The sequence below is a fragment of the Amycolatopsis alkalitolerans genome, assembly GCF_006152065.1.
Taxonomy (GTDB): Bacteria; Actinomycetota; Actinomycetes; order Mycobacteriales; family Pseudonocardiaceae; genus Amycolatopsis_E; species Amycolatopsis_E alkalitolerans.
Genome location: NZ_VDFW01000031.1, coordinates 1 through 55,548 on the forward strand (window position 1 = coordinate 1; position 55,548 = coordinate 55,548).

The 55,548-nt window shown below is 70.4% G+C and carries 56 protein-coding genes and 2 pseudogenes (1 of these 58 only partly in view); 27 read left to right on the plus strand and 31 right to left on the minus strand.

All coding sequences use genetic code 11. The features are described 5' to 3' along the window. Window positions 1-338: 338 nt before the first annotated feature. On the minus strand, window positions 339-524 hold the full coding sequence (locus FG385_RS35720) for a hypothetical protein (RefSeq protein ID WP_407645550.1): 186 nt from the start codon (window positions 522-524) through the stop codon (window positions 339-341). A 95-nt stretch (window positions 525-619) separates the two neighbouring features. Here FG385_RS35720 and FG385_RS35725 point away from each other — a divergent pair. Next, a pseudogene (locus FG385_RS35725) lies at window positions 620-841 on the plus strand (hypothetical protein); the annotation flags it as partial. 256 nt (window positions 842-1,097) lie between these two features. Here the strand turns inward: FG385_RS35725 and FG385_RS27005 are convergent. The 3 genes from FG385_RS27005 to FG385_RS35050 are packed head-to-tail and all read right to left on the minus strand — an operon-like array spanning window position 1,098 to window position 6,614. Next, window positions 1,098-2,822 (minus strand): AIPR family protein, encoded by a 1,725-nt coding sequence (locus FG385_RS27005; protein WP_139099608.1) that lies wholly within the window; start codon window positions 2,820-2,822, stop codon window positions 1,098-1,100. Window positions 2,823-2,827: 5 nt separating this feature from the next. After that, window positions 2,828-5,983 carry an ATP-binding protein gene (locus FG385_RS27010; RefSeq protein WP_139099609.1) on the minus strand — a complete coding sequence of 1,052 codons (3,156 nt, stop codon included), beginning with the start codon at window positions 5,981-5,983 and terminating at the stop codon, window positions 2,828-2,830. Window positions 5,984-5,993: 10 nt separating this feature from the next. Next, the gene (locus tag FG385_RS35050) at window positions 5,994-6,614 is read right to left on the minus strand and encodes a hypothetical protein (RefSeq protein ID WP_139099610.1); all 621 of its coding nucleotides are present in this window, start codon (window positions 6,612-6,614) and stop codon (window positions 5,994-5,996) included. A 321-nt stretch (window positions 6,615-6,935) separates the two neighbouring features. Here FG385_RS35050 and FG385_RS27020 point away from each other — a divergent pair, with 321 nt between their 5' ends. Continuing rightward, window positions 6,936-8,144 (plus strand): HNH endonuclease signature motif containing protein, encoded by a 1,209-nt coding sequence (locus tag FG385_RS27020; RefSeq protein ID WP_139099611.1) that lies wholly within the window; start codon window positions 6,936-6,938, stop codon window positions 8,142-8,144. Window positions 8,145-8,186: 42 nt separating this feature from the next. Here FG385_RS27020 and FG385_RS27025 read toward each other — a convergent pair whose 3' ends face one another. Beyond that, window positions 8,187-8,387 carry a hypothetical protein gene (locus FG385_RS27025; protein ID WP_235022817.1) on the minus strand — a complete coding sequence of 67 codons (201 nt, stop codon included), beginning with the start codon at window positions 8,385-8,387 and terminating at the stop codon, window positions 8,187-8,189. A 209-nt stretch (window positions 8,388-8,596) separates the two neighbouring features. Here FG385_RS27025 and FG385_RS27030 point away from each other — a divergent pair, with 209 nt between their 5' ends. Continuing rightward, entirely contained in the window at window positions 8,597-9,022 is a 426-nt protein-coding gene (locus FG385_RS27030; protein WP_139099612.1) for a DUF6542 domain-containing protein, read from the plus strand. 4 nt (window positions 9,023-9,026) lie between these two features. On the opposite strand, the gene FG385_RS27035 is transcribed toward FG385_RS27030, so the two are convergent. After that, entirely contained in the window at window positions 9,027-9,371 is a 345-nt protein-coding gene (locus FG385_RS27035; RefSeq protein WP_139099613.1) for a spore germination protein GerW family protein, read from the minus strand. 156 nt (window positions 9,372-9,527) lie between these two features. On the opposite strand from FG385_RS27035, the gene FG385_RS27040 reads away from it, so the two are divergent. After that, window positions 9,528-9,722, plus strand: coding sequence for an SHOCT domain-containing protein (locus FG385_RS27040; protein ID WP_235022818.1), 195 nt, complete (start codon window positions 9,528-9,530; stop codon window positions 9,720-9,722). Between the two features lie 3 nt (window positions 9,723-9,725). Here FG385_RS27040 and FG385_RS27045 read toward each other — a convergent pair whose 3' ends face one another. From FG385_RS27045 to FG385_RS27055, 3 genes are all read right to left on the minus strand, one after another. Beyond that, window positions 9,726-11,117, minus strand: a complete 1,392-nt coding sequence (locus FG385_RS27045; protein WP_200834670.1) for a sugar porter family MFS transporter — start codon at window positions 11,115-11,117, stop codon at window positions 9,726-9,728. 39 nt (window positions 11,118-11,156) lie between these two features. After that, entirely contained in the window at window positions 11,157-12,095 is a 939-nt protein-coding gene (locus FG385_RS27050; RefSeq protein ID WP_139099615.1) for a 5-dehydro-4-deoxyglucarate dehydratase, read from the minus strand. Window positions 12,096-12,193: 98 nt separating this feature from the next. After that, window positions 12,194-13,024, minus strand: a complete 831-nt coding sequence (locus tag FG385_RS27055) for a S1 family peptidase (RefSeq protein WP_235022819.1) — start codon at window positions 13,022-13,024, stop codon at window positions 12,194-12,196. Between the two features lie 197 nt (window positions 13,025-13,221). Between FG385_RS27055 and FG385_RS27060 the strand changes: the two genes are divergently transcribed. The 3 genes from FG385_RS27060 to FG385_RS27070 are packed head-to-tail and all read left to right on the plus strand — an operon-like array spanning window position 13,222 to window position 16,087. Then, window positions 13,222-14,349 carry a hypothetical protein gene (locus tag FG385_RS27060; protein ID WP_139099616.1) on the plus strand — a complete coding sequence of 376 codons (1,128 nt, stop codon included), beginning with the start codon at window positions 13,222-13,224 and terminating at the stop codon, window positions 14,347-14,349. After that, entirely contained in the window at window positions 14,346-15,257 is a 912-nt protein-coding gene (locus FG385_RS27065; protein WP_139099617.1) for an ABC transporter ATP-binding protein, read from the plus strand. Before FG385_RS27060 ends, FG385_RS27065 begins: the two co-directional genes overlap by 4 nt. Next, a complete protein-coding gene (locus FG385_RS27070) occupies window positions 15,254-16,087 on the plus strand; it encodes an ABC transporter permease (protein ID WP_139099618.1) in 834 nt (277 codons plus the stop codon). Before FG385_RS27065 ends, FG385_RS27070 begins: the two co-directional genes overlap by 4 nt. Here FG385_RS27070 and FG385_RS27075 read toward each other — a convergent pair. The 7 genes from FG385_RS27075 to FG385_RS27105 form a co-directional block, all read right to left on the minus strand. Beyond that, window positions 16,077-16,859, minus strand: coding sequence for an esterase/lipase family protein (locus FG385_RS27075; RefSeq protein WP_235022820.1), 783 nt, complete (start codon window positions 16,857-16,859; stop codon window positions 16,077-16,079). The two genes, FG385_RS27070 and FG385_RS27075, sit on opposite strands and share 11 nt — an antisense overlap. Window positions 16,860-17,105: 246 nt before the next feature. Continuing rightward, the gene (locus tag FG385_RS27080; RefSeq protein ID WP_139099619.1) at window positions 17,106-17,375 is read right to left on the minus strand and encodes a HypC/HybG/HupF family hydrogenase formation chaperone; all 270 of its coding nucleotides are present in this window, start codon (window positions 17,373-17,375) and stop codon (window positions 17,106-17,108) included. Window positions 17,376-17,378: 3 nt separating this feature from the next. Further along, window positions 17,379-17,846 carry a hydrogenase maturation protease gene (locus FG385_RS27085; RefSeq protein ID WP_160148894.1) on the minus strand — a complete coding sequence of 156 codons (468 nt, stop codon included), beginning with the start codon at window positions 17,844-17,846 and terminating at the stop codon, window positions 17,379-17,381. A gap of 98 nt (window positions 17,847-17,944) precedes the next feature. Further along, window positions 17,945-18,415: a DsrE/DsrF/DrsH-like family protein gene (locus tag FG385_RS27090; RefSeq protein ID WP_139099621.1), complete on the minus strand. Its 471-nt coding sequence runs from the start codon at window positions 18,413-18,415 to the stop codon at window positions 17,945-17,947. An 18-nt stretch (window positions 18,416-18,433) separates the two neighbouring features. Then, the gene (locus FG385_RS27095; protein ID WP_139099622.1) at window positions 18,434-18,751 is read right to left on the minus strand and encodes a TusE/DsrC/DsvC family sulfur relay protein; all 318 of its coding nucleotides are present in this window, start codon (window positions 18,749-18,751) and stop codon (window positions 18,434-18,436) included. Between the two features lie 3 nt (window positions 18,752-18,754). Beyond that, window positions 18,755-19,996, minus strand: a complete 1,242-nt coding sequence (gene sqr / locus FG385_RS27100; protein WP_139099623.1) for a type III sulfide quinone reductase, selenoprotein subtype — start codon at window positions 19,994-19,996, stop codon at window positions 18,755-18,757. A 72-nt stretch (window positions 19,997-20,068) separates the two neighbouring features. After that, window positions 20,069-21,115: a YeiH family protein gene (locus FG385_RS27105; RefSeq protein ID WP_139099624.1), complete on the minus strand. Its 1,047-nt coding sequence runs from the start codon at window positions 21,113-21,115 to the stop codon at window positions 20,069-20,071. Between the two features lie 49 nt (window positions 21,116-21,164). Between FG385_RS27105 and FG385_RS27110 the strand changes: the two genes are divergently transcribed. Further along, the gene (locus FG385_RS27110; RefSeq protein WP_235022821.1) at window positions 21,165-21,908 is read left to right on the plus strand and encodes a GntR family transcriptional regulator; all 744 of its coding nucleotides are present in this window, start codon (window positions 21,165-21,167) and stop codon (window positions 21,906-21,908) included. Here the strand turns inward: FG385_RS27110 and FG385_RS27115 are convergent. The 3 genes from FG385_RS27115 to FG385_RS27125 form a co-directional block, all read right to left on the minus strand. Further along, entirely contained in the window at window positions 21,893-22,483 is a 591-nt protein-coding gene (locus FG385_RS27115) for an HD domain-containing protein (RefSeq protein WP_139099626.1), read from the minus strand. The genes FG385_RS27110 and FG385_RS27115 overlap by 16 nt on opposite strands. 85 nt (window positions 22,484-22,568) lie before the next feature. Next, window positions 22,569-22,931 (minus strand): RNA-binding S4 domain-containing protein, encoded by a 363-nt coding sequence (locus FG385_RS27120; protein ID WP_200834671.1) that lies wholly within the window; start codon window positions 22,929-22,931, stop codon window positions 22,569-22,571. Window positions 22,932-23,018: 87 nt separating this feature from the next. Then, on the minus strand, window positions 23,019-23,882 hold the full coding sequence (locus FG385_RS27125) for an SAM-dependent methyltransferase (protein ID WP_139099628.1): 864 nt from the start codon (window positions 23,880-23,882) through the stop codon (window positions 23,019-23,021). Window positions 23,883-23,987: 105 nt separating this feature from the next. Here FG385_RS27125 and FG385_RS27130 point away from each other — a divergent pair, with 105 nt between their 5' ends. Next, window positions 23,988-24,932, plus strand: a complete 945-nt coding sequence (locus tag FG385_RS27130) for a hypothetical protein (protein ID WP_139099629.1) — start codon at window positions 23,988-23,990, stop codon at window positions 24,930-24,932. 14 nt (window positions 24,933-24,946) lie between these two features. Next, the gene (locus tag FG385_RS27135) at window positions 24,947-27,223 is read left to right on the plus strand and encodes a heavy metal translocating P-type ATPase (protein ID WP_139099630.1); all 2,277 of its coding nucleotides are present in this window, start codon (window positions 24,947-24,949) and stop codon (window positions 27,221-27,223) included. Here FG385_RS27135 and FG385_RS27140 read toward each other — a convergent pair. Beyond that, window positions 27,168-27,323, minus strand: a complete 156-nt coding sequence (locus FG385_RS27140; RefSeq protein WP_200834672.1) for a hypothetical protein — start codon at window positions 27,321-27,323, stop codon at window positions 27,168-27,170. The genes FG385_RS27135 and FG385_RS27140 overlap by 56 nt on opposite strands. Further along, a complete protein-coding gene (locus FG385_RS35055) occupies window positions 27,320-27,490 on the minus strand; it encodes a hypothetical protein (protein ID WP_160148895.1) in 171 nt (56 codons plus the stop codon). The genes FG385_RS27140 and FG385_RS35055 overlap by 4 nt, the downstream gene beginning before the upstream one ends. A 123-nt stretch (window positions 27,491-27,613) precedes the next feature. Between FG385_RS35055 and FG385_RS35060 the strand changes: the two are divergent. Together FG385_RS35060 and FG385_RS27150 are read left to right on the plus strand one after the other, a co-directional pair. Beyond that, window positions 27,614-27,951: pseudogene (locus FG385_RS35060) on the plus strand (LLM class flavin-dependent oxidoreductase); the annotation flags it as partial. An 11-nt stretch (window positions 27,952-27,962) separates the two neighbouring features. Further along, on the plus strand, window positions 27,963-28,445 hold the full coding sequence (locus tag FG385_RS27150; protein WP_200834674.1) for a hypothetical protein: 483 nt from the start codon (window positions 27,963-27,965) through the stop codon (window positions 28,443-28,445). Between the two features lie 34 nt (window positions 28,446-28,479). On the opposite strand, the gene FG385_RS27155 is transcribed toward FG385_RS27150, so the two are convergent. The 3 genes from FG385_RS27155 to FG385_RS27165 form a co-directional block, all read right to left on the minus strand. Next, window positions 28,480-30,084, minus strand: coding sequence for an amidohydrolase (locus FG385_RS27155; protein WP_160148896.1), 1,605 nt, complete (start codon window positions 30,082-30,084; stop codon window positions 28,480-28,482). An 82-nt stretch (window positions 30,085-30,166) separates the two neighbouring features. Further along, complete coding sequence (locus tag FG385_RS27160; protein ID WP_139099633.1) at window positions 30,167-31,420, minus strand: M24 family metallopeptidase; 1,254 nt, start codon at window positions 31,418-31,420, stop codon at window positions 30,167-30,169. A gap of 1 nt (window position 31,421) precedes the next feature. Continuing rightward, window positions 31,422-32,360, minus strand: coding sequence for an NAD(P)-dependent oxidoreductase (locus FG385_RS27165; protein WP_139099634.1), 939 nt, complete (start codon window positions 32,358-32,360; stop codon window positions 31,422-31,424). Window positions 32,361-32,479: 119 nt separating this feature from the next. Between FG385_RS27165 and FG385_RS27170 the strand changes: the two genes are divergently transcribed. Further along, a complete protein-coding gene (locus tag FG385_RS27170) occupies window positions 32,480-33,481 on the plus strand; it encodes a LacI family DNA-binding transcriptional regulator (RefSeq protein WP_139099635.1) in 1,002 nt (333 codons plus the stop codon). On the opposite strand, the gene FG385_RS27175 is transcribed toward FG385_RS27170, so the two are convergent. Further along, window positions 33,478-34,686, minus strand: coding sequence for a dihydrolipoamide acetyltransferase family protein (locus FG385_RS27175; RefSeq protein WP_139099636.1), 1,209 nt, complete (start codon window positions 34,684-34,686; stop codon window positions 33,478-33,480). The genes FG385_RS27170 and FG385_RS27175 overlap by 4 nt on opposite strands. Before the next feature lie 19 nt (window positions 34,687-34,705). Continuing rightward, window positions 34,706-36,880, minus strand: a complete 2,175-nt coding sequence (locus FG385_RS27180) for an alpha-ketoacid dehydrogenase subunit alpha/beta (protein ID WP_139099637.1) — start codon at window positions 36,878-36,880, stop codon at window positions 34,706-34,708. 114 nt (window positions 36,881-36,994) lie between these two features. Between FG385_RS27180 and FG385_RS27185 the strand changes: the two genes are divergently transcribed. Further along, window positions 36,995-37,498: a VOC family protein gene (locus FG385_RS27185; protein WP_139099638.1), complete on the plus strand. Its 504-nt coding sequence runs from the start codon at window positions 36,995-36,997 to the stop codon at window positions 37,496-37,498. A gap of 17 nt (window positions 37,499-37,515) precedes the next feature. Continuing rightward, a complete protein-coding gene (locus FG385_RS27190) occupies window positions 37,516-38,178 on the plus strand; it encodes a GntR family transcriptional regulator (RefSeq protein WP_139099639.1) in 663 nt (220 codons plus the stop codon). Here the strand turns inward: FG385_RS27190 and FG385_RS27195 are convergent. Next, the gene (locus FG385_RS27195; RefSeq protein ID WP_160148897.1) at window positions 38,175-39,221 is read right to left on the minus strand and encodes a LacI family DNA-binding transcriptional regulator; all 1,047 of its coding nucleotides are present in this window, start codon (window positions 39,219-39,221) and stop codon (window positions 38,175-38,177) included. The genes FG385_RS27190 and FG385_RS27195 overlap by 4 nt on opposite strands. 145 nt (window positions 39,222-39,366) lie before the next feature. Here FG385_RS27195 and FG385_RS27200 point away from each other — a divergent pair, with 145 nt between their 5' ends. Genes FG385_RS27200 through FG385_RS34490 form a run of 10 tightly spaced genes read left to right on the plus strand, consistent with a single transcriptional unit; the run spans window position 39,367 to window position 51,577 of the window. Beyond that, window positions 39,367-40,608 carry a substrate-binding domain-containing protein gene (locus FG385_RS27200; RefSeq protein ID WP_160148898.1) on the plus strand — a complete coding sequence of 414 codons (1,242 nt, stop codon included), beginning with the start codon at window positions 39,367-39,369 and terminating at the stop codon, window positions 40,606-40,608. An 11-nt stretch (window positions 40,609-40,619) separates the two neighbouring features. Next, window positions 40,620-42,161: a sugar ABC transporter ATP-binding protein gene (locus FG385_RS27205; RefSeq protein ID WP_160148899.1), complete on the plus strand. Its 1,542-nt coding sequence runs from the start codon at window positions 40,620-40,622 to the stop codon at window positions 42,159-42,161. Further along, entirely contained in the window at window positions 42,158-43,138 is a 981-nt protein-coding gene (locus FG385_RS27210) for an ABC transporter permease (RefSeq protein ID WP_139099643.1), read from the plus strand. The genes FG385_RS27205 and FG385_RS27210 overlap by 4 nt, the downstream gene beginning before the upstream one ends. Further along, window positions 43,135-44,085: an ABC transporter permease gene (locus FG385_RS27215; RefSeq protein ID WP_139099644.1), complete on the plus strand. Its 951-nt coding sequence runs from the start codon at window positions 43,135-43,137 to the stop codon at window positions 44,083-44,085. Before FG385_RS27210 ends, FG385_RS27215 begins: the two co-directional genes overlap by 4 nt. Window positions 44,086-44,116: 31 nt before the next feature. Next, window positions 44,117-45,490: an adenylosuccinate lyase gene (gene purB / locus FG385_RS27220; RefSeq protein ID WP_139099645.1), complete on the plus strand. Its 1,374-nt coding sequence runs from the start codon at window positions 44,117-44,119 to the stop codon at window positions 45,488-45,490. Next, the gene (locus FG385_RS27225) at window positions 45,483-46,361 is read left to right on the plus strand and encodes an NAD(P)-dependent oxidoreductase (RefSeq protein ID WP_139099646.1); all 879 of its coding nucleotides are present in this window, start codon (window positions 45,483-45,485) and stop codon (window positions 46,359-46,361) included. The genes purB and FG385_RS27225 overlap by 8 nt, the downstream gene beginning before the upstream one ends. After that, on the plus strand, window positions 46,358-47,380 hold the full coding sequence (locus FG385_RS27230; protein ID WP_139099647.1) for a zinc-dependent alcohol dehydrogenase: 1,023 nt from the start codon (window positions 46,358-46,360) through the stop codon (window positions 47,378-47,380). Before FG385_RS27225 ends, FG385_RS27230 begins: the two co-directional genes overlap by 4 nt. After that, window positions 47,377-48,768, plus strand: coding sequence for an amidohydrolase family protein (locus tag FG385_RS27235; RefSeq protein ID WP_139099648.1), 1,392 nt, complete (start codon window positions 47,377-47,379; stop codon window positions 48,766-48,768). The genes FG385_RS27230 and FG385_RS27235 overlap by 4 nt, the downstream gene beginning before the upstream one ends. Window positions 48,769-48,788: 20 nt before the next feature. Next, window positions 48,789-50,114: a M24 family metallopeptidase gene (locus tag FG385_RS34485; protein ID WP_200834675.1), complete on the plus strand. Its 1,326-nt coding sequence runs from the start codon at window positions 48,789-48,791 to the stop codon at window positions 50,112-50,114. Beyond that, a complete protein-coding gene (locus tag FG385_RS34490; protein WP_200834676.1) occupies window positions 50,111-51,577 on the plus strand; it encodes an aldehyde dehydrogenase in 1,467 nt (488 codons plus the stop codon). The genes FG385_RS34485 and FG385_RS34490 overlap by 4 nt, the downstream gene beginning before the upstream one ends. 6 nt (window positions 51,578-51,583) lie before the next feature. Here the strand turns inward: FG385_RS34490 and gap are convergent, their stop codons facing one another. Further along, a complete protein-coding gene (gap, locus tag FG385_RS27245) occupies window positions 51,584-52,594 on the minus strand; it encodes a type I glyceraldehyde-3-phosphate dehydrogenase (RefSeq protein WP_139099649.1) in 1,011 nt (336 codons plus the stop codon). Window positions 52,595-52,725: 131 nt separating this feature from the next. Here gap and FG385_RS27250 point away from each other — a divergent pair, with 131 nt between their 5' ends. Continuing rightward, window positions 52,726-53,094: a hypothetical protein gene (locus FG385_RS27250; RefSeq protein WP_139099650.1), complete on the plus strand. Its 369-nt coding sequence runs from the start codon at window positions 52,726-52,728 to the stop codon at window positions 53,092-53,094. 41 nt (window positions 53,095-53,135) lie between these two features. Here FG385_RS27250 and FG385_RS27255 read toward each other — a convergent pair whose 3' ends face one another. Beyond that, window positions 53,136-53,531, minus strand: coding sequence for an Hsp20/alpha crystallin family protein (locus FG385_RS27255; protein ID WP_139099651.1), 396 nt, complete (start codon window positions 53,529-53,531; stop codon window positions 53,136-53,138). A 214-nt stretch (window positions 53,532-53,745) separates the two neighbouring features. Between FG385_RS27255 and FG385_RS27260 the strand changes: the two genes are divergently transcribed. After that, window positions 53,746-54,678 (plus strand): DUF3048 domain-containing protein, encoded by a 933-nt coding sequence (locus FG385_RS27260; RefSeq protein WP_139099652.1) that lies wholly within the window; start codon window positions 53,746-53,748, stop codon window positions 54,676-54,678. A 31-nt stretch (window positions 54,679-54,709) separates the two neighbouring features. Here the strand turns inward: FG385_RS27260 and FG385_RS27265 are convergent, their stop codons facing one another. After that, window positions 54,710-55,498, minus strand: a complete 789-nt coding sequence (locus FG385_RS27265; RefSeq protein ID WP_139099653.1) for a TylF/MycF/NovP-related O-methyltransferase — start codon at window positions 55,496-55,498, stop codon at window positions 54,710-54,712. A gap of 12 nt (window positions 55,499-55,510) precedes the next feature. Continuing rightward, window positions 55,511-55,548: the 3' portion of a glycosyltransferase gene (locus tag FG385_RS27270; protein ID WP_139099654.1), read on the minus strand. 1,759 nt of this gene lie beyond the right edge of the window; the window shows 38 of its 1,797 coding nt (coding positions 1,760-1,797); its start codon lies off the right edge, out of view; the stop codon is at window positions 55,511-55,513.

The window sequence follows — 55,548 nt, forward strand, 5'->3', positions numbered from 1 at the left end:
AACCGCCCAGCCACCACCACCATCGACATCCAGCCGATCTTGACAACACCGCCGCCGACCTAACTGAACGGCTTTGGCCCTAGGCCCGCCCGCGGCAGGCGGAAAACCTGGGCCCCGTGCAGACGCCCGACGTGACCGAATCCCTGCTCGACGGGGTGCTCGAAGAGATCCGCGACCTGCGGGACGTGCTGGCCGGCGCCGAGGCGGTGTGGGCCGAGCGCATCGGCCAGGTCGACCGGCAGCACCGCGTCAGCGCGATCAACCTCGCGCACTACTGGGCCGTGCGGCAGTACGATCTGCGCAGCCTCCAGGCACGCCTCGCCGCGCTCGGCCTGTCGTCACTGGGCCGGAGCGAGGCACACGTACAGCCGAGCCTGGAAGCGATCGAAGCGGCCGCCACCGCCCTGGCGCGGCGGCCCGCGGCGCACGGCGCGTTCCCGCCCGCCGAGGCGGCGACCGATCCCGGTCTCGTGCGGTCGCTGGTCGCGCACGGGATGGATCTCGCGCGAATCAACTGCGCGCACGACGATCCGGGCGTATGGGGCCGGATGGTCGACCACGTCCGGCACGCGAGCGGATCAGCGGCATCGTGGTCGACGCCGGTGAGGACCGCGTCGCGATGCGGATCGCTGCGGCGAAGCCCGGTGGCAGCAAGCTGCGTGCGGGCAGGGGCATCAACCTGCCGGACGCCGCGATCCCCGGGCGCGCGCTCACCGAGGACCGCGAGCACCTCGAGCTCGTGCACGAACACGCCGACCTCGTCGAACTGTCGTTCGTCCGCGGGCCGGAGGACGTCGACGACCTGCACGGCGCACTGGCCGGACGGGGCGACAGCCGGCTCGGCGTGATCGTGAAAATCGAGACGGCGCGGGCCTTCGAGCGGCTGGCCGAACTGCAGGAGGAGATCCTGTGGCTCGCCGGAGCGGCGCACCTGCCGGTCATCTGGGCTACTCAGGTGCGAGCCGAGTGCGTAATGCTCAACAAGGGCCCGCACATCCTCGACGCACTCACGACGCTCGACAGCATCCTTCGCCGCATGGCCGCGCACCAGTACAAGAGAACGCGCTCATGCGGCCGCTACGATCGTGGCGAGCACGCTAGCTTTGCCCGGCTAGCACTTCCGTGCGGAACCGGTCTGCGAAGCGCTGCGTGCGGACCATCTCCCCACGCGGAACGTTGTCCGGCTCGGCTTCCATCGCGCGCTCGAGCGGCACCAGCAGCTGCGAAAAGAGCTTCTCCGAAGCGTTGGCGTCCCAGATGACCGCCAACATTCCATCGCAGTCCCGTTCGGCGGTTTTCGGGTTGTGGGAGACCTGGCCCGGACCTAGCAGCTGCAGCTTGGCTGCAGCCAGCAGGTGATATCGCGCCGGGCTGTAGATCTTGTCGATCCGGCGGTTCCGGATCAGCCATTCCAGCCGGTACCAGGTAGCAGCAGCGGTGTAGTAGAACGCAGGCTGCTGTCCCTGAGTGAACAACTCATGCCCGCGGGCATCGAGAAGAGACTTGTAGTGGCCGACTCTTGCCGGTTCGTCGAGGAACATCGCCAGGTATGCCCGGGTCAGCTGCGCCCTCCCGATCACCCGGGTCTTCTCGACGTCCTTGCGGTCGCTGTACTGCTTCGACCGGCGTTCGTAGTAGAGGCGATACGGCCTTTCCCTGCCGTGGAAGAAGTAGTCCTCCAGCAGGCGGTGGAACTCCTCCCGCGCGGAGAGATCCTCTTCCGTAATCACTGTCTGGCGGTTGGTCGCCGAGACGATACCGCTTATCACGTCCTCGTCCAGCGTGTGCACGATCCGGACCGTGACGTGTACCGCGCCCGTGAGGCACGACCGTTCGTCGAACAGCACGTGGCAGGTCTGGCAGCCGTTGACGATCTGAAAGTCCTTGAGATGAACGTCGTCGCCGACCACCCTCAGCTCGCGGGTGACGACAGTGATGCCGTTGTTGAACACCGCGAAACGCTCTCGCGCGACCGGATCGCGAAGGGTCTCCCGGATCTCCGCGTTGACACCGGTGTATCCCTGGAAGTCGCGCACGTTCTCGTGAAAGAGCGTCTTACGCAACCGCCCGGTGCCGTCGGTCAGCACGTACCGGACCAGATCCGCTGCCGGCAGCAACCCGTGCAGCGCCTGCTCGACCTCGGGCACCTTCGGCATGAAGACCTTCTTCGGCATGGCAAAGACAGCCGTCGCCTTTGTGGTCGCACGCCGGTAAAGCGTCCGCAGATCCTGTTGCCTCACGCAGGTGAACTCGACCGCCTCGAACCGGCCGAGCCCGGCCAGCAGGTCCTGTGCGGTTTGGGCCTTCTGCACCACCATTTCGGCAAGCTGGGTGCCTGTCGTGACATACCGGATGAAGAGCCGGGGCAGGTCGCCGGACAACTTGCCGATATTCTCGTACACGATGGCCAGGCATTCCCGGAGATTCTGCACGTCCGGGGAGGCTGCGTAGGGCAGCTCGCCCAGACCCGCAACGTGTGCCAGGTTCTCCGCGAGGTCAGAGACGACCTTCGTCTCGAATCTCGGGCTGGTCTTCGCCTGCACCACCACGATGTCCACATCGATCTTCCGTGCTGCTTCGACGACCGCTCGCACGTCCGCCGCATCACGCAACAGTTCGCCGTTGACGACCACGCCGAAGGCGTCGATTCCGAGATCGTTACCACCTCCCATGCGGAACGTGTCCGGGTTGAACTCGTCATCGAAGAACGAACTGAGCGAGCAGTAGGCAGCGAACGCTTCGAACGCTTCGCTTTCGGCAAGCTCGCCGAGACCGTGCACTTCCTGGAACTCCCGCACGAGGCCCTTGATGACGACATCCACCACGATTACCTTTCCCAGCGAGCAGTGCCGGCTGTGGCGCGTGCGAGGACCTCTTCCGCGGTCAGTGCACTGGCGGGATGGTGGCTCAGGCACATCGGAGTAGCGATCTTGCGGAACCGGGTGCCTTCGGTGACGTTGTAAAACTCACCCGCGTTGAGTCGGGAGATGTCGAGCACCGCGCTCCCACGAGCCGCCGCCATCTCCTTGGCCACGGCGACCTGTGCCGGACTGTTGATGAATCCGAAGTACTGGGTGGCCGCGTTGCCAACGATGCGGTTGTGAATGCCCTTCGGCGCCTGGGTTGCGAATACCAGGCCCAGACCGTACTTCCGCGCTTGTGACGCGAGTGCGAGCGTGCTTACAGTGCACGCGGTCATGGCGCCGGACGGCGCCATCGTCTGTGCCTCGTCCATCACGAACAGCCCGCCCAGCGGCCGGTCTCCAGCGGGATGGCGTTTGATCCAGGCGAACAGAGCCATCTGAAGCTGGTTCACGAAACTCTGCCGTTGCTGGTCGGTCGGCAGGCCGATCAGGCTGATCACCGATATCCGGGCGCGTTTGCCTGGCCCCGGCGTCAACAGAACACCGGGATCCAACGGCGTTCCGCTGCCGCCGAACAGGGGGTCGTTGATCATCGCTGCGGTCAACGTCTGGGACATCTCGTGTGCCATCGATCGAGCCTTGGCGAGCGTGCCGGCGTTCTCCGGGAGGTCAGCCAACAGCTCGAGAAACCCTCGCAACCCACGACCGCCTTGCTGGGCGTAGGCAGCTAACGCCTCTCGCAGGACTGCTTGCGACTGCTCGGCCTTCGCAGTCGTTCCGTACGCTCGGGCACGTGGCGCGAGTGTGGCCACCGCTGTGTCCAGGGCCTGCCCGAACTCGTCACTGTCGCCCGCCAGCGCCGCTAGATCTGGCAGAGGTTGGAAGCTCAGCGGACGGCCTGTTTCGCGGCGTGGGGTCCAGACCACGACATCGGTGTCGGCGAGGTAGTCCGCCGCCTTGACCGCATCACCGACCTCCCAAGCTGCCGGAGGTTCGGGCCAGGGGTCACCAAGGCGAGCCAAGTCGTTGTTGGGATCCAGGACGATCGACGAAACGCCTTGCAGCGCGCACTCTTCGACGAGCCGGCGGATGAGAACAGTCTTGCCTGAACCGGAACCGGCGAAGATCACGGTGTGCTTGCGCAGTGAGAGCAAAGGCAAGCGGACGGAGTGCCCGTCATCCGCCCCTGTGCCCAGGGGTATCGCATCGTCCCTCGCCGGTGCGAGAGCTTCGGAATCGTCGGCAACGTCGGGGTCGTCGTCGGGCCAGCTGAACTGCTCGGGTCCTGGTGCCGGCGGCGGCTCTGGGGCCTGCGTGACCGGTCCCGGGTCACCGAAAACAGTGCGGAACAAGGCGGTCCTGCTGGCCGGCCGCCTGCCCTGCAGCCAACGCTCGAGCTCCGGCTGCGGATCCGCCCACAGCTCGGCAAGCGCGGCGAACACCTTGAGGTCGCCCAACTCCACCTCGTCGATCACCACACCGCCCGCCGCTTTGAACTCGCTCAGCAGCTGGGCTGTGGCCGGCGTGGTGGTCGACCACGTCCCGGTGCGCAGGAGGTAAGCGTTGCGCTTCGGCGCTTCCGGGTCGAGTCCGGCACTGACGTGCAGGCGTTGGATCCTGTTCTGCACTGCCCGGTGGTGCGGCGAGGCGATGGCCCGAAAAGCCCAGTGCACTTGGTCCGCGCTGTCGCCATCGAGTATCCGCCGCATCCGGGCATGCAGCGAAGGGTTTGCTCCCGATCTCGGATCCAGCGAGATGTGGTCTCGATCGAATCCGCGCTCGATCGCCACAGCGTGGAGGCCGGCTTCGAGCAGTTCCGGCATGAAGAGGTCTTCCGTTGCCTTGTCGACGGCTGGCCGCGGATCCGCCCTGTCGAGCAGTTTCTCGAATTCCGCGTCGAGGCTGGAAACGTCGACGACGTCCGGTTCCCGCCGGTGCGCCTTCACCACCTCAGTGTTGAGCTCTCCGAGCTCGCTGACCTGGTCCTCGTCCAAGCAGGCCCGAACGTGCTGATCGATGCGGATGAAGAGCTGACGCGCGGTGAAATGCACCGCCGCATCAAGTGCATCCGGCCGCACCGGCCATGTCGGGTACGGTGGCTCGAAGCCGAGCCTGTCGAACCGCGTCTTGAACCGCTTTGTCACCAGCGCCCGCCCCACCTCAGCCGAAGGGATGGCGCCGAGCCGCACCTCGTCGCGGAATCTATCCCGCACAGCACGCACACTGCAGACGCTTTCCCAGCTGTGCGGCTGGCAGGCAACCACCGTCAACGTACGACTCATTGTGTCGCGCAGGTCCATCAGACCGATGCCGACCAACTCCAGCAGCCGCTCGTCGGCGAGGTCGACGGGCCCGCCGGTAGCCGCTCCGGACTGCGCGATCAGCGTATCGATCTGGTCAACGGCCAGCATCGTCGGTCCAGCCAGCGCGAGCAGGCGTGAAACCTCCTGGGCGACCTGCTGGGCCGGCTTGGGATCGGGGTGGATGCCCCAAGCGATCCGCTCCCCCGGCCATCCTTCACTCGCCGACGTCAGGTACGACTCGCCGACCTCTTGCGCGGCCGGATCCGACGAACCCAGCAGCACCAGTGCGCGCGCAGTATGGCGACATTCGAGCCCCCACCATACGGCCTTCCGCAAGGTAGCCGTCATTCGATCGAGGAGAACTGTGGTCGGTGCGGCCTTTCCTGTCATGACTGCATAGACGTCTGGCGACACGCCAAGCACGCTGCCGAGACGCTGTAACAGCTCCGCAAGCTGCGAGTCTACCGACGAGCTTTGGCGGGAAAGCCCGATACGGATGGCGTGCACGACGTTCTGCCAGAAGTCCTTACCGTGCAGGAGGCTGACGAGGAAGAAGAAGCCTCCCTGATCCTGGACGACGGTGCGCGCAGTGCACACGAGGTGCGTCTTCCCGGCACCCTGCTGCCCGGTGATCGCGACGCCGAGCGGGCTGGAGCCCGCGCTTGTTGCCGCGTCGTCAAAAGCATCCAGGACTACCTGGAGTTCGGTGGCGTTCAGCCCTTCGACATGTGCCGTGGGTGGTTGCCAGACATCCTCCTGCGTCGGCGCCCAGTCGAAACGCAGGCTGCGCAATGCACGGCGTTCCCGCTCGTCCATTCCGATGACCTCACGCCGTCTGGATGGACAGCAGGTGTTTGTCCTCGCCCCCGACGTGAATCGCCGCTTTCCGGTCGGCGGAGGTCAGGGCCTTCCGGTTGGCTTCAGGAATCAGGTAGACATGCGGCAGCAGATCGAGCTGGAGCATGGCCTCGTCGAACTGCTGTCTGGAGACTTGCGGGAGTGCATCGCGTAGCCTGGCGAGCCCCACCCATGCGCCCGGGCGGGGCGCCAGCGTACGGTAAGCGTCCCGCAGCTGATCACCGATCTCCGGTTTGCGTGGCGGCAGGAAGAAGTCCGCCATCGTCAGCCCGGCAGCTTTCAGGTGCTGATCGATGCAGTGCAGCGATCCATACAACAGCCGGTAACCTTTTTGCGCTCCCGCAGGTACTCCGGCTGCGAGCTCCTCCCGGCAACGCACCCAACCTTGCTCGGTCAACTCGTAGACGTAGGCGTTCCCTGTCGCTACGGCCGCACTGACAAACCCCTCCGCGACAAGGTTCTCGCGAACCTTCCGGGTGATCGTGAATCCGAACCGCGCACGGATGTCGGCGTTGGTAGCCTCCGCCACCAGCATCATCAGGGCCAATAGGCCCGACTTCTCCGGAATGCCGAGCTGACTGTCCCCCATATGGCGGTCTCCAGAACATGGCCGAGTACACGAACCGATCGAGCGATGATGGTACCGGTGCCGCCGGAGCCCGAGTGCGATTTTCGCTCAACCGGACCAACGCGACCGTCAAGTCCCGTGAACGACGAGCTTGGCTGCACGAAATGAACCAACTCAACCTGTAGCTCCGCAGATGCAGCCCGATCCAGTGGAACGACGACGACGTGGACGAGCATGGCGAGTTCGGTCACGCGTATCTCGACCGCTACTGGACGGACCCAGCGCTTCACCATGACACAAAGGTGTTAAAACGTGTGTTCGATACTATGCTAGGCTGTTTTCATGACCAGCAGCTTCCCCTCACTCAGCGACACGGAGCTGCTGGATGCATTGCGGGAGAAGGAGATTGAGCGCCGCCGCGCTTACTGTGACGAGCTGCGCCTGATCGCGGAGATCGACGCTCGCGGGGGCGATATCGGTGTGGGTGCATTGTTGCGGGACATGTTCAACCTCGGCCCGCTCGACGCGCGCCGGATGGTCGCCCACGCGCGGGCGTTGACCGCATCGATGTCTCCCTCAGGCGCGCGCCTCGCACCCCCCTTGCCGGTGGTCGCCGGTGCCCTGGCTGACGGGGTGATCGGCCCCGAACACGTCGAGGTCATCCGGAAAGTCGTTGAGAAACTCCCGGTATCGGCCTCGGTTGAGGCCCGGGTGACGGCGGAGAAGATCCTCTGCGAGGCCGCCATCTCCAGCGAGCCTTGTATGGTGAAACGGCTCGGTTCGGAGATCCTCCACCGCCTCGATCCAGACGGGGACGAGCCCCGGGACAAAGACCTGGAACGTCCCCGAAACCAGCTCGACGTCCGCGAAACCTCTCGCGGTGTCTCGGGCTCGTTCGATCTGGACACCGAAGCGGGTGCACTGCTGACCAACCTGCTGTCCCCGCTGACCGAACCCGCCGCGACCCCGGACGGCCCCGACCCCCGCAGCGCCAGCGAACGACGTGGGGACGCGTTCGTCGAGATCCTGCACCTGGCCGCCGGGAGCCCGGATGGCCCCAGCGAAGCCGGAGAACCGGTCACGTTGATGGTCAGCGTGACACTCGACGACCTCAAGGCCGGTGTCGGACACGGGTTGCTCGATGGCTACTGGAACGTCTCGGTCGCCCAGATCCGGCGCATGGCCTGCAACGCCAGGATCGTCCCCGTCGTCCTCGGTGCCCAGGGCGAAACCCTGGATGTCGGGCGCGCCACCCGGATCGTGCCCCGCAGCATCCGCCGCGCCCTGACCCGCCGGGACGAAGGCTGCACCTTCCCCGGCTGCGGCACGAAAGCCAAACAGACCGACGCCCACCACATCCTCGAATGGTCCCGAGGAGGCACCACCGCCCTGTCCAACCTCACCCTCCTCTGCCGCCGACACCACCGCACCATCCACCACACCGACTGGCAGATCCGCATGATCCACGGCAAACCCTGGTTCACCCCACCCTCCTATGTAGACCCCGAACGCGCACCACGCCACAACACCCTCCACGCCATGCGCACCTAGATGTGATGTCCGGGGACGTTGGAACCGCGTGATGGTGGCTGGCTACCGCGCCTGACGGTTCGCCTGCCACCGGTGGTGCTGGATGCTGTCGACGATCTGCCCGGGCAGGTCCATCTGGCACGCGGACTTCAGCGCGAACAACGCGGTACGCGCCTTGGCCACCCCGATCCGGCTGATCATGGGCATCTCACCATCGGCCCGCCGCAGGGCGATCACCTCTCCCGCGACGTCGAGCACGGCCACCGCCAGCGGAGGGAAACCTCGCTCCGCGCCACCAGCCGGCGCACCGCACGGTCGGTCGCGTCCTGGTCCCGGGGTGGAGCCGAAGCGCCATCCCAGCGGTCCACTATGGATATGCGCGACAAACCGCGCGAAACGTCGCCCCGGGCTCGACAGCCGCCGCCCGGGCTGGAGACAATCGAGGATCCACAGTGTGCCCGGGAGGAACCGCGATGACAACCGATCCGCCGAGCGAGTCCGAGCGGCATGGCGGCCTGCCCGCGCTGGCGGCGCTCGCCGGGACGCTGGCCCTGTCGGTCGCGGCGGGCTGGCTGGATCTGCGCCTGTACGGCAACGTCGGCCTGCTCGTGTCCACGGTGTTCGTGCTGGGCTTCATGACCGCGGTGCTCGCGGTGGCCACTCGCGGCGTGCTGCTCGTGATGCTGTCGACACCGCTGGTGGCGATCCTCGCGATCGTGATCGTCGTGATCGCCTTCACCCCGCACCAGGGCGACTCGGCCGGCACGATGCTCGCGCTGGCGAAGCCGGTGATCCTGCACTTCCCGGCGATCGCGGGCACCACGGCCCTGGTCGTCGCCACCGGCGTGACGCGGCTCGTCCAGCACCGGCGGCGCACGGCCGCCCGCGCCGGGAGCTGACCGGTCAGCCGCCGAGCTTCGCGCGTGCCTTCGCGACGCGGGCCCGGGTGATCAGGTACGCGATCGCGACCGCGCCGCACACCAGCACCAGCCGGTTCACGTCGACCGCCGGCATCCAGGCGGCCTTGCCGTCTTTGAGGACATAAGCCCCGACAGGGCGGGCACCGATGCCGAAGCCGCCGCCTTCGCCCTCCTGCCCCTTCTCGTCGTGCCCGTTGCCGCCGCCCGCACCGCCGGACACCATGGCCGCGGGCACGAGCAGGGCGCCGTCGCGTTCGATCGGGTCGCCGTACACGCGGCGCACGGAAACGGAATCCCGGACGGTCGTCGCCAGATCGCTGAACTTCATCGCTCCACGGTGGCGAACGGCCGGCGCGGCCACCAGTGCCAAAGGTCTCTCCCGGCCGGCGACCAAAGGCCGTCGCCGCGCGCGGGCCGGCCGGGCACCGTGGGTGCCATGATGTACTGGTACGGCCCTGGAATGGGCGGTTGGGGATACACCTTGATGACCATCAGCTCGGTGCTGTTCTGGGCACTGCTGATCGCCGGCCTCGTCGTGCTCGTCCGGTATCTCGGCCGCCGGACGCACCCGGAGCCCAAGACACCGGAGCAACTGCTCGCCGAGCGCTTCGCCCGCGGCGAGATCGGCGAGGAGGAGTACCGGCGCGGCCTGGAAGCGCTGCGCCGGCACGAGGTCTGAGCCTCAGACCTTCGCGGGCCCGCGCAGCGGCGTGCGGGCCCGCAGGTCCAGCTCGATCTGCTCGAGGCTGCGCCCCTTCGTCTCCGGCACGAGCCATTTGGTCAGCGCGAACAGGACCACGTTGACCGCGGCGAAGACGAACATCGAGCCGCCGATGCCGAGCGCGCCGGGATCGGACATGAGCGGGAACACGGCGGTGACGATGCCGGTCGCCGCCCAGAGCACCACGCTCGCCACGCCCATCCCGGCCGCGCGCTCCCGCAGCGGGAACACCTCCGCCATCATGACCCAGACGACCGCGCCCCAGCCGAGCTCGTAGCCGACCAGGTACAGCACCATCGTGATCAGCATCAGCACCCCGAGCACCCCGGTGCTGGAGACGGTCAGCACGCTCAGGCCCGCGCCGACGAGGGTCACCACCATGATCACGTTGCCGATCAGCAGCAGCGGCTTGCGCCCCCAGCGATCGACGACGAACACGACCCACGCGGTGAACAGGAACTTCGTCACGCCCAGCAGCACGCCGGACAGCAGGGCAGCCTGGGTCGCGAACCCGAGGCTGATCAGCATCGTCGGGAAGTACGCGTTGACCGCGTTGACCCCGCAGAACTGCTGGCCGGCGGCGAGCAGCAGCGCGACGATCAGCATCGGGCGCACCCACGGCGCCCACAGGTCCCGGATCGTTCCCCGCCGCTCGGTGTCGAGCCGGACGACCTCCCGGATACTGGCCAGTTCCGCGTCGACGTCGGCGGTGCCGTGCGAGCTCACCAGCACCGCCCTCGCCTCCTCCGCGCGGCCGTTCTTCAGCAGCCAGCGCGGGGTTTCCGGCAGCAGGATCAGGCCGAAGAACAGGATCACCGCGGGCACGATCGCGCCGGCGAACATGGCCCGCCAGTTCGACGAGGATCCCAGCCCGTAGCTGACGAGGAACGCGATCAGGATGCCGAGCACGATGAAGATCTGGTTGAGCGCGCCCAGCGCGCCGCGCAGCCTCGCCGGCGCGAGCTCGGAAAGGTAGGTGGGCACCGTGGACGAGGAGAACCCGATGCCAACGCCGATGACCAGCCGTGACACCACGAGCGCCACGAACGCGGGCGAGAACGTCGCGGCGAGCGTGCCGGCCACCACGATCACCGCGGCCGCCATGATCGTGCGCCGCCGGCCGAGCCATTCGTTGACCCGCGGCGAGAAGATCGCGCCGACGACGGCACCGACCGAGATGCTCGCGGTGATGATTCCCTTGTCCGAGCTGGACAACGACCACACCTTGCCGATGAACGGCAGCACGCCGGAGATGACCCCGAGGTCGTAGCCGAAGAGGATGCCGCCGAGCGCACCGAAGAAATACAACGTGGTCCTGCTGATAGTGCGCCGTGGGCGCGCTGTCCGCGTCATTGCCGAGCCGCCTCTCTTGTACTTCCGGTGGGGATGGGGTTATGCGGGACCGAGGCCGTCGAGCACGGCGAAACCACGTTCGACGATCCGCGCCAGGCGGTCGATCTGGGCCGGGGACGGCTCGCCGAGCGGCGGGCGCACCGGGCCGACCTTGTCGCCGCGCAGCCGCGCCCCGGCCTTCACCAGCGACACGGCGAAACCGGGTGTCTCGTCGCGCAGCGCCACGAACGGCAGGTAGAACCCTTCCAGCAGCGCGTCCATCGCCGCGTGATCGCCCGCGGCGAGCGCGCGGTGGAAGCGATGCGCGATCTCGGGCGCGAAGCAGTGCACCGCGGACGAGTACCGCGCGACACCGATCGCGGCGTACGCCTTCGCCGACACTTCGGCGGTCGGCAACCCGTTGAAGAACAGGAAATCGCCCGTGGCGCCGGCGGAGCGGATCTCGGTGACGATGCGGGTCATCAGGTCGACGTCGCCATAGCCGTCCTTCAGCCCGACGACCGAACGAATGTCCACCAGGGACCGTGCGGAAGCGGCGGTGAACACCCCTGGCGAGCGGTGGTAGACGATCACCGGGATCGACGTTTCCGCGGTCGCGAAGCGCACATAGTCCACGAGCCCGCCCGGCGGGCCCGTGACCAGGTACGGCGGGAGGAGCAGCACGCCGTCCGCACCACCGTCCGCGGCGGCCGCGACCCCGGCCCGCGCGACCGCGGCTCCCCCGCCCGCGCCCACCCACACCGGCACCCGGCCGGCGACCACCTCGCGTGCGGTGCGCAGGACGGCCGCGAGCTCGTCCGGGGCGAGGGCGCTGAACTCACCCGTGCCGCACGCGACGAACAGCGCGCCGGCGCCCGCGGCGACGTGGCTCTCGACATGCTCCGCGAGGGCATCGAGATTCAGGGCGAGGTCCTCGGTGAACGGGGTGAGGGGGAACGCGAGCAGACCGTCGAGCCCGGTGCGTGACGATACCTTCATGCGTTCATGTGTATGAACGTACTCATGGATGCGAACATGTTCTCAGAAGCTAATATGACCGCGGTCACAAGTCAACGGGGTCCGCGGGTACGGCGAAATCAGCTGCCGAGTTGCTGGTGGATCCAGCCGGCCACCACGTCCACCCTGGCGAGCACCTCGGTCCCGGGCTGCGGGCACTCCGGCCCGTAGTCCTCGATCGCGAACAGTTGCCCGGTGACCCCGTCGGACGAAACGAAGTACGGGGCGCCCGAGTCGTCGTGGCAGGGACTGTTCTCCACCGTCCTCGCCACGACGGGCACCGCCTCCAGCGTGCTCGCGTTGATCTTGGAGATGGTGAACTCGCCCCGTTTGAGGTGCGTGGCGGGGGCGACGACGGTGGCCGAGGTGGAACCCCAGCCCGCGAACTCGAGGCGCTGCCCGGCCGCCGGTTTCGCGTCCACCAGCGTCAGCGGGGTGATGCCGGTGACCGGGGCACTGAGCCGCACCACGGCGAGATCGTTGAGCGGCGACTGCCGAACGTCGACGACCTCGGCCGTGACACCGCCCGGATCGCCGTCCCTGTTCTTACCGATGGTCACGGTCATGTGATAACGCGGGCGGCCACCGACGCGGACGTCGTCGATGTCGTGGAAGCAGTGCCCGGCGCTGATGACCCACTCGGGCGCGATCAGCGCGCCACTGCACCCGCCGCCGCGCACCCCGCCGCCCTTGACCGGGATGTCCTGCGAGGTGAGCTTCGCGTTGAACGGGAGAGTCACCGGCGGCGGAGCGGGCGGAGCGGGCTCACTCGCCCTCGCCGGCGGCTTGATGTCAGCGGCCTCGCCCTGACGCGCGGCGACGTAGGCGAACCCGCCCATGGCACCGGCGATCACGGCGACCGCGAGCGTGCAGTGCCACGCGAACCGGCGCTTCCACGAACTCTTCGTCACATCCACTAGGACGTCCCGGGGACCGGAAATGGTTCGGTCAGGATCAACGATTGCCCACGAGGGCAGCAGTCGCGGTCAAGACGCGACGCGGGAAATCGGGGCGGCGCTGGGATCGCGCTCGCCGGGAGCATCCTCGCCGCCACCTACCCGAACTTCACCGGCTGGACGCCATTGTTCGGTGGCGTACAAAGGAAACCATGCCCTTATCCGTCGTGCGCGCGGCGAAACGGCGCAGGTGGGCGGTCGTGGCCGTGGTGACCGCCGCGCTGCTGGCCGTGCCCGGCCTCGTCGAGGCGTGGCGGCCGGCCGGGCGGACGGTCGATCCCGCTCAGCTGCGCGACCTGGTCCTTCATTCGGATTCGCGGCCGTACCAGGGCTATGCCCGCAGCACCGGCTCGCTCGCGCTGCCGCGGCTGCCGAACCTCGCGGACGTGTCCGCCCTTTTCACCACCACGACGAACACGCACGTCTGGTACGCCGGGCCCGATCGCTACCGCGTCGCGGTGCTCACCACCGCGGGTGAACACGACATCTACCGGTTGCCGGGCACCGAATACACGTGGGACTACGGCACCAGCACGCTCACCCAGCTGGCCGGCGACCCGGTGGTCCGGTTGCCGCGCGCGAGCGACCTCGTGCCACCGGAACTCGCGCGGTGGATCCTCCGGTCCGCGCCGCACGATCCGGTGACGGCCCTCCCGCCGCGGCGCGTCGGCGGGGTCGCGGCGTCGGGCCTGCGCCTGGTGCCCGCCGACCCGGACACGACGATCGGGCAGGCCGACCTCTGGGCGGATCCGGCGACCGGGCTGCCGGTCCGGGTCGAGGTGACCGCGCGCGGGCAGCACGCGCCCGGCCTGGTGTCCGAGTTCCAGCAGGTCGAGCAGTCCGCACCGGTGGTCACTGCGCCGAAACCGGCGCCCGGCAGTGGGTTCGACGTGACGAACGCGCCTGACATCGCCAAGGCGCTCGGCACGCTCGGCCGTGGCCGGCTGCCCGTGGCGCTCGCCGGCCGTCCGGTGCGTACCCCGAACTTCGCGGGCTTGCGGGGTGCTGCCCTCTACGGCTCCGGGCTCGCCACGTTCGCCGCCGTCACCGTCCCGCCCGGCTTCGCCGACGCGGCGGCCGATGCGGCCGGAAAGGCAGGCGGCACAACGGAAACCCTGGCCGCCGGGACCGGCACGTTCCTGTCGATCACACCGCTTTCCCTCGCGGTCGTGCATCCGCCCGGTTCGCGGCGCGCCTACCTGCTCGCGGGCCTGGTCGGGCACAACGTGCTGCGCGCCGCGGCCGACCAGCTGTCCCAGCCGGGCTGGGGGTCCCGATGATCACGACACGTGCGCTGACCAAACGGTTCGGCACCACCGTCGCCGTCGACGCCGTCGATCTGCGGGTCCGCGAAGGCGATCGCTACGGCTTCCTCGGCCCGAACGGCTCGGGCAAGACGACGCTGGTGCGCATGCTGCTCGGGCTCGTCTACGCGACCAGCGGGGAGATCGAACTGCTGGGCAAGCCGGTGCCCAAGCGGGTCGCGGAAGTGCTGCCGGACGTCGGCGCGCTCGTCGAGGGCCCGGGTGCCTACGGGCATCTGTCCGGGCGCCGCAACCTCGCCCTGCTCGACGCCGCGGGCCGGGGAGGCAGCCGCCGCACTCGCCGTGGCCGGATCGGCGAGGCGCTGGAACGGGTCGGCCTGGCACATGTCGACCAGCGTCCGGTGAAGGCCTATTCGCTCGGGATGCGGCAGCGGCTCGGGCTGGCCGCGGCGCTGCTGCGAAAGCCGCGCCTGCTCGTCCTCGACGAGCCGACGAACGGGCTCGATCCGCAGGGCATCAGGGAAATCCGCGAACTGCTCATCGAACTGAACCGCGACGGGACCACCGTGTTCCTGTCGAGCCATCTGCTGGCCGAGGTCGAGCACCTGTGCACGAGAGTCGGCGTTGTCGACCGGGGACGCCTGGTGCTGGAGGACGAACTCGCCGCCCTTCGCGCGGCGACCGGCCGGGTGCTCGTCGCCACGCCGGACGCGGCGGACGCCGTCGCGATCCTCGACGGCCGCGTGGAGAACCGCGACGGCGAACGGCTGGTGATCCGGCACGAGGATCCGGCGGCGCTCAACGCGCTGCTCGTCCGGTCCGGTGTGCGGGTGCGGTCGATCGACAGCGAACGAAGGACGCTGGAGCAGGTGGTGCTGGAGGCCACCGGGCCCGGCTCGGATCGCTTCGGGGAGCCCGGATGATCGCCGTGGAACTGCGGAAACTCGTGCTGCGCCCGCGGATGTGGGTGAGCATCGGGCTGCTGTGCCTGCTGCCCGCGATCGTCGCCGTGTTCCTCGCGACCGCGGACTTCCCGCCACCGCCAGGACAGGGCGGGGCGTTCCTGTCCGCAGTGGTCAGCGACGGCACGCTGTACCCGGCCGCCGCGCTCGCGCTGGTGCTGCCGCTGTTCCTGCCGATCGCCGTCGCGGTCTTCGCCGGGGACGCGATCGCCGGCGAGGCGGCGGGAGGCACGTTGCGGTACCTGCTGGTGCGGCCGGTCGGGCGAACTCGCCTGCTGACGGCGAAGATGCTAGCGGTCGCGGTGTACGTCACCGCCGCGATCGCGATCGTCGTGCTCACCTCGCTCGCCATCGGCGTCCTGCTGTTCGGTGCCGGGCCTCAGGCGGGCGCCGGTGGCCAGCCGGCCGGGGCGGTGTCGCTGTCGGGCGCCTCGCTCAGCTCGTCCTCGCTCGGGCTCCGGCTGCTCGGCGCGGTCACCTACATCGTGGTGTCGATGGTCGGATTCGCCGCCATCACCGTGTTCCTGTCCACGCTGACCGACTCCGCGCTCGGTGCCGCGCTCGGCGGGCTCGCGGTGCTCATCACCAGTTCGGTCCTGGAAACGCTGGACGCGGCCGCGCCGGCCAAACCGTACCTGCCGACGCACTACTGGCTTTCCTGGATCGACTTCTTCCGCGATCCGGTGCTGTGGCGCAACATCGACCACGGGCTGCTGCTGCAGGCCGGCTACATCGTGGTGTTCTTCGGCGCGGCCTGGGCCAACTTCGCGACCCGGGACGTCACGAGCTGACGCACCGGTCCGGAGCCGCGAGCGGCGCCGTGCCGAGCGCGCTCAGCACGAGCGCCCCGGCTTCGGGGTCGGTGGGCAGATCCCCGTGCGCGGCCTGGTTTTCCGGGCACAGCTGCTGCAGGGACACGTTGACCGCGCCCTCGAGCCGGGCCGAGTCCGGCGGGGTCACCGTCTGGTCGCGGTCGGTCCAGATCGACAGCCAGGGCAGTCCGGGCGGGATCGGCGGGAGCGCCCGCAGCAGGGTGCTGCCCGGGATCAGCTGCCGGCACGCCAGCGGGCAGGCGCCGGGCGCGAGCAGGCCGCCCGCCGCGGCGAGTTCCGTACCGTGCATGGGCGAACCGAGCGTCACGACCCGCCGTGGCTCGCCGCCGTGGGCGACCCACAGCCGCGCGACGATGCCGCCGGCCGAGTAGCCGACCACGTCGACCGAGGGCGCGCCCCGGTCGTAGGCCTGCTGGGCCGCGTTCGCAAGCACCTCGGCCTGCGCCTGGAGGTCACCGGTGCCGTCGCCGGCCAGCGTCACCACTTCCGCTTCACGGCCGGTGTCGTGGCGGATCCGGGAGGCGAGCCGTTCGAGCGCGCCCTTCGCGCCGCCGTAGCCGGGGACCAGCAGGACGGTGCCCGGCTCGTCCCGCTCCGGGGTGCCCGGCGGGTCGCCCCCGCCCGTCATGACGAAGGCGGCGACCGCGCCCGCGACCACCACGAGCGCGACGGCGCCCAGCAACAGCCGCCGGCGCGGGCTGATACCGCGTAACCAGGCGAGAACGCGCATCAGCCCATGATGCCCGCGCTAGTGTTTCGTGATCCTGTTGTCTTTGCGCGCGGGTGTGTTTGTTTGCCAGGCTACCGAGTTGGCCCTTGGCGTCGCCGAGTTGGCTCGGGGCGTTATCGAGTTGGCCGGCCGCTGTCGCCGGGGGCAAAATCAGCGACCGGACCAGCCAACTCGACACCGCAGCGGACAAACCCAACGACCCTACGGGCAAACACGGCAACGTAAACCGGACAGCATCACACGACACTAGCCGGGATGGGAGTCGCGCAAGGCGGCGATCTCGTCGTCGTAGGCCTGCCCGAGTTCCTCCAGCGTGCGCAGCGTCGCGCGGGCTTCGTCCTCGTCGACGACGGCGATCGCGAAGCCGACGTGGACAAGGACCCAGTCGCCCTCTTCGACGTCGTCCGGCACCAGCGACACGTTGACCGCGCGCCGGACCCCGGATACCTCGACGTCGGCGAGAAACCGTTCCGCGTCGCGGAACCGGATGATCCGCGCCGGGATCGCGAGGCACACGGCTCAGGCCCGTTCCGGCGCCGGCATCAGGTCCGCGGCGACCCGGCCGGCCAGCATGCCGAGCGCCGCCGCGACCGGGCCGCTCAGCCTGGTGCCGAGTCCCGTCTCCGCGGGCTGCGCCCCGTGCAGGACGAGCCGCGAGGGAGATTTGCCGCCCTGCCGTGCCGCGTGCAGCAGATCCGCGAGCCCGGTTGCGCGCGCGCTCACGCCGCGCACGTAGCAGTCCAGGTCGTCGCCTTCGAGCCGGACGAGCGTGCCCGGAGCCGCGCCGACGTCGACCGCGTCGATGAGCACCGCGCGGTCGGCGTCGGCCAGCCGCGGCAGCAGCCGCAGCCCCGCCGTCCCGCCCTCGACCAGTTCGACGTCGGCCGGGAACTGGTAATGCTGGTGCAGGCGGCTGATCGCGTGGACCCCGAGCCCTCCGTCCGAGCAGATCACGTTGCCTAGGCCGAGTACCACCGTGCCGCTCATCGGGCTCCTTCCCCAGCGCTTCACGGACAGCATCCGCGCGCCGGTCACCGGCGGGTACGGGCGTTGGTCCCGCCGGTCCCGGGACCTTGGTCCCCGCGTCAGGTGTAGATGATCTGCCCGCCGGCGGCGATCTCGTAGAACTCGCCGACGGTGATGATGCCGTCGACCTGTTCGATGAAGTCCTCTTTACTCAGTCCGAACAGGTCCACCGAGGCCTGGCACGCGTACAGCCCGGCGCCGGTGTCGGAGATCATCTCGATGAACTCGGGAATCGGCGGGATGTCGAGCTTCTCCATCTTGGTGGCCATGTAGTGCGTCATCACGCTCGGCACACCGGGCAGCCCGCCCGCCCAGGTCGCCAGGTGCAGCCCGGGGTTGCCGACGGTGGCCAGCTTGATGTGCTCGTGGCGCGCCTTGTGGATGGCGTCCAGGCCGAAGAAGGTGAAGAACAGGTTGGCGTCGATCCCCTCGGCGCGGGCCCCGTTGGCCATGATCAGCGCCGGGTAGATGCCTTCCAGCGAACCCTTCGAAACGACGATCGAGACCTTTTCGATCTTGCCCTCGGTCATGACGAACCTTTCCCGGCTTCAGATGCAGCCGCGTGGTTTGGGAATGCCGGCGATCTTCGCGGCCAGCTTCGCGGGGCCCTTCGGGAAGAGCTGGTAGAGCTCCTTGACGGTGACGCCGGAGGTCTTGCCCAGCGCCCGCACGGTCGGCCCGGTGCCCTTCGCCGCGTACTCGGCGCGCATGAACTTGATGACCTGCCAGTGCTGTTCGGTCAGCTCCCCGACGCCCACCTCGCGGGCGATCTCGGGGGCCATCTCCTCACTCCACTGCTCCGGTGCGGTGAAGAAGCCTTCCTCGTTGAGGTCTACGTCGGTTCCGGCGTAGGTCTTCGTGGGCATTTCCTATTCCTTTCCTTGTGCGACACCGTGTTTTCCGGCCTCGGGCATGTGGCTGCCGATACCGGGGATGTCACGGCCGGGCAGGAGGCTGTGCCAGTACAGCCACGAGAACATCAGCTTGCCCAGGTGGTTCAGCCGCGACTGCTTGAGCAGCGGCAGCCCGACCGAGGCCGGGAAGTGCCCTGGCAGCGGCTCGGTGTCGTAGTTGAAGTCGATCAGCATGGCCTGGCCGAACCCGCTTTCGATGAAGCAGTTGGCGTGCCCGTCGAAACTCGCGTCGAGCGGCTCGCCCGCCAGGAAGCGCACGACGTTCGCGGTGAGCGTGTCGCCTTCGAAATGCGTGACCGAACCCGCCTTCGAGGTCGGCAGCGCCGAGGCGTCGCCGATCACGAAGATGTTCGGCTTGACCTTCGACTGCAACGTGACCTGATCGGTGGGCACGAAGCCGAGTTCGTCGCCGAGGCCCGGCGACCGCCCGACGTAGGCGGCGCCGCCGTGCAGCGGCACCACGACCGCGAGGTCGAATTCGACCCGGCGCTCGTCGTAGGAGACCAGCGCGCCGTCCTCGACCGAGCCGGTGTTGAACTCGGTCACCAGCTCGATGCCCTTCTCCTCGAGCATCCCCCCGAGCACCTTCGCGGCGACGGGTTTTGTGAACGCGCCGTCCAGCGGCGTGACGTAGGTCAGCTGGACCCGGTCGCGGATGCCGCGCTCCTGGAAGTACCAGTCCGCCAGGAAGCAGAACTCCAGCGGCGCGACGGGGCATTTGATCGGCAGATCGACCACGTTCACGACCACGCGCCCGCCGTCGAAGTGGCTGAGCGCGCCCTCCAGCGCGGCGGCCCCTTCGAGGTTGTAGAAGGTGAAGACCTTGCGCCCCCACTCGGGGCCGGTCAGTCCCTCGGTCTCCTCCGGCTGCAACTCGACGCCGGTCGCGATGATCAGGACGTCGTAGCCGAGCACCGTCCCGTCGTCGAGCACCACCCGGTCGGTCTCGATGTCCACGTGATCCACCGCGCTGCGATGGAAGCCGATGCCCGCGTGCAGCTGCCGGCCTCGCGAGCGCACCAGGTCCTCCGGATGCGCCAGCCCGAACGGCACGAACAGCAGGCCCGGCTGGTACACATGCCGGTCGTCGCGGTCCACGACGGCGATCTCGACGTCATCGCCGAGGCGCCGCCGCAGCCTGTTGGCGGTCAGCGTGCCACCGGTGCCGCCGCCGAGAATCACCACTCGTTTCGTCATGACCCCAGAATCGGGGCGGGCGGCGCGCTGGAGCAGGGCCGAACGTCACGGCGTCGGAGGACGAAGGACGCGTCAAAGGGTCCCGGTCAGGTCCTGCAGGCCCAGGCTGCTCAACGCGACCGCGAGCCACAGCAGCCCGCCCAGCAGCAACGGCCGTGGTCCCGCCCGGCGCAGGTCGCCCAGCCGCAGCGAGAGCCCGATCCCGGCGAGCGCGGTGGTGATGAGGAACGTGCCGGCGTCCGACAGCGTGGGATGCCACGAGGACGGGATCACGCCGATACTGTCGAGGGCGGCCGCGGCGAGGAAGCCGAGCAGGAACACCGGCACGATCCGCCGCCACGGCAGCCGCACCCGGTCACCGGTGGCGCACCGGCCCGAGCGGGCGGCGAGGAACAGCACGATCGGGATGAGCATCAGCGTGCGGGTCAGCTTCACGACGATGCTGTACGGGCCCGCGCCGCCGCCGAAGGCATACGCCGCCGCGACGACGGACGACGTGTCGTTGATCGCCGTACCGCTCCACAGCCCGAACTCGTGCGGGCTCATCCCGAGCAGGTGGCCGATCGGCGGGAACAGGAGTACCGCGGCGATGTTGAAGGTGAAGATCGTCCCGACGGCGTAGGCGATTTCGGACTCGGCCGCGCCGATCACCGCGGTCGTCGCGGCGATCGCGGACGCGCCGCAGATCCCGGTGCCGACGCCGATCAGCGTGCGCACGTTGCCGTGCACCCCGAGGATCCGGCCCAGCAGCCAGGCCCCGCCGAGCGCGACCGCGAGCGTGCCCAGCATGACCGGCAGCGAATGGCCGCCGACCCGCACCACCTCGGGCAGGGACAGGCCGGTGCCGAGCACGACGATCGAGGTCTGCAGGACGGGCTTGCTCGCGAACGCGTACCCGGGTGTCCACGCGGGCCCGCGCACCGCCGGTGCCGCCCCGGCGAAGGCGGCACCGAGCACGATGCCCAGGACCGGGCCGCCCACGATCGGCACCAGCCTGCCCAGCAGCGTCGCCGCGACGGCGACCGCCAGCGCGACCGACAGACCTGGCGCCACCGGCAGTTTCGCCGCCAGCGTCATGCTTTTCACCTGCACCCGCTCCACCTCCAGATGTCCGTACATTTGAAGATAAGAAATGTCCGGACATCTCGCGCAGGCTAATGTCCGTTGTGTGCGGCCTCTCGACCGAAAGAGTGAACGCCCGCTCTGGAAGCAGCTCCAGGAGCGGTTGCGTGAACGGGTCGCGGCCGGCGAGTTCACCGGCCACTTCCCCGGGGAACTCGCGCTGGTCGAGCAGTACGGGGTCAGCCGGCACACCGTCCGCCAGGCACTGCGCGAGCTGCGGGCCGAGGGCATGGTCACCGCCGAACGCGGCAGGCAGCCGCGGGTCGCGCCGAACACGGAGATCCAGCAGCCGCTCGGCGCGCTCTACAGCCTGTTCGCCTCGGTCGAAACGGCGGGCCTGCAGCAGGACAGCCTGGTCCTCGTGCTCGACACCCGCACCGACGCGCCCGCCGCCGGACGGCTCGGCCTCGACGCCTCGGCGCCGCTGGTCTATCTCGAACGTGTCCGGCTCGCGGGCGCGCAGCCGCTCGCACTCGACCGGGCCTGGCTTCCGGCCGACGTGGCCGCTCCCCTGCTCGAGGCGGACTTCACGCACACCAGCCTGTACGCCGAACTCGCCGCGCGCGCCGGTATCCGGCTCGAACGCGGCGAGGAGAAGATCCACGCCGTGATGCCCACCCCGGCCGAGCGCGCGCTGCTGGGCTGCGACCCCGGCGCGGCGGCGTTCTCGATCGACCGCGCCGGCTACGCGCGCGGCGAGCCGGTCGAATGGCGGCACACCCTGGTGCGGGGAGATCGCTTCGCGCTGACCGCCGAATTCTCCGCGGGAACCGGCTACCGGCTTCGCTGACCGCCGTCGCGCAGGAACGTCTCCGTGCGGCGCACGGCCGCTGCCCGCTCGGACCCGTTGGCCGCCAGCGCCCGCACCACCGGATCGTCCGGCGCGCGCCGCGCGCGCAGTTCGGCGATCCGGTCCTCGAACGACATCGGTTCGCCGTCGGGGCCCGTGGTCATGTCGCAGTACCAGAGCGCGTCGCGCACCCGGCCCGCCTCGTCCTCGAAAGCCCCCAGTTCGCCGGCGAGCCCGATGAGCCTGGCGACCGCGGTCGCGCCGGCATGGTGGGCCACCAGCGCGCAGATCCGCTCCGGCCAGCCCCGGCGGGCCAGGTAGTGCGCGCCGTCAAGCTGGTGGAAGCCGGTCTCGGCCAGGCCGGAGGCGTAGCCGATGTCGTGCAGCCAGGCCGCCGCGACCAGGGTCCTCCCGTCTTCGGGCGGCAGCAGCCGGGCGATCTGCTCCGCGCGGTGGGCGACTCCGCGGGTGTGCGCCCAGCGGCCCGGCAACTCGCCGGCCAGCAGCCGTTCGGCGGTCACCGCGGCGGCGCACGGCAGGTTCAGCTGAGCGCACGAGCCCGAGTGTCGCTCCATCGAAGTCGGCTCCCCCGGAAAGTCGTCATCTCACGACCACAGGCTCGCGTCGGGCGCGGGCGTCCGGCCAGGGCCGAAAGTCCTGTCAGCCGTGGCCGCGGAATCTCTCCAGCATCCGGCGGTCGCGTTTGGTCGGGCGCCCCGCGCCGCGTTCGCGCCGGGCGAGCGGCATGACGGCCTCGGGCGGCGGGGCCGGGGTCCGGTCGATGAAGCAGGTGACCGCATCGGCGGCACCGACCCGCTTGTGGATCACGCGCACGACCTCGACGATGCGGGTCCGGTCGCCGACGCGGGCACGCACCTCGTCACCGGGCGAAACGGTCGTCGCGGGCTTCGCGGGACGGTCGTTGACGCGCACGTGCCCGCCGCGGCACGCGGCCGCCGCGTCCGGGCGGGTCTTGGTCAGCCGGACCGCCCACAGCCAGCGATCCACACGAGTCGACTCCACAACCGCCATGATGGCAGGAGCAGGACGATTCCCGGTCCCCTCGGGCTGCCCGGCGGCGTGGTCGCGCCCTCGCCGCGCTGACGCCCGTTACCTCTTCTCCGCGAGCACGAACCGTTCGATCTCGCTCGCGGACAGGTCACGGCCCGCCGGCCGCAGGTACCGGTCGGCGTACTCGGCCGGCCCCACCTGCTCCCGTTCCGCCCAGCCGTACTCACGCAGCAGACCGTCTACTTCGACCGGATCGAATGCGGTGTGCCAGATGCGCTCGCGCTCGACAAAACGGCGGTGGAGCGACTCGGCCCCGTAGAACCGCGTGCCGTCGGCGAAGTCCTGGCGCACGAAGGTGAAGATCAGCCTGCTGCCGGCCGCGGCGGTCGCCAGGAACGCGAGCGTGCGCCGCAGGCCCGCGCCGGTCAGGTACTGCGTGACCGCCTCCCAGACGAACATCGTGGGCAGCTCCGGGCGGAATCCCTGCGCGGCGAGGGAGTCGGCGAGGTCCTGGGTGTCGAAGTTGTGCGCGACGAGCCGGACACCGGCCGCGGTGCCGAAGGTCTCCTCGACGCGCCGGCGCTTATAGGCGATGTTCTCCGGCATGTCGACCTCGAACGCGGGCACCGTGAGCCGGTAGGCGAGGGTGTCCAGGCCCGCCCCGAGCACGACCACCTGCCCGATCCCGTCCGCCACGGCCGCGCGCACCTGGTCGCGCGCGTACCGCTTGCGGCAGAGCACCCCGGCCCACACGCCCGGGGCCGAGCGGTCGGACGCCCCCGGCAGCCATTCCCGAACCCGGCGCCACCGGCCGGCCCGCGCGGCGAGCCGCAGCCCGGACGGCAACATCGAGCCGGCCGACGGCTCGTCGACGATCCGGTGCCCGGCGGGGGTGTACTGCTCGATCGCGGTCACGAACATGGGCCCGAACGCCGTCCGCGCCGCAGGGTTCCGACTCTTCATGAGCCGACCGTAGTGCGCCCGGCACGCCCGAGATATACCCCCTGGTAGTACTTGCGATGGGATACCCCCCTACTGTATTAATGGGGAGCCGCGAGAGGAGATGCGATGAGAACAGCCACCACGATCGCCGGCTACGGGCTCGCACTCGCCGTGGTCGTCGGCGGGGCGTGGACGGCCGGTGCGGCGATCGGCCCGGTCGAAACAGGCACCCCGCCCGCCGCCGGGCACGAGATGGACGCCCCCGCTCCCGCACACGACATGGGCACCATGGCGGCCCCGGCATCCGATGTCCCGCCGGGCCTCGCCGCCGCGCGCGACGGGTACCGCCTGCACGTCGTGGACACCGTGCTACCCACGGGCACGCCCGTACCACTGCGGTTCCACGTGCTCGGCCCCGACGAGAAACCGGTCACCGCCTTCGACGTCGCGCACGAGAAGGAACTGCATCTGATCCTCGTCCGCCGCGACGGCGTGCACTACCAGCACCTGCACCCGGTACTGGCGGCGGACGGGACGTGGTCGCTCGACGTCGCACTGCCCGCCGCCGGCACCTACCGGCTGATCGCCGACTTCACCCCGCGCGGCGGCACCGCCACGACGCTGGGCACGGACATCCAGGCCGCCGGCGAGTTCCGCCCCGCGCTTCCGCCGCCCAGCCGGGTATCCACTGTGGACGGCTATCAGGTCACCATGGGCGGCACGCTCGTACCCGGCGCGGACTCGCCGGTCACCGTGACCGTCACCCGCGACGGCACGCCGGTCACTGATCTGCAGCCCTACCTCGGCGCCTTCGGCCACCTGGTGAGCCTGCGCGAGGCGGATCTGGCCTACCTGCACGTCCACCCGCTGGGCACGCCGAGCGACGGCAGGACTGCCACCGGCCCGGGGGTCGGCTTCTCCGTCGACGTGTCGACCCAGGGCCGGTACCGGCTGTTCTTCGACTTCCGGCACGAGGGCAAGGTGCGCACCGCCGAGTTCACCGTGGACACCACGGGTGACGCCGCGCCCGCCGCTCCGCAGGATGCCGCGCCCCACGGGCACGGCGGCTGACCGAAAGGAACGACATGAGTTCCGCAGTAGAGGAAACGCAGCAGGTCGAGCTGGCGATCGGTGGTATGACCTGTGCCTCGTGCGCGGCGCGGATCGAGCGCAAACTGAACAAAGTGGACGGTGTGCGCGCGAGCGTCAACTACGCCACGGAGAAGGCGAAGGTCGCCTACTCCGGCGCGGTGACCGCCGAAGAACTGGTCAAAGTCGTCGAGGCCGCCGGGTACCAGGCGAGCCTGCCCGCCACGGAGACGCCCGCCGCCGCCGAGCCGGCGGACCCGACCCGCCCGCTACGGCAGCGGCTGATCGCCACGGTGGTGCTCGCGGTACCGGTGATCGTGCTGGCCATGGTGCCGGCGCTGCAGTTCACCTACTGGCAATGGGCCTCGCTCACCCTGGCGGCCCCGGTGGTGACCTGGGCGGCGTGGCCGTTCCACCGGGCCGCGTGGACGAACCTGCGGCACGGTACCGCCACGATGGACACCCTGATCTCGCTCGGCGTCGGCGCCGCGTTCCTGTGGTCGCTGTACGCGCTCTTTCTTGGCACCGCAGGGGTTCCGGGGATGCGGCACGGGTTCGAGCTGACCATCGAACGCTCCTCCGGCAGCGACAACCTCTACCTCGAGGTCGCCGCCGGGGTCACCGCGTTCATCCTCGCCGGGCGGTACTTCGAGGCGCGCGCCAAGCGCCGGTCCGGCGCGGCCTTGCGGGCGTTGCTCGAACTGGGCGCGAAGGACGTGACCGTGCAGCGGAACGGGCGTGAGGAACGCGTGCCCGTCGAGCAGCTGCGCATCGGGGATCTGTTCGTGGTGCGGCCCGGCGAGAAGATCGCCACCGACGGGGTGATCGAAGAGGGCGGTTCTGCCGTCGACGCGAGCATGCTGACCGGCGAGTCCGTGCCGGTCGAGGTCTCCGCCGGGGACGACGTCGTCGGCGCCACGGTCAACGTCGGCGGGCGGCTGGTGGTGCGCGCGAGCCGGGTCGGTGCGGACACGCAGCTCGCGCAGATGGCGAAGCTCGTCGAAGAGGCCCAGAACGGCAAGGCCGCCGCGCAGCGGATCGCGGACCGGATCTCCGGGGTGTTCGTGCCCGTGGTGATCGCGCTGGCGGCCGGCACGCTCGCGTTCTGGCTCGGCGCCGGGGCCGGTGCGGCGTCCGCGCTGACCGCCGCCGTCGCCGTGCTGATCATCGCGTGCCCGTGCGCGCTCGGGCTGGCCACACCGACCGCGCTGCTGGTCGGCACCGGGCGCGCGGCCCAGCTGGGCATCCTGATCAAGGGGCCCGAGGTGCTGGAGTCGACCCGCCGCGTGGACACGGTCGTGCTGGACAAGACCGGTACCGTCACCACCGGCCGGATGAGCCTGCTCGAAGTCCACGCGGACGACCGGGCGGAAGCGCTGCGGCTGGCGGGAGCCCTGGAGGACGCGTCCGAGCATCCGATCGCGCGCGCCATCGCGGCCGCCGCGCGCGGCGAGCTGGGTGAGCTGCCGGCGGTGACCGAGTTCCGCACTGCCGAAGGGCTCGGCGTGACGGGAATCGTCGAGGGCAAGGCGGTGCTCGCCGGGCGCGCGGCGTTCGCCGAGGACTGGGGCGTCCAGCTCGACGAGACCCTTCGCGCCGCGAAGACCGAGGCCGAGCGGAACGGGCGCACTCCGGTCGTGCTCGCCTCCGACGGGGTCGCCCGTGCGGTGCTCGTCGTCGCCGACATGGTCAAACCGACTTCCGCGGAGGCCGTCCGCGACCTGCGCGGCCTCGGCCTGACTCCGGTGCTGCTGACCGGGGACAACGAGGCCGCGGCCCGCGCCGTCGCCGCCGAGGTCGGCATCGACGACGTGGTGGCCGAGGTCATGCCGCGGGACAAGGTCGACGTGGTGACGCGGTTGCAGAAAGAAGGCCGAGTGGTCGCGATGGTCGGCGACGGGGTCAACGACGCGGCCGCGCTCGCGCGGGCGGACCTCGGCGTCGCGATGGGCACGGGCACCGACGTCGCGATCGAGGCGGCCGACCTCACGCTCGTCGGCGGCGACCTGCGCGCGGCGGTCGACGCGATCCGGCTGTCCCGCCGCACCCTGGGCACCATCAAGGGCAATCTGTTCTGGGCGTTCGCCTACAACATCTCCGCACTGCCGCTGGCCGCGCTCGGCCTGCTGAACCCGATGATCGCGGGCGCCGCGATGGCCTTCTCCTCGGTGTTCGTCGTCGCCAACAGCCTGCGGTTGCGCCGCTTCCGCACCGCGATCACCGGTGCAGCCGGGGGTCGAGAAAGTCGCGCAGCGCGTCGCCCAGCAGGTTGAAGGCGAGGACCGCGACCGACAGCACGACCCCAGGCGCGATGATCATCCACGGCGCCATCTCCACGTACCGCACTGTTTCCCCGGCCACGACGGCGGTCATCGCCGTGCCTCTCCCGCCGCTCGGATACACAGGTCGACCCACGCGGACAGCAGATCGATGATGATCATGGTGAACACGAACAGCGCCGCGTAGAAGATCGTGCACGCGACAACGGAGCGTTTGACAATGTCCGAATGAGACGGCCACAGCGGGACGGCTCCGCTCACCTCCCAGACATCTCGCGGGAAATATTCTTGCGCGCGAGACGTTCTGGCGGGAGGACCGGGAACCCCGGTCACCGGAGCACACCAGGAGGGCGCCGTGCAGTTCGGAATCTTCAGCGTCAGCGACGTGGCCCCGAGATCGCCGAGCAGGCCGCGTACTACGGCGACGGCTTCTTCCACAACAACATCTTCTGGCCGATGTCGCACACGAAGCAGATGGTGGACTTCTACCGGCAGCGTTTCGAGTACCACGGCCGCGCCGGCCAGGCCATCGTCGGGCTCGGCGGCCAGGCGTTCATGCGCCGGCGCTCCCAGGACGCCTGGAACGAGTTCCGCCCGTACTTCGACAACGCGCCGGTCTACGGGCACGGCCCGTCGATGGAGGATTTCACCGCGACCACGCCGGCCTCCCGCTCAAGACCGTGCTGGAGCAGATCGACCTGCTGGCCGAAGAGGTCGTGCCGCCCCGCAAGCCATGCGGCTGGCCGGGAAGGTGCCGCCGTGGCTGGTCAAACAGCTCGTCCTCAAGCCGTTGACGACGCGGCCGCGCGGCACCATGGCCTGGCTGCGTGACCACGACGAAGAGCGCGTCCACGCGTACTTCGGCTCGCGCGAGCAGTGGGCCGCCATCGGTGGCTGGGCCGGTTTCGAGGAGCCGCGGCCGCCTCGCACGCCCACCTACCTCGACCATGGTTACGACGAGGACAAGGACCCGGCACAGTGGACCGGGCACGATCTCGCCGCGGCAGCCGCCTTCCGCGGCGGGGAGCTGCTCTCCCCCGCACCCGAGGACATCCGGACGGCGGTGAAATGGCGGTGCGGGCTCGGGCATGTGTTCAGCGGCAGCCCGTTCCTGATTCTCCTCGGCGGCCACTGGTGTCCCGAATGCGTCCGCGATCCGGCGGGCTATTCGCGGCAGGCTGAACACAACCGGTTTCTCGTCCAGCTGCTGGACTGACCGCCGCAGTATAGACCGTTATACACGTGGGTGATCAGCCGACGGCTCCGGTCGAGTGCACGACCCGGCCGCCGACGACGGTCAGCTCCGCGGAGATCGCCGGGATCCGCTCCGCCGGGACCGAGAAGTAGTCCTCGCTCAGCACGGCGAAATCGGCCCTGGCGCCCGGACGCAGATGCCCCCGGTCGGACTCCTCGAAGCTCAGCCACGCACTGCCCTCGGTGTAGGCCTCCAGCGCTCGCTCCCGCGAAAGCAGGTGTTCTTTGCTCCGGCGCGGCACCCCGTCGAGCGAGGTCCCGGCGACCAGCCACCACAGGGAAAGCCAAGGGCTGTAGGAGGACGCCCGGCTCGCGTCGGTCCCTGCGGCGAGCGGGATGGCTTCGGCGAGGACGTCGGCGACCGGTGGCACGGTGGCCATGGCCGCCCTGCCCCATACCGATTCCGAGGCCGCCGCCTTGAACACCTGGTGATCGTCGAGCACGACGCCGGCGCCCAGCGCCCGCAGCCGCCGCAGGTTGCGTGCGCTGACCCGGTCGGCGTGCGACACGCTGAACCGCAGGCCCGCCAGCGGGATGAGCTTGTCGACCGCCTCCCAGCAGTCGAGGATGACGTCGATCGAGGAGTCCAGGACGGCGTGGATGTTCATCGGCCAGCCCCGCGCGGCGGTCGCGTAGCTGATGTCGTAGAGCTGCGCCGCCGACTCCTCGCTGATGCCGAAGCCCGTGAGCCCTTCGAAATCGTGGCAGCCGAAATGGACGACTTCGCCGATGCCGAGGAACTGCAGCATGTCGTCGCCGAACCGGGAGTGGGCGTGCCGGAGCCAGCTCTCCAGCTGCGCGTACTCCTGCCCGGGATCGACCGCGGACAGGAACAGCCGCATCCGCATGGACAGCTCGCGGTCGCGCCACAACGAGAACAGCGGTTCGTAGCGCTCCGGTGCCATCCCGAACCCGCCCGGATCGACGATTCCGGTGAGCCCGCTCGCGTGCAGGTCGGCGAACATCGCCGCGGTGGACCGCCGCTGCTCGACGGGGCCCGGTGGCGCGATCGCGTCGAGGCAGTGGGTGAACGCGCCCATCCCTTCGATCCGCCCCGTCGCCGCGCCGGTGACCGGATCCCGTTCGACCCGCCCGCCCGGCGGGTCGCCGTCGATGCCGTCGAGCCCGGTGGCGCGGATCCCGGCGGTGTTGAGCACCGCAGACTCGTAGAGCGCCTGGACGTAGACCGGGTGGTCCGGGGCGACCGCGTCGAGCTCGGCCCTGGTGGGTTCGCGCGATTCGGCGAACTGGCACGGATGCCAGCCACCGATCGCCCTGATCCACTCGCCCGGCCGCCGCTGCCGCGCCGCGGCCTCGATCGTCGCGAGCGCGGCGACGACGTCGGGCACGCCCGTCCAGTGCAACTCGGCCGACCAGGTCGCACCCGCGCGCGCCGCGTGCAGGTGCCCGTCGATCAGGCCCGGGATCACCCGGCGGCCCCGCAGATCGACGACTTCGGCGCCCGCCAGCTCGCGTGCCTGTTCCCCGAGCGCGAGCACCCGGCCGTCGCGCACGGCGAGCGCCGGGACCTCGAGGCCCCGGCCGGCCCAGATCCGGCCGTTGACGTACACCGTGCCCGCGCTCTTCGTCGAGACAGCCACGAAACCTTCTTTCAGTTCTGGATGAGATCCGGGGCGGGCCAGTCCGTCCACAACGGACAATGCGCTGCCCGGCAGGTGCCCGTCAGTATTCGTTGGCGATGAACAGTTCCTGCGCCGGGAACTTGGTGATCACATGGGCGCCCTGCCCGGTGATGACGACTTCCTCTTCGATGCGGGCCGCGGAGAACCCGTCCGAGGCGGGGCAGTACGTCTCGAGTGCGAACACCATGCCGGGCTCGATCTCGACCGGGCTGGTGAGGCTGTTGAGCCGCGAGATGATCGGCCGCTCGTGCAGGCCGAGGCCGAGGCCGTGGCCGAACTGCAGGCCGAACGCCGCCATCTCGCCGGCGAACCCGAATTCGGTGGCCGCGGGCCACACCCGCGCGACGTCGTCGGTGCCGACGCCGGGCCCGACCGTGGCGATCGCCGCGTCCATCCACTCGCGGGCCCTGGTGTAGGCGTCACGCTGGGACGGGGTCGCGCTGCCCACGCTGAACGTGCGGTAGTAGCATGTCCGGTACCCGTTGTAGGACTGGATGATATCGAAGAACGCCTGGTCGCCGGGCCGGATGAGGCGGTCGGAGAAGTTGTGCGGATGCGGGTTGCACCGCTCCCCCGACACCGCGTTGATCGCCTCGACCTGGTCCGAGCCCATCTCGTAGAGCCGTTTGTTCGCCAGCGCGACGATCTCGTTCTCGCGGATGCCCGGTTTGAGCGCCTCCACGATGTCCTGGTAGACCCCGTCGACCATGGCGGCCGCCTGGGTGAGCAGGGTGATCTCGTCGGACGACTTGATCTGCCGCGCGTCGAGCATCAGCTGCTGCGCGTCGAGCACCCGCAGCCCCTGGCGCTGCATCTCGAACAGGAACGGCGGCTCGACGATGTCCACGCCGACCGGCTGACCGGCCAGGCCGGCGTCGGTGAGCATGCCCTTGATCTCGCGCACGGCGGATTCCATCAGGCCGGCGCTCGGCGCGATCGCCCCGCGCAGCCCCAGCATGCCCGCGCGCGAGTTCTCCGGCAGCAGCCACGGCGAGTACAGCTGGTGGTGCTTCGCCGCGGACCCGAAGTCCCACAGCACGGGCTCGCCCCCGCGGGTCAGCAGCGCGTACCGGGTCATCTTGTCGCCCAGCGCGCCGCCGATCCAGGTCTGCGTCACGTACCGGATGTTGTAGAAGTCGAACAGCAGGAAGGCCCCGCATTCGCTCGCCTGGAGCGCCGCCCGCGCGCGGGCGAGACGGTAGTCGCGCAGCCGGCCGAAGTCCACCCGCTGCTCGAAATCGACCGCGCCGTGCCCGGGCGCGGGCAGTGGGCGAGCGTCCACAGTGGTCGTCACGTCAGGCCTCCAGGCCGTCGTCGATCTTGGCGTTCTCCGGCTTCAGCTCGAGCCCCGACCGGCGCGCCTGCTCCAGGATCAGCTCGGCGAAGTCGTTCTCCCGCGAGCCCGCGCCGATCGCCTCGGCGACCAGCTGCGCGGTGGCCGACGCGATCGGCATCGGCGCCTCCAGCTCGCGCGCCGCGCCGAGGCCGAGGTCGAAGTCCTTGCGCAGCAACGGCATCGTGAACGTCGGGGCGAAGTCGAGGTTGACCAGCGCGGGGGTCTTGTACCGGCTGAACACCGAGCCCAGCACCGAGCTGTTGAGGAACTCCAGGAACGCCTCGCGGCTCACCCCGCCCTTCTCGGCCAGCACGGTGATCTCCGCCAGCGACTGGGTCACCACGCCGAGGAACACGTTGTGCGCGATCTTGACCAGCCGGGCGACCTCGCCCTCGCCGACGTAGGTCACGCCGCGGCCCAGCAGCTCCAGCAGCGGGCGGACCGCGTCGAACGACTCGCGCGGCCCGGAAACGGCGAGCGTCAGCTTGCCGGCGGCGACCACCTTCGGGTTACCGCTGACCGGTGCGGCCAGGAAGTCCGCGCCGCGTTCGGTGGCCGCGGCCCGTGCCTGCACCGAAGCCTCGGTGGACACCGTGGACGAATCGATGATCAGGCCGGGCGCGGCGTCCGCGGTCAGCAGGCCGTCCGGGCCGGTGGTGACCGCCGCGAGGTCCGCGGAAGCGGAGACCATCACGAACACGACATCGCGGTCCGCCAAATCCGCCGGGGTGTCCACAATGGACGCACCACGCTCGACGAGCGGCTCGGCCTTGGCCCGGGTCCGGTTGTACACGGCGACGTCGTGACCGGCTGCCAGCAGCCGCGCGGCCAGCTGGAAGCCCATCCGGCCGGCGCCGATCCACCCGATGCGCGGGCGTTCGGTGGCACGGTAGCTCATGTGAAGTCCTCCTCGCTCTGCATACCGCAACCGGTTGCAGCCCCAGCGTGGACCTTGTTCCCCCACTTGTCAACGCGTGGCGCGCCGCGATTCTGCGACCGGTTGCGTATCCTGGCGCCATGGACAAACCGCCGACGATCGCCGACGTCGCGAAGCTCGCCGGAGTGCACAAGGCGACCGCTTCGCGCGCGCTGAACCAGCGCACGAGCGGGCAGGTCAACGCCGCGACCGCGCGCCGCGTGCTCCAGGCCGCGAAACGGCTGAACTACCAGCCCAACGCCGTGGCCCGCAGCCTCTCCACGAACCGGTCGGCGACCGTCGGCGTGCTCATCCCGGACCTCACCAACCCCCTGTTCCCGCTGATCGTCCGGGGGATCGAAGACGCGCTGGGCCCGAGCGGCTACACCGCGCTGCTCGCCAACACGGACAACGATCCGGATCGTGCCGAAGCCCGGTTCGACACGCTGCTGTCGCGGCGCGTGGACGGGTTCCTCATCGCCACCGCGCGGCGCGAGGACCCGCTCGTGGTCCGGGCGCACGAGCAGGGCATCCCGGTCGTGCTGGTGAACCGCTCGACCGACGATCCGCTGTTCCCGGTGGTCACCGGGGACGACGCGGCCGGGGTCGCCGCCGCGGTCGGGTATCTCACCGGGCTCGGCCACGAGCGGCTCGCGCATCTGTCCGGGCCGCCGGCGATGTCGACCGGGGTGGTGCGGGCACGCGCCTTCCGCCAGTCCGCGCCCGCCGGGTCACCGGTGGTCGACTGCGACGCCTACAGCGACGACGCGGGCGCGGCCGCGGCGCGGCGCTTGCTCGACGAACATCCCGGCGTCACCGCGATCCTCGCCGGGAACGACATGATCGCGCTGGGCGCGCTGCAGGTGCTGCGGGAGCGCGGGCTTCGCTGCCCCGAAGACGTGTCGCTGATCGGGTTCAACGACATGCGGTTCGTGGACCAGCTCGTCCCGCCGCTCACCACCGTGCACGTTCCGCATCACCGCCTGGGCGCCGAGGCCGCCCGCCTCCTGCTCGACCAGCTCGACCGCCCCGGCGAGCCGGCGAAGACCGTGTCGCTCCCGCTGCACCTCGTGGTGCGCGGCTCCACCGCCGCGCCGCGCTAAGCGACCAAGCGCAACGGCTCCTCCAGCGCGCGGACGAGGGCGGCCATCCAGCGGGCGGCGAGCGCACCGTCGATCGCGCGGTGGTCCACCGAGAGCACGAGTGTCAGCTGGGTCGCGACCTCGACGGCGCCGCCGGTCACCACCGGTGCCGGGACCGCCGCGCCCACGGCGAGGATCGCGGACTGGGGCGGGTTGATGATCGCGGAGAACTCCTCGACGCCGAACATCCCGAGGTTGGTGACGCTGATCGAGCCACCTTCCAGGTCGGTCTGCCGGAGCCCGCCCTCGCCCGCCTGCCGCGCGAAGGTCTTGACCTGCGAAGCGATCGCGCTCACCGACGTCTTCTCCACCCCGCGCAGCACCGGCGTCACCAGCCCGCGCTCCCCCGCGATCGCGACCCCGATATCGACCGAGGAGAACCGGCGCAGCGCGTCGTCCGTCCAGCTCACGTTGGCCTCCGGCACCTCCTGGTGCGCCACGGCCACCGCGCGCAGCACGAGGTCGTTGACGGAGATCTTGTGCGGCGAGATCTCGTTGAGCCGCGCGCGAAGCGCCAGCAACTCGTCCACACGGGCAGTGCGCCGGACGTAGAAATGCGGGATCGTCTGCTTGCTCTCGGTCAGCCGCCGCGCGATCGCCCGGCGCGGCCGGGAGTGCGGGATCTCCTCGAAACCGGTTTCCACCACGGGTTCCACCCGGGGCTGGGGCGTTTCCGGGGCCTCGCGCCCGGCCCGCGCGATGGCTTCCTCCACGTCGCGGCGGATGATGCGCCCGTTCGGCCCGGTGCCCTCGACCTGTTCGGGGGTCAGCCCCGCCTCTTTCAGCAGCTTCCTGGCGAGCGGGCTGATGAAGACCCGCGTCGACGGCGCGGTGGGCCCGGGGACTTCGCGCCGCGGCGGGGCCGGGGTGGGCGCGCTGCCGACCCCGAGTTCGGCGAGCAGCCGGTCCACATCGGACTCGTCCTCCCCGTCGGCGCCCAGCAGCGCCACGGGGGAACCGACCCCGACCGAGGTTCCACCCGGCACGAGGGTGCGCAGGATCCGCGCACCGGTCTCGGCGGCGATCTCCACCGAGGCCTTGTCGGTCTCGATCACCGCGATCGGCTCGCCCGCCCTGAACGGGGCGTTCTCCTTCACCAGCCATTCGGACAGGACGGCTTCGGTCGCGCCGGCCGCGACTTCGGGCATACGCAGCAGCGTCGCCATGGTGGGAACTCCTTAAGGCTCAGACGAAACGGCGCAGGGCGGTGACGACTTCTTCGGTGCGCGCGATCGCCGCGCGCTCGAGCACCTTGCTGATGCTCGGCGAGGCCTCGCCACCGGTGACCCGCTCGACGGGCGCGTCCAGCCAGTCGAACAGCCGGCGCTGGATCTCGTCGGCCAGGCGCGCGCCGTAGGACGTGCCGATCGCGCCCTGCTCGACGATCAGCACCCGGTTGGTCTTCTGGACGCTGCGCTCGATCGTGTCCCAGTCGAGGCTCGCGCGGTCGAGCCAGCGCAGGTCGATCACGTCGGCCGACACCTCGGGCACCTGGTCGAGCGCTTCGAGGCTGTGCCCGACCATCGACAGGTACGAGATCACCGTGAGGTCGGTGCCCTCCCGGCGCAGCGCCGCCTTCCCCACCGGGATCCGGTAGTCCAGATCGGACACCGGCGCGGTCCCGGTCGAGGTGTAGAGGTCGACGTGTTCGAGGACGACGACCGGGTCCGCACAGGCGAGCGCGGTGTTCATCAGGCCGACGTAGTCGAACGGGGTCGACGGCGCCACCACCCGGAGCCCCGCCGCAGTGGTGAGGATCCCGGCGGGGTCCATCGTGTGCTGCGAGCCGTAGCCGGTACCGGCCGCGAGCTTGCTGCGCAGCACGAACGGGACCGGGCTTTCACCGCCGAACATGTGCCGTGCCTTGGCGATCTGGTTGAACAGCTGGTCGGCGGCGACCCACATGAAGTCGGCGTACATGAACTCCACGACCGGGCGGAACCGCCCGTCGAGCGCCATCCCGCCGCCCAGTCCCGCGAAAGCGTTTTCACTGATCGGGGTGCCGAGCACGCGGCCGGGCGCGACCTCGATGGCCCGCCGCGTGACACCGTTCGTGCCGCCCTTGAGCCGGTGCACGTCCTCGCCGAGCACGACGACCCGTTCGTCGGTCTCCATCCTGCGGCCGAGCACGTCGCTCGCCACATCGATGAACCGCCGGTCGGCCAGCTCCCCGGAGAACGTGTCCGCCTCCTCGTACCGGCTGCCGGCCAGCTCACTCAGGTCACCGCGGACGCCCACGTCCACGAAATCCGTGTCAGGCCAGGCACTTTCGATGATCCGCCGCTGGCCGGGCTTGCCGCCGGGCAGCGGTTCGAGGAACGTTTCGCCGATCTCGTGCAGCACCCGGACCACCTCATCGTGCGCCGCGCCGACGTCCTCGGCCGAGGCGAGCCCGCGCCGGACCACGTGGGCACGCAGCTGGTCCACCGGGTCACGGTCGCGCCAGGCCTGCTCTTCGGCCTTGTCGCGGTAGCCGAAGGCACTGCCCGGGTACGGCCCGTTCTGGTGGAAGTAGCGGTAGAGGTCGGCCTCGATGATCGTCGGGCCGTGTCCGGCGCGCATATGGTCCAGCGCTTCGTTCATCGCGAGGTTCACCGCGAGTGGATCCATCCCGTCCACCCGCCAGCTCGGGATCCCGAAACCCAGGCCCCGGGCGGAAAGCCGCGGTTCGGCGGTCGCTTCGGCGACCGAGGTCGACACCGCGTACTGGTTGTTCTCGATGAAGAAGCACAGCGGCAGCCGCCAGGCCGCGGCGAGGTTGAACGTCTCCAGCACCGACCCGATGTTCACCGCGCCGTCGCCGAAGTAGGTCACGGTGACCGCGTCGGTGCCCGCGCGGCTCTGGTTGAACGCGAACCCCGCGGCCTGCGGCACCCCGCCACCGACGATCGCGTTGGTCCCCATCGCCCCGGCCTCGCGCCAGCGCAGGTGCATGGAACCGCCGCGGCCGCGGCAGTACCCCTCGGCCAGCCCGCAGATCTCGGCCAGCGTTCGCCGCAGCACCGTGCGCACGCCGTCGTCCAGTTCCGGCAGCACCCCGGACTTGGCGGGCATCACGTGCCCGAACGCCTTCGCGAGGAACTGGTGGTGGCCGCGGTGCGAGCCGTTGACGTAGTCGTCGCTGCGCAGCGGCAGGATCGAACCCACCGCGCCGCCCTCCTGGCCGATGCTCGAATGCGCCGGGCCGTGGATGAGGCCCTGCCCCGCGAGTTCGAGCACGTACTCCTCGAACGAGCGGATCCACATCGCCAGGCCGAGCATGCGCACCAGCAGGTCCGGATCCGCGGCGTCCCAGTCGCCGGCCGAGGCGGCCAGCTGCGCCCAATCGGCGGCAGGGACCAGGTTCTCACGGGTGGGCATCGATGCTCCTCGAAGAAGATCTCTTGACCAAATGGATCCATCTGGCGACTATCATCCCGTACTATGCGCGTCTAACGCGTCGAACGCAAGCTAATTGGATCCATTGGAGGTTCAGTGCCGATCCCCGGACTCACCCGCGTCGACCACGTCGGGATCACCGTCCCCGACCTCGACGAGGCCCGCGAATTCTTCGTCGACGTGCTCGGCTGCGAGTACCTGTACACGCTCGGGCCCCTGCGCGACGACGCCGGCGACTGGATGAACGAGCACCTCAACGTCGACCCGCGCACGGTCGTCCCGCGGCTGCACTTCTACCGGCTCGGCGGCAAGGCGATCCTGGAGGTGTTCGAGTACGAGGCGCCGGACCAGCGCCGCGAACCGCCCCGCAACAGCGACATCGGCGGCCACCATCTCGCGTTCTACGTCGACGACCTCGACGCCGCGGTGGCCGACCTGCGCCGCCGCGGCCTGCGCGTGCTCGGCGAGCCGACCGCCAGCAAGGGCCCGCACGAAGGGCAGCGGTGGGTCTACTTCCTGTCACCGTGGGGGCTGCAGTGTGAGCTAGTGTCCTACCCGGACGGCAAGGCGTTCGACCGCGACCCGACGGCTTTTGCCTGAACCCGTAAAGGAGGACCGTGGCCGACCTGCCCTCGACCGTGGCGAGCCAGCGCATCGCCGAGGAACTGCGCGACCGGATCCTGTCCGGGCGGCTCGCCCCCGGCACCCGGATCATCCAGGACGAACTCGCCGAAGAGCTGCGGACGAGCCGGCTGCCGGTCCGCGAGGCGCTGCGGATCCTGCAGTCGCGCGGGCTGGTGACCCTGCGCGCGAACCAGGGCGCCTGGGTCACGCGGATGGACATGCGCGAATGCGAGCTGAGCTACCAGATCCGCGAGCGCCTGGAACCCCTGCTGCTGGCCGAATCCGCGCCAGGACTGTCCGAAAAGGACATCGAAGGACTCGGCGAGCTGCAGGACCGGATCGAGCGGACACGGGATGTCGGGGAGTTCCTGGTACTCGACCGCGAACTGCACTGGGCCACCTACCGGCATCACCAGGCGGACGAGCTGGCGTCGATCGTGGCGCGGCTGTGGGACACCACCCAGCACTACCGCCGCGCCTTCAGCCGGCTCACCCTCGCCCGGCGCAGCTGGATCATCGGCGCCGAGCACCGCCTGCTGATCGAGACCCTGCGCGACGGCGACCACGCGTCGGCGGAACGCATCCTGGAACTGCACATCCGGCGCACCCGCGTCGAGCTCGCCAAGCACCCGGAGGTGTTCCAGACCGGCACCTAGCTTCCTCCGGACCGCGGCAGCTCGTGTTCCCGCGGTGGCGCGGTGGACTCGCGCACCATCAGCTTGCCTTCGAACCGCATCACGTTCGGTTCCGCCGCCGCCTGCTCGCGCGGGTGCTGGATGCGGTCCAGCAGCAGCCGGGCCGTCATCGTGCTCATCTCCTCCAGCGGCAGCACGTACCGGGTCAGCGGCGGGTTCGCCACGTCGAGCAGCTCCGGGCCGAGGAACCCGACCAGGGAAAGATCCCGGGGCACGGAAACATGCCGGTCCCGCACCGCCTTCAGCGCGCCGAGCGCACCGCGAGAGCCGGAGATGAAGATCGCGGTGACACCGGGATGGCGGTCGAGGATCTGCCGTGTCGCGGCTTCGCCCCACCGCGCGTCGTACGACGGGCCGTGGAGCACGGGGCAGCCACGTTTCGGCAGACCGAACCGGGCGCACGCGTCGTGGAACCCCCGCACGCGATCCGCGGTCGTGCTCAGCTCCGGCGGCCCGGCGACCATGGCGATCCTCCGGTGCCCCAGGTCCACCAGATGCCGCACCACCTCGGCGGCGCCGCGCTCGTCGTCCCCGATCACGCTGTCCACCCCGCGCGCGGAAGACCGGCGCGCGTATTCCACGACCGGCACCCGCGGATCCGCCGCGCGCACGAGATCGGCGCCTTCCGGGGTGCACGGGGCGTGCACGATCCCGTCCACTCGGCTTTCCATCAGCGACCGCAGCAGTTCGGCGTCCACTTCGGACGAGTTGTTGTTGCACGAGACCAGCAGCCGGTAGCCCTCGTCGCGCAGCAACCGCTGCACCACCGAAGCCGCGGTCGTGTAGAACTCGTTTTCCAGGTCCGGCAGGATCAAACCGACCGAATAGCTTCTGTTCCGTCGCAACGCCCTGGCGAGGCCGTTGGACGAGTAGCCGAGCTCACGCGCCGCTTCCTGCACTTTGCGCCGCGTCTCCGGGCGCACGTTCGGATGCCCGCTCAGCGCGCGCGAGACGGTGCCGAGCCCCAGTCCGGTCCGCTGCGCGACGTCCTTCAAGGTGGCCATGTTGGAAACGTTATTCCATGGAACTCGTTTCCAGCGTGATAGACGCGTTACAACTCGGTATCGGATCACCCTTGACATGCCGACGGCCGGCAGTGAGACTCCAGAACAGGTTTTGGAAACCTTCCCAACCCAAGCGGAGACCGATATGCAACGACGCACATCCCGAGCCCGCGCCGGAGCCCTCTTCGCCACCGTCCTGCTGGGCGGCGGGCTGCTCGCCGGATGCGCGGGGAAAACGACCGGCGCGGCCGGGCAACCAGGCGGCGACTGCGGCACCGTCGCGAACACGCCACCCGGCGGCTCGGCCGACCTGTCCACTTTGCCCGCCGGCATCAAGGCCGGGTACAACGGCTACTTCCAGCCCGTCAACAATTCCGCCTACGCGAAGTTCGCGGCGAAACCCGGTCCTTACACGATCGGCTACAGCGACTCGTTCTCCGCCAACTCCTGGCGCGGCAACGCGCTCGCGCGGCTGAACGCCGACGCCGCCACCTACCAGCAGGCCGGGCTGGTCTCGCAGCTGCGGGCGACGAACTCCAACCTGGACAACAACCTGCAGATCCAGCAGATCACCAGCATGATCAACCAGCACGTGGACGCGATCATCGCGATCCCGGGCTCGCCGACGGCCTTCAACGGCGTGATCAAGCAGGCCTACGACGCCGGTATCCCGTTCATCACGCTGGCCTCACACGTCACCTCCCCCTACGCCATCAACGTCGACACCAACTACTTCCTCACCGGCGCGATGCTCTCGGCCGAGGTCGCGAAACTGGCCGGCGGCAAGGGTGACGTCCTGGTCGTCAACGGGATCAACGGCGCACCCGCGAGCGAAGCGCTCGCCAAGGGCTACGAGGCCGGGTTCGCCCGCTGCCCGAACATCAAGATCGCCGGCCGGCTCGAGGGCCAGTGGAGCGAGCCGACCGCGAAAACCGTTACCCTCCAGTACCTTTCCACCCACCCCGGTAAGCTCGCCGCGGTCGTGAACAGCGGCGGCATGACCAGCGCGATCCTGCAGGCCCTGCAGCAGACCGGGCGCCAGGCCGTCCCGGTCGGCGACGCCAACCCGGATCAGGGCTCGCTGATCAAGCTGCGCCAGGAGCTGCCCGGCTCCTACGCCGCCTCGACCATCCCGCCGCAGCAAAGCATCGACGCTGCGCTGCGGGTGGCGATCGCGACCCTGCAGGGTCAGGGTCCCAAGTACGACGCGATCGTCGCCAACCCGCCGCTGGTCACCGGAAAGGCCACTTTGGACAACTGGATCCAGCCCGGCTGGACGGCGTCCTCGGCCGACCAGGCCCCGGCCCCGCCGGGCACCCCGTTCTTCCCCGCCGACGAGCTGGGCGCCTACTTCACCAGCCCCAAGCCACTGCCGCCGCTGCCATGAGAGGCCCACGGATGGAAAGCATTCCAACCACCGCCCCGCAGCCGCCCACGACCCGAGTGGCACCCGTGGTCGAAGCCCGGTCGCTGAGCAAGCGGTTCGGTGCCACGAAAGCCGTGTCCGACGGCAGTTTCCACCTCGCGCCCGGTGAGGTCGTCGCGCTGCTCGGCGAGAACGGCTCCGGCAAGAGCACGCTCGTGAAGCTGCTGTCCGGGGTGCTGCGGCCGGACGGCGGGGAAATCCTGGTCGCGGGCGAACCCACCCGGTTGCGCTCGCCCCGGGCCGCGCTGGACGCCGGGATCGTCACGGTGTTCCAGGAGATCCTGTGCGCACGCGACTGTTCGGTGCTGGACAACCTGTGGCTGGGCAACGGAAGCGCGGTCCGCTCGCGGGCGGCCCTGCGAAGGCGGCGCGAGCTGGCCACGCGTGCCTGGACGGCGCTCGCCGGCCGGCCGGCCGGCCTCGACCAGCCGGCGGGCGCGCTTTCACTGATGCAGCAACAGATCTGCGTGATCGTCCGTGCTCTGCTGCGGGAGCCGAAACTCCTCGTGCTCGACGAATCCACCTCGACGCTGGACGTCACGCTCCAGCAGCGGCTGTTCGGCGAACTACGCCGGCGCACCGGAGAGGGGATGGCCTGCCTGTTCATCTCACACCGGATGGACGAGGTGCTCACCGTGGCCGACCGGTTCGTCGCCCTGCGCTCGGGCGAGGTCGTCGGTACCCGCGGCCGCGGCGAGACCGACGGGCGCGAGCTGATCCGGCTCATCTCCGGGCAGGAGGCCGCGACGCCGCCGCGGCTCGAGCGCGCGGCGAGCCCCGGCGAAGTCGCCGTCGAACTCACCGGCGTCCGGCTGCGCCCGGCTTCGGCACCGTTCGGCGCCCGGATCCGCGCGGGCGAGGTGGTCGGTCTGGCCGGGCTGGAGGGGCACGGCCAGGACGAGCTGATCAAGGCGATCGCCGGGCTGCACCGCGTCCGCGAGGGCGAGATCCGGGTGCACGGCTCCGGCGTGCGCGGTTACCGCCGCGCCGTCGCCCGCGGCGTCGTGTACGTGCCCAGGGACCGCAAGGTCGAAGGCATGGCGGACGTGCTGGGTGTCCTCGACAACTACGGGCTGCCCACACTGCGCCGTGACCAGCGGCTCGGGCTGGTGCGCCCGGGCCGCACGCGCAAGCGGTTCCGCCAGGACGCGCGGACGGTGAACTTCGTGCCGGGCAGGCAGGAGTCGATCGGGCGCCTGTCCGGCGGCAACCAGCAGAAGGTGATCATCGCACGCTGGCTCGCGGCCGCGCCCCGCGTGATCCTGCTCAACGACCCGGCACGCGGGGTCGACCAGAAGACCAAACACGAGCTGTACCAGGTGTTCCGGGATCTGGCCGCGCAGGGCGCCGCGGTGGTGATGCTCTCCAGCGAGGTCGGCGAACTGGTGCACCTGATGGACCGGGTGCTGGTCTTCCACGACGGCTCTCTGTCGGCCGAACTGGCCGGCGCGGACCTCACGGGTGAAGCCCTCGTGTCGGCGTACTTCGGCGCGGGCGGAAGGAGCGTGTCATGAGCGAATGGCTGGTTCGCGCGCGAAGGTCGCCGATGGCGATCGTCGTCGGCCTCGTGCTCGTCCTGCTGGTGGTCAACCTCGCCATCACACCGGAGATGCTCGGGCCGGGGCAACTGCCCGGCACCGTCAAACTGCTCGTGCCCTCGGTGCTCGCCGCGATGGCGAGCGTGCCGTCTGTCATGTCCGGGCGCGGCGGGATCGACCTGTCCGTGGGCCCCGCCCTCGGCCTGGTCAACGTGTTCCTCGTCGGGCTGCTGCTGCCCTACGGGCTCGGCGACGCGTTAGTGGCGATCCCGCTCCTGCTGGCGCTGGGCTCCGTGATCGGGCTGGTCAACGGCCTGCTCGTGGCACGCCTGCGGCTGCAGCCGGTGGTCGTCACCCTCGGCGGCTACCTCGTGTTCAGCGGGGTCGCGCTCGTCGTGCTGCCGCAGCCCGCGAGCGGGGTCCCGTCGTGGATCGGGACGCTGTCGGGCGCCTGGCTCGGCGGGTTCCTTCCGCTCCCGGTGGTGTTCGTCCTGGTCGCGGTCGCCGTCTGGCTGGTGCTGCGCCGCCTCGGCGCGGTGAACCTGATCCTCGCCACGGGCAGCGAAGACCGCGCCGCCTTCACCTCCGGGGTGCGGGTGCCGCGGGTGCTGTGCCTGGCTTACGCCACCGGCGGATTCTTCGCTGCGCTCGCGGGGCTGGCGCTCACCGTCCTGATCGCGTCCGGCGATCCCGCGGCCGGGCGGCAGTACACGCTCGCCGCCATCGCCGCGGTCGCGCTCGGCGGCAACCCGCTTTCGGGCGGGCGGGGCACCATGACCGGCCCGGTGCTCGGCGCGGTCGCGCTGTTTCTCATCCAGACCCTGCTCTCCGGCGCCCGGGTGTCCTCGCTGTGGATCCAGGTGGTCTACGGCCTGGTGCTGCTCGGGGCGATCTGCCTCAACTCCTCGGTCGGCTCGCGGCTGACCGCCCGTCCCGTGGAGGTGCCGCGATGAGGCAAGCGCTGAGCAGGGGGCCGGTGCAGCTCGCGACCGTGCTCGCGGTGTACGCCGTGGGCATGCTCGTCGTACCGGGCTTCGCCGATCCGTCGTCGGTGCGGGCGATGCTGGTGATCGCGTCCTTCCTCGGGATCGCCGCGATCGGGCAGACGTTCGTGATCCTCATCGGCGGGATCGACCTGTCGGTGCCCGCGCTGATCGGCGCGGGCAACGTGCTCGCCGCGCGGCTCGCGGGCCAGGGCATCGCCTCACCGGTGGTGATCCTCGTGGTGCTCGGCCTCGGCGCGGTCGCCGGCGCGGTCAACGGCCTGGTGACCGGGTTGTGGCGGCTCCCGCCGCTGGTGGTCACGCTCGCCACCGGATCCGTCGTCGGCGGGCTGATCCTGCTGTGGACAAACGCGACGCTGACCGGCAGCGCCCCGGCGTGGCTGACCGGGTTCACCTCGGCTGCCTCGGGCGTCGGCCCGGTGCCGCTGGCCCCGGTGGTGCTCACCTGGCTCGTGCTCGCGGCCGCCGCGCAGGTGTTCCTCCTGCGCACGCGGCCGGGCCGGCAGATCCAGATGCTCGGCGCGAACCGGGAGGCCGCCCGGCTGATGCTCGTCGGCGAGCGCCGGGTCACGACCCTGTGCTTCGCGGTCAGCGGTGCGCTCGCGGCACTGTCCGGGCTGCTGCTCACCGGGTTCACCGGTGCGGGCCTGTTCACCGTCGGCGACCCGTACCTGTTCCAGAGCATCGCCGCGGTCGTCATCGGCGGCACCTCGCTGCTCGGCGGGCGGGGTGGCGCGGGTCGCACGGTGCTCGGCTCGATGACGCTCGTCGCGCTGACGACGCTGCTGATCGGGCTGTCGCTGACCTCGGCCGCGCAGCAGGCCGTGCTCGGCGCGGTGATCGTCGCCGTGACCGCGCTGTACGGCCGGGACCGGACCGTCGCCGACCGGATCTGACTGTTCAACCGACACCAAGGAGAAGGACATCGTGACACCTGAGGTACCGGCAGCGCACCTCACCGACTCGCGCGCGCTGGGGACGCTGTTCGCCTCGCCGGAGGTCAGGGCGGTGTTCACCGACCAGGCCATGATCCAGTCGTGGCTCGACGCCGAGGTCGGGCTCGCCAGAGCGCAGGCGGGCCTGGGGCTGATCCCGGTGCACGCGGCGGACCAGATCGCCGCGAGCGCGTCCGCCGCCGGGTTCGATCTCGGCACCGTCGCCGCCGAGATCGAACGGACCGCGCACCCGCTGGTGCCGGTGATCCGTGTGCTCGCCGAGCGCAGCGGGGCGGCCGGCGCCTGGGTGCACTACGGCGCGACCACCCAGGACATCACCGACACCGGGCTCGTGCTCCAGTCCCGCGCGGCGCTCGATCTCACCGAGGAGTTCCTGCGCGGCCTGATCGCCGCGCTGACCGTGCTCGCCGAGCGGTACCGGGACCTGCCGATGGTCGGGCGCACCCACGCCCAGCACGCGCTGCCCATCACCCTCGGGTTCAAGTTCGCCGTCCTGATCGCCGAGACCGGGCGGCACCTCGAACGGCTCGCCCAGCTGCGGCCGCGGGTGCTCGTCGTGCAACTGGGCGGGGCCGTCGGCTCGATGGCCTCGTTCGGCCCGCACGGGCCGGAGCTGCTCGCGCGGATGGCCGGTGAGCTGGGCCTGGGCACCCCCGAGATCGCGTGGCACACCAGCCGCGACGGGTTCGCCGAGCTGACCTGCGCGCTGTCGATGATCTCGGCGACCTGCGGGAAGATCGCGAACGAGATCCGCGTGCTGCAGCGCACCGAGGTGGCCGAACTCGAGGAGCCGTTCGGGCTCGGCAAGGTCGGCAGCAGCACGATGCCCCACAAGCGCAACCCGATGTTCGCCGAGTTCGTGCTGTCCAACGCGATCCTGGCGCGGCAGGCCCCGGCCGGGATGCTCGCCGCGATGGTCCAGGAACACGAGCGGGACATGTCCATGTGGGGTGTCGAATGGACCGCGGTGCCGGAGACGTTCATCCTCACCGCCGGCCTGCTCCAGCGCACGACGGCACTGCTGGACGGGCTCGTCGTGCATCCGGAGAACATCCGCCGGAACCTGCACCAGCTGGGCGACCTGATGCTCTCGGAAGCGGCGATGATGCGCCTCGCCGCGACCCTCGGCAAGGCCGAAGCGCACGAAATCGTGTACCAGGCCGCTATGCAAGCGTGGGACTCGGGGCGCACGCTGAAGGACATCCTGCTCGAGAACGAGCGGGTACGGTCCGAAATGGACGCCGGGGAGCTGGGCCGGCTGCTGGTCCCCGAGTCCTATCTGGGCACCTGCCCGGAGTTCGTCGACCAGGTACTGGCGAACGCGAAGGAGGCCGGCCGTGGCTGAATCCGTCGGGATCATCGGGACCGGGGCGATGGGCTCGCGGTTCGCGCGCCGCCTCGCCGGACTCGGGCATCCGGTGCACGCCTGGAACCGGACACCGGAGCGTACCGAGGCGCTGCGCGTGCACGGCGTGCTCCCCCGGGCGAGCCCGCGCGCGGTGGCGCTGGAAAGCGACGTGCTCGTGTGCATGGTGTGGGATTCCGCCGCGCTGCGGGAGGTCGCGCTCGGACCAGACGGGTTCGTCGCGGGGCTGACCTCGCGGCAGGTGGTGGCCGACGCGAGCACCGTCGAACCGGAGGTGAGCGCCGAGATCGCCGCCGCGGTCGGCCGGACCGGCGCGGCGATGCTCGACACTCCGGTTTCGGGCAGCCTCGACGCGGCCGAAAGCGGGCAGTTGATGATCATGGCGGGCGGGCCGGCGGCCGCCTTCGAGCGCGCCCGCCCCGTGCTGGCCGGACTCGGCCGCTCGGTGCGGCACGTCGGCGAGGTGAACGGCTGCGCGCTGGCCCTCAAGCTGGCGATCAACCTGCAGGTCGCGATCCAGGAGGTCGCCTGGGGCGAAGGGCTCGCCCTCGCCGAGGCGTTCGGCATCGACCGTCCACAAGCGACGGACGTGATGCTCGACAGCGTCGTCGCGTCCCCGATGCTGCGCTACCGGGCGCCGTTCGCGCTGACCCCGCCGGAGGAGGTGTGGGCGAGCGCCGCGCAGTTGCTCAAGGACGTCTCGTACGCGGTCGAGCGCAGCGACGGCAAGGCGGTGGCCGGGCGTTATGCGCGGGACCTGCTCACGGCGGTCTGCGCGACCGGGCGGGCGGACCGCGAAGCGGCCGAACTGATCGTCGCGGCGGCGAACGGGGAAGGAGCGAAGCGATGAAGGCGGCCGTGCTGTACGGCGCCGGTGACCTCCGGGTCGAAGACGCGGCAGGCCCCCGCGAACCCGGCGACGGTGAGCTCACGATCGCGGTGCACCGGTGCGGGCTCTGCGGGACGGACGCGCACGAATACGCCCACGGCGGCCCGATGACCCCGCTGCGCGCCCCGCACCCGTGGTCGGGGCACGGCGGGCCGACGATCATCGGGCACGAGTTCATGGGCACGGTGTGCCGCGCGGGTGGCGGGTTCTCCGAAGGCGACCGCGTCGTCGCGGGCGCCGGGCAGTGGTGCGGCGAGTGTTCCGCGTGCCGCGCGGGACGGACGAACCTGTGCCGGCGCTACTTCACCTACGGGCTGAGCACGCACGGCGGGATGGCCGAGTACGTCACCGTGCCCGCCGAGATGTGCGTCGCCGTGCCCGGCGGCTGCCCGGACGGCAACGCGGTGCTCGCCCAGCCCGTCGCGATCGCGATGCACGCGCTCGACCGGGCGCAGGCGCCGGATCGCAGCGAGGTCCTCGTCCTGGGCGCCGGGGGCATCGGCGCACTCCTGGTCGCGGCCGCCGCCGACCGCGGGCTCGCCGTGCACGTGGCCGATCTGGATCCCGAACGGCTGGCCGCCGCGCGGCGGCTCGGCGCGGCGACGGCGGAACTCGTCGGCCGGGACGCGGACACGCTGTCGGGCAACGGGTTCCGGACGGTGTTCGAGACCTCCGGCTCGACCTCGGGCCTGCGCCTGGCGACGCGCGCCACCGCACCGGGCGGCCGGGTCGTCGCGGTGGGGCTGCCAGGCCGGCCGGTCGAGTTCGACGTGCGCGCCGCGGTGGTGTCCGAAGTGGACGTCATCACCTCCAGCGCGCACGCGTGCCGCCGCGACCTGCCCATGGCGGTGGACCTGCTGGCCCGGCGGGACCTGCGAGAGGAGATCGTGACGCGGGTACTGCCGCTCGAGAATATCCACAATGGACTGACCGCGGCCGGCAAGACGGTGATCGACATACTCGGAAAGGGCGAACGATGACACAGCGACGTCTCATCAAGAACGGCACCATCGTCTCGATGGACCCCGGGATCGGGGACCTGGCCCACGGTGACGTGCTCGTGGAGGACGGCACCATCCGCGCGGTCGGCCCGGATCTGGGCGAGGTGGACGCGGAGGTCATCGACGCGACCGGGACGATCGTGATGCCCGGCCTCGTCGACACCCACCGCCACACCTGGCAGGCGTTCCTGCGCGGGATCGCGGCGGACTGGACGCTCGGGCAGTACATGACCGGGCTGCACCTGGGCCTGAGTGGGTTCTTCACCACGGAGGACACCTACGCCGGCAACTTCGCCGGTGCCGTCGAAGCCCTCGACAGCGGGATCACCACGCTGCTCGACTGGTCCCACAACGTCAACCACGCCGAGCAGAGCGACGCGGCGGTGGGCGCGCTGAAGGACTCCGGGATCCGCGCGGTGTTCGCGCACGGCGGCGGCGCGGACATGTACCAGGTGCCCAGCCACGTCCCCCACGACGAGGACGTGCGGCGCGTGCGGGAGCAGTACTTCTCGTCCGACGACGGGCTGGTGACCATGGCGATGGCGCTGCGCGGGCCGCAGTTCGCGACCCTCGACATCACCGGATCCGATCTCGCCCTCGCCCGCGAGCTCGCGCTGCCGGTCACTCTCCACGCCGGGGACGGCGAATGGGGGCGCAGCGGGCCGATCCGGGCGATGGCCGGGCGGAACCTGCTGGGGCCCGACATCACCTACGTGCACTGCAACACCCTCGGCGACGACGAGCTTCGCCTGATCGCCGAGTCCGGCGGGAGCGCGTCGATCGCCCCGGACATCGAGATGCAGATGGGCCACGGCTGGCCCGCGACCGGCCGGCTGCTCGCCGCCGGCATCCGGCCCGGCCTGTCGATCGACACGTGCGTGTCCAACGGCGGGCATCTGTGGGGCACGATGCGCGTCACGCTCGCCACGCAGCGGGCGATCGACAACTCCGAGCCCGGGGCGAGCGACCGTCCCGCGGTTTCGTTGTGCTCACGCGACGTGCTCGCGTTCGCGACCATCGACGGCGCGCGGGTGCTCGGCCTCGCGGACAGGGTCGGCTCGCTGACCCCGGGCAAGCAGGCGGACATCCTGCTCGTCCGCGGCGACACGCTTTCGCTGGCCCCGCTGAACAACCCGGTCGGCCAGCTCGTCTACGCCGCGCACCCCGGCCTCGTCGACACGATCCTGGTCGCCGGTGTGGTGGTCAAACGCCACGGCGCCCTCACCGGCGACCTGTCCAAGCGGGCGTGCCGGCTGGCCGCCGCGCACCGGGACGCCCTGTTCGACCGTGCCGCCCGCAGCGAGCGGCTGGCCGATGCCCGCGTGGGCGGCGGCTGGCAGCCCGCCCCGCTGGCGGCAGCGCAGTAAACACACAAGGAGGGACACGGATGGGTATCGCCACCTACGGCAGCACCAACGTCGACTGGGAGGCGCGCATCGACATGGACCGGCTGCGCACCGAGCGGCTGGACCGGTTGAAGCGGCACCTGGAGGACTCGGAGTTCGGCGCGCTGCTCGCGTTCGACTTCTACAACATCCGGTATATGACCGCGACGCACATCGGCACGTGGGGCATCGACAAGATGGTCCGCTTCGCGCTGCTGATGCGCGGCGCCGAGCCGATCGTGTGGGACTTCGGCTCCGCGGCCAAGCACCACCAGCTCTACAACCCGTGGCTCACCGACTCCGACGGCACCTCCCGCTCCCGCGCCGGGATCTCCACGCTGCGCGGCGCGATCCACCCCGGTGCCGGGCGCGCCGAGTCCGTCGCCGAGAAGGTCGCCGCCGAGCTGCGGGCGCGCGGGCTCGACAAGGAGCCGGTCGGCGTCGACTTCATCGAACTGCCGGTGCACCGCGCGCTGCGGGCCGAGGGCATCGACGTCCAGGACGGGCAGCAGGTCTTCCTCGAAGCACGGCGGGTGAAGACCCGCGACGAGATCTCGCTGCTGACCCACGCGTGCGGTCTGGCCGACTACGCCTACGAGGAGCTCTACCGGGCGCTCAAACCGGGGATGAAGGAGAACGAGACCGTCGGGCTGGTCTCGAAACTGCTGTACGACAACGGTTCCGAGTTCGTCTCCGGGATCAACGCGATCTCCGGCGAGCGGTGCAACCCGCATCCGCACCTGTACTCCGACCGCATGATGCGCCCCGGCGACCCGGCGTACTTCGACATCGTGCACACCTATCTGGGCTACCAGACCTGCTACTACCGCACCTTCGCCGTGGGCAGCGCCTCCCCCGCGATGCGCGACGCCTACCAGCGCGCGCGGGAGATCATGGACGTCTCGCTCGCGGCGGTGAAGCCCGGGGTGACGACCGCGGACATCGTGTCGCTCTGGCCGAAGGCGCAGGAGTTCGGTTTCGACAACGAGGAAGCGGCGTTCGCGCTCCAGTACGGCCACGGGGTCGGGATCTCGGTGTGGGAGAAGCCGATCTTCTCGCGGCTGACCTCGCTGGACAACCCCGAGGTGATCGAGGAAGGCAACGTGTTCGCGCTCGAGACGTACTGGCCGGCGAAGGACGGCTGGTCGGCGGCGCGGATCGAGGAGGAGCTCGTCGTCACCGCCGACGGCTGCGAGGTGATCACCCGGTTCCCGGCCGAGGAGCTGCTGGTCGCCGGGCAGCGCTACTTCGCCGCCACCGGCCCGCTGCCGGCGGTCCGGGAGTCCCAGTCGCATCTGAACACCGCCGAAGGACGGAACGAGGCGTGAAACGTTACCAGCTGCATATCGGGGGCCAGTGGTGTGAGGCAGCCGGTGGCGCCAGGTTCGACACCGCGAACCCCTTCACCGGGCAGGCGTGGGCCAGCGTCCCCGACGCCGGCGCCGAGGACGTCGACCGCGCGGTGGCGGCGGCGACCTCGGCGATGGACGGCGAGTGGGGCAGGGCCACGGGATTCGAGCGGGCCCGGCTGATGCGGCGGCTCGCCGGCATCCTCGAACGGGACGCGGCCGACCTCGCCGTGCTGGAAAGCACGGACAACGGCAAGCTGATCCGCGAGACCTCGGGCCAGACCGCGGCACTGCCGGAGTGGCTGCGGTACTTCGCCGGGGTGGCCGACAAGCTGCAGGGCGAGGTGATCCCCGCGCAGAACCCGGACTTCTTCATCTACACCCGGCACGAGCCGGTCGGCGTGGTCGGGGCGATCGTGCCGTGGAACTCGCCGCTGTCGCTGCTGATGTGGAAGTTCGCCCCGCTGCTGGCGGCCGGGTGCGCACTCGTGGTCAAGCCCTCGGAGTACACCCCGGTCACCGCGCTGGCGCTGGCCGAGCGGGTCGCGGAGGCCGGGTTCCCGCCCGGGGTGCTGAACGTGGTGACCGGGCGGAGCGCCGGACTGGGGCGCGCGCTGGTCGCGCATCCCGGGGTGGCCCAGGTCGCGTTCACCGGCTCGCCGGAGGTGGGCGTCAAGGTCGCGCAGGGCGCGGCCGCGCATCTGGCCCGCACGACGCTGGAACTGGGCGGGAAGTCGGCGCAGGTGGTCTTCCCGGACGCCGATCTCGACGCCGCCGTCAACGGGGTCATCGCCGGGATCTTCGCCGCCTCCGGCCAGACCTGCGTCGCCGGTTCCCGGCTCGTGGTGCACGAGGACGTGCACGAAGAGCTGACGGACCGGCTGGTCGCGCGGGCCCGCGAGATCAAGCTCGGTGACCCGCTCGACGCGGCGAGCGAGATGGGCCCCATGGCCAACGAGAACCAGTGGAAGACCGTGGCGGGCTTCGTCGAGCGCGCGCTCGCCGACGGTGCCCGCATTGCGTACGGAGGCGCGGGCGATCCCGTCCTTGGCGGGCTGTTCTACCAGCCGACCATCGTCACCGGCGTGCGCGCGGACATGGAGATCGCCCAGGAGGAGATTTTCGGGCCTGTGCTTTCGGTGCTGCGCTTCACCGGCGAGGACGAGGCGGTGACCATCGCCAACTCGACCCGGTTCGGTCTCGGCGCGGGGGTCTGGACCACCGACGTGCGCCGGGCCCACCGCGTCGCGCACCGGCTGCGCGCGGGCAACGTGTGGATCAACGCCTACCGGATGGTCGCGCCGAACGTGCCCTTCGGCGGCAGCGGGCACAGCGGCTGGGGCCGTGAGAGCGGCGTCGACGCGGTGCGCGAGTACACCAGCACGAAGGCCGTCTGGGTCGATCTCGCGGGCAACACGCGCGATCCGTTCCGGCTCGGGTGAGCACGGTCAGCCCAGGTACGCCGCGACGAGCTCCACCAGGTCGAGCGTCCGGTTGGCGTAGCCCCATTCGTTGTCGTACCAGCCGAAGACCTTCGCGATGTTGCCGTCGGCCTTGGTCAGGCCCGCGTCGAACACGCACGACGCGGGATCGCCCACGATGTCGCGCGAGACGATCGGGGCCTCGGTGTAACGCAGCACCCGCTTGAGGCTGCCGGACGCCGCGTCCGCGAAGGCGCGGTTGACCTGCCCGGCGGTCACCGGCTCGGCCAGTTCGACGGTCAGGTCGGTCAGCGACCCGTCCTCCACCGGCACCCGCACGGCGATCCCGTCGAGGCGCCCGGCCAGCTCCGGGATGACCTCGCCGATCGCGCGGGCGGCGCCGGTGCTGGTCGGGATCAGGTTCACCGCCGCCGAGCGGGCGCGCCGCAGGTCCTTGTGCGGGGCGTCGAGCAGGGACTGGTCGTTGGTGTAGCTGTGGATCGTGGTCATCATGCCGCGCCGGATGCCGAACGAGCGGTGCAGCACGGTCACCATCGGCGCCAGGCAGTTCGTGGTGCACGAGGCGTTCGAGACGACGTGGTGGCGGTCGGGGTCGTAGACCTCGTCGTTGATCCCGACCACGATCGTCGCGTCCATGTCCTTGCCCGGCGCCGATACGATCACCTTGCGCGCTCCCGCGTCCAGGTGCTGCGCGGCGGCCTGGCGGCTGCGGAACAGGCCGGTGGACTCGATCACGACGTCCACGTCCAGCTCACCCCACGGCAGCTGTGCCGGATCCGGCTGGTCGATGACGTGGATCGTCTGCCTGCCCACCGACATGGTGGACTTGTGCACCCGCACCGGGGTCTCCAGCGGGCCGTAGGTCGAATCGAACTCCAGCAGGTGCGCCAGCGTCTCCGGCGAGGTCAGGTCGTTGACCGCGACCACCTCGACCTCCCCGTCCGGCTGCTCCAGCACGCACCGCAGCACGTCCCGCCCGATCCGGCCGAAACCGTTGATCGCCACGCGAATCGCCATCTCTCCTCCTTCTCGTGTCCGCGTCCGATGGTGGGCGTAGCGCGGCGCGCGGCCTAGGGACTAAGTTCCTCAACCACGGGGACCACCCGGACCCGATCGCGATCATCCTTTGTGGACTGAAGGAGAGCGGCGTGCCGACGAGAACGCTGTCGCACGGCGAATGCGTGCGGCTGATCCGCTCGCCGCAGCGGTTCCGGCCGGTCCTGGCCTCGATCGACGGGCAGGATCCGGTGTCGCTGACGTGTTTCGTGCGCGACGACGGGGACCTGCTGGTCCCCGCGGGCGCGGACCGGGCGCTGGTCCGCCGTGCGGCCGGGCGGACCGTGACGATCACGGTGACCCAGCGGAACCTGCACGCGCCCGGCGGATGGACCGTGACCGGCATCGGGCTCGCGCGCCCGCTGGCCGCCGCGGAGCGGCCGCGTGGCATCAGCGCGGACTTCGGCCTGGGCCTGCGCGTGGAGATCGCGCGGCTCACCGGCGCGGTGGAAGAAGGCTGAAAAACGCCGGCACCCGGGTGTGGGGTGCCGGCGCCCGGCGGTCACTCCGCTGTCTCGACCGGGATCTCGCGTGCCTTGGTCTTGCCCTGCACCGGGATCCTGACCTCGAGGACACCCGCCTCGTAGCCGGCCGTCACCTGCGCGGCATCCGCGCCTTCGGGCAGCCGGACGGTCCGGGCGAACGTGCCGTACGCGAACTCCGTGTGCCCCCGGTCGTGCTTGACGAACTTCCGCTCGGCCTGCAGCCGCAGCTCGCCCCGCTCGACGGTGACATGGATGTCCTCCTTGGGGTCCATCCCAGGGAGCTCGGCACGCACGACGTACGTCCCGTCCTCGACGTAGTCCTCGACACGGACAGGGTGCTGGTCGCCGAACTCATCCTCCAGCAGGCGGAACACGTCCGGAATGAACGTGGGCCGTGGGATCAAAGTCGCCATCGCCGTTCTCCTCTCTCCCGTTGTCGCTGACACCTTCAGGCAAGTCCGGGCCGCGCGTGCCCGGCCAGGGTTGCAGGTCACTGATCCGGAGGACTTCCGTCCCTGCCCGATTCCTGTCCACAATGGACCGAAAAGGGGTCCTTCGGCAGCTGCGGGCGGGTACGCGGCGGCGGGACGATGGCGTTTCGGGGGTACCCAGGAGGGAGACAGGGGTATGCGGCGCAAGCAGGTCCTGGTGCTGGTCGCGGTCGTGGTCGTGCTGGCCGCCGCGGCGCTGGTGGCGGTCTTCCTGATCCGGTCGCCGGGCGGGAACGAGTCGGCGAGCCCACCGCCGCCGGGCGCGCGGCCGGCCGGGCCGGTACTGGTGGTGAAGATCGACAACGTGGCCGAGGCACGGCCGGCGACCGGCCTCGGTTCGGCCGACGTGATCTACGTCGAGCCGGTGGAAGGCGGGCTGACCCGGATCGCGGCGGTGTTCACGGCGAACCGGCCGGCGGTGATCGGGCCTGTGCGCAGCGCGCGTGAAACGGACCTCGATCTGCTGGGGCAGTACGGGCGTCCGGTATTCGCCTATTCGGGTGCCGCTCCCCCGGTCGTGCAGGCGCTGCACGCGGCTCCGGTGTCCGATCGGGTGGTCAACGCCTCGCCCGGCGACACGCCGGACGCGTACTTCCGCCAGGGCGGCAACGCGCCGCACAACCTGTACCTGCACCCGGCGGCGCTGCCGACCAGCCAGGGGACCTCGCCCGAAGCGGTACTGCCGCGCGGGTCGGCGCCGGCCGGGGGGACGCCGGCCACGGACCAGACCGCCACGCTGGGCGGGGTCGCCTTCGGTTTTCACTGGGACGGCGAGCGCTGGCAGATCTCGATGAGCGGCACCCCGTTCACCTCGACGGAATCCGGGCAGCTGTCCGCGGCGACGGTGATCGTGCAGCGGGTGACGGCCACGACGGGCGGCCTCGTCGGCGCCTCGCCGGTGGCGCGCACGATCGGCACCGGCCAGGTGACGGTCCTGCGTGACGGGCAGGCCTTCCACGGCACCTGGTCGCGGCCTTCGCTGACCGCGGGCACGAGTTTCGCCACCGATTCGGGTGCGCTGCTGACCGCGGCCCCCGGCCCGGTCTGGATCCTCCTGGCCCCAACGTAGAGTTCGTCGTTCGGGGAGGCGGGTTCGGCCGTCAGGTGATGCGGAGGGCGAGTTGTTCGTTGTTCGAGGTGTAGCAGAGGTATTCGAAGGTGATGCCGGAGCGGGCGACGAACTCTTGCCAGGCGCGGTGTTCGTGTTCTTCCCAGTTGGGGTAGTTGAAGTATTCGTCGAACAGCACGATGCTGCCGGGTTGTAGCCGGTGGCCGAGTTGTTCGAGCACGGTCGCGGTGGAGGAGTACAGGTCGGCGTCCAGGTGCAGGAAGGCGACGGGGCCGGGATGGTCGGCGAGGAACCCGGGTAGCGTGTCGTCGAACCAGCCCACGACGAGCCGTGCGCCGTCCACCTCGGGTATTTCACCGGTGTTGAACGCGCCGGCGGGGATGTTGGGCCGCCAGGCCTCGGGCAGTCCCTGGAATGAGTCGAATCCGTAGATGTCGCGGCCGGGCAGTGCGGTGGTGATGGTCTTGAGGGTGCTGCCGCTGAACACCCCGAACTCCAGGACGAGCCCGTCGGCGGGCACGTGCGCGAGGCAGTGCCGCAGGGTTTCCTCGGGATGCGGGAAGGTGGTGATGGTGGGCATGTGGTGGCGGGCGAACCGTTCGGTGCTGGCGACCGCGGCCCGTTCCCCGGCCGCGTGGATGTCGCGGCGGGCGCGGAACTCGATCTCCCGCATGGCGTGCGTCAGGCGCGCGGATTCGTCGCGCACGTCCCGCCGGAGTTCGCTGATCAGCGCCTCCACCCGGGCGTGCTGACGGTCGGCGGCTTCGTCGGCGATCCGGACCAGTTTGGCCCGTAGCCCGTGCCGGAGCCGATCGAACATGGCGTCTCCCCTTTACTCGTTGCCGAACAGCCTCGTCCAGTTCTCCCGGG

What these genes read in the sequence shown, in the direction of transcription:
- FG385_RS27010 (WP_139099609.1), bottom strand. Translation starts at nt 5,983, where the DNA reads ATGGACGAGCGGGAACGCCGTGCATTGCGCAGCCTGCGTTTCGACTGG.
- FG385_RS35050 (WP_139099610.1), bottom strand. Translation starts at nt 6,614, where the DNA reads ATGGGGGACAGTCAGCTCGGCATTCCGGAGAAGTCGGGCCTATTGGCC.
- FG385_RS27020 (WP_139099611.1), top strand. Translation starts at nt 6,936, where the DNA reads ATGACCAGCAGCTTCCCCTCACTCAGCGACACGGAGCTGCTGGATGCA.
- FG385_RS27030 (WP_139099612.1), top strand. Translation starts at nt 8,597, where the DNA reads ATGACAACCGATCCGCCGAGCGAGTCCGAGCGGCATGGCGGCCTGCCC.
- FG385_RS27035 (WP_139099613.1), bottom strand. Translation starts at nt 9,371, where the DNA reads ATGAAGTTCAGCGATCTGGCGACGACCGTCCGGGATTCCGTTTCCGTG.
- FG385_RS27040 (WP_235022818.1), top strand. Translation starts at nt 9,528, where the DNA reads ATGACCATCAGCTCGGTGCTGTTCTGGGCACTGCTGATCGCCGGCCTC.
- FG385_RS27045 (WP_200834670.1), bottom strand. Translation starts at nt 11,117, where the DNA reads ATGACGCGGACAGCGCGCCCACGGCGCACTATCAGCAGGACCACGTTG.
- FG385_RS27050 (WP_139099615.1), bottom strand. Translation starts at nt 12,095, where the DNA reads ATGAAGGTATCGTCACGCACCGGGCTCGACGGTCTGCTCGCGTTCCCC.
- FG385_RS27060 (WP_139099616.1), top strand. Translation starts at nt 13,222, where the DNA reads ATGCCCTTATCCGTCGTGCGCGCGGCGAAACGGCGCAGGTGGGCGGTC.
- FG385_RS27065 (WP_139099617.1), top strand. Translation starts at nt 14,346, where the DNA reads ATGATCACGACACGTGCGCTGACCAAACGGTTCGGCACCACCGTCGCC.
- FG385_RS27070 (WP_139099618.1), top strand. Translation starts at nt 15,254, where the DNA reads ATGATCGCCGTGGAACTGCGGAAACTCGTGCTGCGCCCGCGGATGTGG.
- FG385_RS27075 (WP_235022820.1), bottom strand. Translation starts at nt 16,859, where the DNA reads ATGCGCGTTCTCGCCTGGTTACGCGGTATCAGCCCGCGCCGGCGGCTG.
- FG385_RS27085 (WP_160148894.1), bottom strand. Translation starts at nt 17,846, where the DNA reads ATGAGCGGCACGGTGGTACTCGGCCTAGGCAACGTGATCTGCTCGGAC.
- FG385_RS27090 (WP_139099621.1), bottom strand. Translation starts at nt 18,415, where the DNA reads ATGACCGAGGGCAAGATCGAAAAGGTCTCGATCGTCGTTTCGAAGGGT.
- FG385_RS27095 (WP_139099622.1), bottom strand. Translation starts at nt 18,751, where the DNA reads ATGCCCACGAAGACCTACGCCGGAACCGACGTAGACCTCAACGAGGAA.
- sqr (WP_139099623.1), bottom strand. Translation starts at nt 19,996, where the DNA reads ATGACGAAACGAGTGGTGATTCTCGGCGGCGGCACCGGTGGCACGCTG.
- FG385_RS27105 (WP_139099624.1), bottom strand. Translation starts at nt 21,115, where the DNA reads ATGTACGGACATCTGGAGGTGGAGCGGGTGCAGGTGAAAAGCATGACG.
- FG385_RS27115 (WP_139099626.1), bottom strand. Translation starts at nt 22,483, where the DNA reads ATGGAGCGACACTCGGGCTCGTGCGCTCAGCTGAACCTGCCGTGCGCC.
- FG385_RS27125 (WP_139099628.1), bottom strand. Translation starts at nt 23,882, where the DNA reads ATGAAGAGTCGGAACCCTGCGGCGCGGACGGCGTTCGGGCCCATGTTC.
- FG385_RS27130 (WP_139099629.1), top strand. Translation starts at nt 23,988, where the DNA reads ATGAGAACAGCCACCACGATCGCCGGCTACGGGCTCGCACTCGCCGTG.
- FG385_RS27135 (WP_139099630.1), top strand. Translation starts at nt 24,947, where the DNA reads ATGAGTTCCGCAGTAGAGGAAACGCAGCAGGTCGAGCTGGCGATCGGT.
- FG385_RS27140 (WP_200834672.1), bottom strand. Translation starts at nt 27,323, where the DNA reads ATGACCGCCGTCGTGGCCGGGGAAACAGTGCGGTACGTGGAGATGGCG.
- FG385_RS27150 (WP_200834674.1), top strand. Translation starts at nt 27,963, where the DNA reads ATGCGGCTGGCCGGGAAGGTGCCGCCGTGGCTGGTCAAACAGCTCGTC.
- FG385_RS27165 (WP_139099634.1), bottom strand. Translation starts at nt 32,360, where the DNA reads ATGAGCTACCGTGCCACCGAACGCCCGCGCATCGGGTGGATCGGCGCC.
- FG385_RS27170 (WP_139099635.1), top strand. Translation starts at nt 32,480, where the DNA reads ATGGACAAACCGCCGACGATCGCCGACGTCGCGAAGCTCGCCGGAGTG.
- FG385_RS27175 (WP_139099636.1), bottom strand. Translation starts at nt 34,686, where the DNA reads ATGGCGACGCTGCTGCGTATGCCCGAAGTCGCGGCCGGCGCGACCGAA.
- FG385_RS27180 (WP_139099637.1), bottom strand. Translation starts at nt 36,880, where the DNA reads ATGCCCACCCGTGAGAACCTGGTCCCTGCCGCCGATTGGGCGCAGCTG.
- FG385_RS27195 (WP_160148897.1), bottom strand. Translation starts at nt 39,221, where the DNA reads ATGGCCACCTTGAAGGACGTCGCGCAGCGGACCGGACTGGGGCTCGGC.
- FG385_RS27200 (WP_160148898.1), top strand. Translation starts at nt 39,367, where the DNA reads ATGCAACGACGCACATCCCGAGCCCGCGCCGGAGCCCTCTTCGCCACC.
- FG385_RS27205 (WP_160148899.1), top strand. Translation starts at nt 40,620, where the DNA reads ATGGAAAGCATTCCAACCACCGCCCCGCAGCCGCCCACGACCCGAGTG.
- FG385_RS27210 (WP_139099643.1), top strand. Translation starts at nt 42,158, where the DNA reads ATGAGCGAATGGCTGGTTCGCGCGCGAAGGTCGCCGATGGCGATCGTC.
- FG385_RS27215 (WP_139099644.1), top strand. Translation starts at nt 43,135, where the DNA reads ATGAGGCAAGCGCTGAGCAGGGGGCCGGTGCAGCTCGCGACCGTGCTC.
- FG385_RS27230 (WP_139099647.1), top strand. Translation starts at nt 46,358, where the DNA reads ATGAAGGCGGCCGTGCTGTACGGCGCCGGTGACCTCCGGGTCGAAGAC.
- FG385_RS27235 (WP_139099648.1), top strand. Translation starts at nt 47,377, where the DNA reads ATGACACAGCGACGTCTCATCAAGAACGGCACCATCGTCTCGATGGAC.
- FG385_RS34485 (WP_200834675.1), top strand. Translation starts at nt 48,789, where the DNA reads ATGGGTATCGCCACCTACGGCAGCACCAACGTCGACTGGGAGGCGCGC.
- gap (WP_139099649.1), bottom strand. Translation starts at nt 52,594, where the DNA reads ATGGCGATTCGCGTGGCGATCAACGGTTTCGGCCGGATCGGGCGGGAC.
- FG385_RS27255 (WP_139099651.1), bottom strand. Translation starts at nt 53,531, where the DNA reads ATGGCGACTTTGATCCCACGGCCCACGTTCATTCCGGACGTGTTCCGC.
- FG385_RS27260 (WP_139099652.1), top strand. Translation starts at nt 53,746, where the DNA reads ATGCGGCGCAAGCAGGTCCTGGTGCTGGTCGCGGTCGTGGTCGTGCTG.
- FG385_RS27265 (WP_139099653.1), bottom strand. Translation starts at nt 55,498, where the DNA reads ATGTTCGATCGGCTCCGGCACGGGCTACGGGCCAAACTGGTCCGGATC.